This is a genomic window from Halomonas sp. (assembly GCF_052095695.1).
GTDB lineage: Bacteria > Pseudomonadota > Gammaproteobacteria > Pseudomonadales > Halomonadaceae > Vreelandella.
The window spans coordinates 1-57,671 of sequence record NZ_JBQDLQ010000005.1 but is presented as its reverse complement, the minus strand read 5'-3'; the positions used below and the strand labels follow the sequence as shown (position 1 = coordinate 57,671).

The 57,671-nt window shown below is 53.6% G+C and carries 51 protein-coding genes and 2 pseudogenes (1 of these 53 running past the window's edge); 17 read left to right on the top strand and 36 right to left on the bottom strand.

All coding sequences use genetic code 11. The features are described from left to right. Positions 1-409, top strand: partial view of a transcription elongation factor GreB gene (gene greB / locus ACTH5D_RS01925; RefSeq protein ID WP_441667972.1) — the 3' portion only. The gene continues 122 nt to the left of window position 1, outside the view; only the last 409 of its 531 coding nucleotides appear in the window; the start codon falls outside the window, past its left edge; it ends in the stop codon at positions 407-409. A gap of 18 nt (positions 410-427) precedes the next feature. On the opposite strand, the gene ACTH5D_RS01920 is transcribed toward greB, so the two are convergent. The 9 genes from ACTH5D_RS01920 to ACTH5D_RS01880 form a co-directional block, all read right to left on the bottom strand. After that, the gene (locus ACTH5D_RS01920) at positions 428-1,159 is read right to left on the bottom strand and encodes an SIMPL domain-containing protein (protein ID WP_441667971.1); all 732 of its coding nucleotides are present in this window, start codon (positions 1,157-1,159) and stop codon (positions 428-430) included. A gap of 170 nt (positions 1,160-1,329) precedes the next feature. Continuing rightward, positions 1,330-2,613 (bottom strand): TRAP transporter large permease, encoded by a 1,284-nt coding sequence (locus ACTH5D_RS01915; RefSeq protein WP_441667970.1) that lies wholly within the window; start codon positions 2,611-2,613, stop codon positions 1,330-1,332. A gap of 13 nt (positions 2,614-2,626) precedes the next feature. Then, on the bottom strand, positions 2,627-3,100 hold the full coding sequence (locus ACTH5D_RS01910) for a TRAP transporter small permease (protein ID WP_441667969.1): 474 nt from the start codon (positions 3,098-3,100) through the stop codon (positions 2,627-2,629). 58 nt (positions 3,101-3,158) lie between these two features. Then, positions 3,159-4,145 (bottom strand): C4-dicarboxylate TRAP transporter substrate-binding protein, encoded by a 987-nt coding sequence (locus ACTH5D_RS01905; RefSeq protein ID WP_441667968.1) that lies wholly within the window; start codon positions 4,143-4,145, stop codon positions 3,159-3,161. A 75-nt stretch (positions 4,146-4,220) separates the two neighbouring features. Then, positions 4,221-5,333: a mannitol dehydrogenase gene (locus ACTH5D_RS01900; RefSeq protein WP_441667967.1), complete on the bottom strand. Its 1,113-nt coding sequence runs from the start codon at positions 5,331-5,333 to the stop codon at positions 4,221-4,223. Next, positions 5,330-6,967 carry a UxaA family hydrolase gene (locus ACTH5D_RS01895; RefSeq protein WP_441667966.1) on the bottom strand — a complete coding sequence of 546 codons (1,638 nt, stop codon included), beginning with the start codon at positions 6,965-6,967 and terminating at the stop codon, positions 5,330-5,332. Before ACTH5D_RS01895 ends, ACTH5D_RS01900 begins: the two co-directional genes overlap by 4 nt. Further along, positions 6,964-8,001, bottom strand: coding sequence for a zinc-binding alcohol dehydrogenase family protein (locus ACTH5D_RS01890; RefSeq protein ID WP_441667965.1), 1,038 nt, complete (start codon positions 7,999-8,001; stop codon positions 6,964-6,966). The genes ACTH5D_RS01895 and ACTH5D_RS01890 overlap by 4 nt, the downstream gene beginning before the upstream one ends. 269 nt (positions 8,002-8,270) lie before the next feature. Continuing rightward, complete coding sequence (locus ACTH5D_RS01885; RefSeq protein WP_441667964.1) at positions 8,271-9,113, bottom strand: fumarylacetoacetate hydrolase family protein; 843 nt, start codon at positions 9,111-9,113, stop codon at positions 8,271-8,273. 22 nt (positions 9,114-9,135) lie between these two features. Next, positions 9,136-9,876, bottom strand: a complete 741-nt coding sequence (locus ACTH5D_RS01880) for an SDR family oxidoreductase (protein ID WP_441667963.1) — start codon at positions 9,874-9,876, stop codon at positions 9,136-9,138. Between the two features lie 308 nt (positions 9,877-10,184). Here ACTH5D_RS01880 and ACTH5D_RS01875 point away from each other — a divergent pair, with 308 nt between their 5' ends. Beyond that, positions 10,185-10,940, top strand: a complete 756-nt coding sequence (locus ACTH5D_RS01875) for a FadR/GntR family transcriptional regulator (protein WP_441667962.1) — start codon at positions 10,185-10,187, stop codon at positions 10,938-10,940. A gap of 9 nt (positions 10,941-10,949) precedes the next feature. Here ACTH5D_RS01875 and ACTH5D_RS01870 read toward each other — a convergent pair whose 3' ends face one another. Both ACTH5D_RS01870 and ACTH5D_RS01865 read right to left on the bottom strand, forming a co-directional pair. Further along, entirely contained in the window at positions 10,950-11,969 is a 1,020-nt protein-coding gene (locus tag ACTH5D_RS01870; RefSeq protein ID WP_441667961.1) for a methyltransferase, read from the bottom strand. Further along, positions 11,966-12,805 (bottom strand): methyltransferase domain-containing protein, encoded by an 840-nt coding sequence (locus ACTH5D_RS01865; protein WP_441667960.1) that lies wholly within the window; start codon positions 12,803-12,805, stop codon positions 11,966-11,968. Before ACTH5D_RS01865 ends, ACTH5D_RS01870 begins: the two co-directional genes overlap by 4 nt. A 135-nt stretch (positions 12,806-12,940) precedes the next feature. Between ACTH5D_RS01865 and ACTH5D_RS01860 the strand changes: the two genes are divergently transcribed. The 4 genes from ACTH5D_RS01860 (at position 12,941) to ACTH5D_RS01845 (ending at position 16,735) form a co-directional block, all read left to right on the top strand. Then, the gene (locus ACTH5D_RS01860) at positions 12,941-13,957 is read left to right on the top strand and encodes a LacI family DNA-binding transcriptional regulator (protein ID WP_441667959.1); all 1,017 of its coding nucleotides are present in this window, start codon (positions 12,941-12,943) and stop codon (positions 13,955-13,957) included. Between the two features lie 104 nt (positions 13,958-14,061). Next, positions 14,062-15,045: a sugar kinase gene (locus ACTH5D_RS01855; RefSeq protein ID WP_441667958.1), complete on the top strand. Its 984-nt coding sequence runs from the start codon at positions 14,062-14,064 to the stop codon at positions 15,043-15,045. A 29-nt stretch (positions 15,046-15,074) separates the two neighbouring features. Continuing rightward, positions 15,075-16,049, top strand: a complete 975-nt coding sequence (locus ACTH5D_RS01850) for a 2-hydroxyacid dehydrogenase (protein ID WP_441667957.1) — start codon at positions 15,075-15,077, stop codon at positions 16,047-16,049. Then, positions 16,046-16,735 carry an HAD-IA family hydrolase gene (locus tag ACTH5D_RS01845; RefSeq protein WP_441667956.1) on the top strand — a complete coding sequence of 230 codons (690 nt, stop codon included), beginning with the start codon at positions 16,046-16,048 and terminating at the stop codon, positions 16,733-16,735. The genes ACTH5D_RS01850 and ACTH5D_RS01845 overlap by 4 nt, the downstream gene beginning before the upstream one ends. 21 nt (positions 16,736-16,756) lie before the next feature. On the opposite strand, the gene ACTH5D_RS01840 is transcribed toward ACTH5D_RS01845, so the two are convergent. Continuing rightward, positions 16,757-17,965, bottom strand: a complete 1,209-nt coding sequence (locus ACTH5D_RS01840; RefSeq protein WP_441667955.1) for an amino acid deaminase — start codon at positions 17,963-17,965, stop codon at positions 16,757-16,759. Positions 17,966-18,102: 137 nt separating this feature from the next. Between ACTH5D_RS01840 and ACTH5D_RS01835 the strand changes: the two genes are divergently transcribed. From ACTH5D_RS01835 to ACTH5D_RS01820, 4 genes are all read left to right on the top strand, one after another. Continuing rightward, on the top strand, positions 18,103-18,966 hold the full coding sequence (locus ACTH5D_RS01835) for a MurR/RpiR family transcriptional regulator (protein WP_096282385.1): 864 nt from the start codon (positions 18,103-18,105) through the stop codon (positions 18,964-18,966). A gap of 1 nt (position 18,967) precedes the next feature. Further along, positions 18,968-20,455, top strand: coding sequence for an N-acyl-D-amino-acid deacylase family protein (locus tag ACTH5D_RS01830; RefSeq protein WP_441667954.1), 1,488 nt, complete (start codon positions 18,968-18,970; stop codon positions 20,453-20,455). Next, entirely contained in the window at positions 20,452-20,844 is a 393-nt protein-coding gene (locus ACTH5D_RS01825; protein WP_441667953.1) for a RidA family protein, read from the top strand. The genes ACTH5D_RS01830 and ACTH5D_RS01825 overlap by 4 nt, the downstream gene beginning before the upstream one ends. Before the next feature lie 156 nt (positions 20,845-21,000). Continuing rightward, positions 21,001-22,497, top strand: coding sequence for a sodium:solute symporter family protein (locus tag ACTH5D_RS01820; RefSeq protein WP_441667952.1), 1,497 nt, complete (start codon positions 21,001-21,003; stop codon positions 22,495-22,497). 71 nt (positions 22,498-22,568) lie between these two features. Here the strand turns inward: ACTH5D_RS01820 and uxuA are convergent, their stop codons facing one another. The 8 genes from uxuA to ACTH5D_RS01780 form a co-directional block, all read right to left on the bottom strand. Continuing rightward, positions 22,569-23,747 (bottom strand): mannonate dehydratase, encoded by a 1,179-nt coding sequence (gene uxuA / locus ACTH5D_RS01815; RefSeq protein ID WP_441667951.1) that lies wholly within the window; start codon positions 23,745-23,747, stop codon positions 22,569-22,571. A gap of 10 nt (positions 23,748-23,757) precedes the next feature. Continuing rightward, positions 23,758-25,230, bottom strand: coding sequence for a mannitol dehydrogenase family protein (locus ACTH5D_RS01810; protein ID WP_441667950.1), 1,473 nt, complete (start codon positions 25,228-25,230; stop codon positions 23,758-23,760). Positions 25,231-25,236: 6 nt separating this feature from the next. After that, positions 25,237-26,517 carry a TRAP transporter large permease gene (locus tag ACTH5D_RS01805; RefSeq protein WP_441667949.1) on the bottom strand — a complete coding sequence of 427 codons (1,281 nt, stop codon included), beginning with the start codon at positions 26,515-26,517 and terminating at the stop codon, positions 25,237-25,239. 2 nt (positions 26,518-26,519) lie between these two features. Beyond that, positions 26,520-27,101 carry a TRAP transporter small permease gene (locus tag ACTH5D_RS01800; protein ID WP_441667948.1) on the bottom strand — a complete coding sequence of 194 codons (582 nt, stop codon included), beginning with the start codon at positions 27,099-27,101 and terminating at the stop codon, positions 26,520-26,522. A gap of 104 nt (positions 27,102-27,205) precedes the next feature. Continuing rightward, positions 27,206-28,174 carry a TRAP transporter substrate-binding protein gene (locus tag ACTH5D_RS01795; RefSeq protein WP_441667947.1) on the bottom strand — a complete coding sequence of 323 codons (969 nt, stop codon included), beginning with the start codon at positions 28,172-28,174 and terminating at the stop codon, positions 27,206-27,208. Between the two features lie 70 nt (positions 28,175-28,244). Continuing rightward, positions 28,245-29,267, bottom strand: coding sequence for a Zn-dependent oxidoreductase (locus ACTH5D_RS01790; RefSeq protein ID WP_441667946.1), 1,023 nt, complete (start codon positions 29,265-29,267; stop codon positions 28,245-28,247). A gap of 46 nt (positions 29,268-29,313) precedes the next feature. Continuing rightward, positions 29,314-30,525: a D-mannonate dehydratase ManD gene (gene manD / locus ACTH5D_RS01785; RefSeq protein ID WP_441667945.1), complete on the bottom strand. Its 1,212-nt coding sequence runs from the start codon at positions 30,523-30,525 to the stop codon at positions 29,314-29,316. Between the two features lie 16 nt (positions 30,526-30,541). Then, positions 30,542-31,276, bottom strand: coding sequence for a GntR family transcriptional regulator (locus ACTH5D_RS01780; protein ID WP_441667944.1), 735 nt, complete (start codon positions 31,274-31,276; stop codon positions 30,542-30,544). A gap of 249 nt (positions 31,277-31,525) precedes the next feature. On the opposite strand from ACTH5D_RS01780, the gene ACTH5D_RS01775 reads away from it, so the two are divergent. From ACTH5D_RS01775 to ACTH5D_RS01760, 4 genes are read left to right on the top strand one after another with little or no spacing between them, the layout of a single operon-like run. Continuing rightward, positions 31,526-32,419 (top strand): 3-keto-5-aminohexanoate cleavage protein, encoded by an 894-nt coding sequence (locus tag ACTH5D_RS01775; protein WP_441667943.1) that lies wholly within the window; start codon positions 31,526-31,528, stop codon positions 32,417-32,419. Further along, on the top strand, positions 32,416-33,369 hold the full coding sequence (locus tag ACTH5D_RS01770) for an L-carnitine dehydrogenase (protein WP_441667942.1): 954 nt from the start codon (positions 32,416-32,418) through the stop codon (positions 33,367-33,369). Before ACTH5D_RS01775 ends, ACTH5D_RS01770 begins: the two co-directional genes overlap by 4 nt. Further along, a complete protein-coding gene (locus ACTH5D_RS01765) occupies positions 33,369-33,824 on the top strand; it encodes a thioesterase family protein (protein WP_441667941.1) in 456 nt (151 codons plus the stop codon). Before ACTH5D_RS01770 ends, ACTH5D_RS01765 begins: the two co-directional genes overlap by 1 nt. 37 nt (positions 33,825-33,861) lie before the next feature. Next, a complete protein-coding gene (locus ACTH5D_RS01760) occupies positions 33,862-34,683 on the top strand; it encodes an alpha/beta hydrolase fold domain-containing protein (RefSeq protein ID WP_441667940.1) in 822 nt (273 codons plus the stop codon). 72 nt (positions 34,684-34,755) lie between these two features. Here the strand turns inward: ACTH5D_RS01760 and ACTH5D_RS01755 are convergent, their stop codons facing one another. Together ACTH5D_RS01755 and ACTH5D_RS01750 are read right to left on the bottom strand one after the other, a co-directional pair. Continuing rightward, complete coding sequence (locus tag ACTH5D_RS01755) at positions 34,756-35,694, bottom strand: ABC transporter substrate-binding protein (RefSeq protein ID WP_441667939.1); 939 nt, start codon at positions 35,692-35,694, stop codon at positions 34,756-34,758. A 133-nt stretch (positions 35,695-35,827) separates the two neighbouring features. Further along, positions 35,828-36,805, bottom strand: coding sequence for a GlxA family transcriptional regulator (locus tag ACTH5D_RS01750; RefSeq protein ID WP_441667938.1), 978 nt, complete (start codon positions 36,803-36,805; stop codon positions 35,828-35,830). Positions 36,806-36,950: 145 nt separating this feature from the next. Between ACTH5D_RS01750 and ACTH5D_RS01745 the strand changes: the two genes are divergently transcribed. Beyond that, complete coding sequence (locus tag ACTH5D_RS01745) at positions 36,951-37,268, top strand: hypothetical protein (protein ID WP_441667937.1); 318 nt, start codon at positions 36,951-36,953, stop codon at positions 37,266-37,268. A 64-nt stretch (positions 37,269-37,332) separates the two neighbouring features. On the opposite strand, the gene ACTH5D_RS01740 is transcribed toward ACTH5D_RS01745, so the two are convergent. Beyond that, complete coding sequence (locus tag ACTH5D_RS01740; protein ID WP_441667936.1) at positions 37,333-37,632, bottom strand: DUF333 domain-containing protein; 300 nt, start codon at positions 37,630-37,632, stop codon at positions 37,333-37,335. Positions 37,633-37,729: 97 nt separating this feature from the next. Between ACTH5D_RS01740 and ACTH5D_RS01735 the strand changes: the two are divergent. Next, positions 37,730-38,181 (top strand): annotated as a pseudogene (locus ACTH5D_RS01735) (pyridoxamine 5'-phosphate oxidase family protein). A gap of 111 nt (positions 38,182-38,292) precedes the next feature. On the opposite strand, the gene ACTH5D_RS01730 reads toward ACTH5D_RS01735, so the two are convergent. From ACTH5D_RS01730 to hutI, 12 genes and pseudogenes are all read right to left on the bottom strand, one after another. Then, entirely contained in the window at positions 38,293-38,766 is a 474-nt protein-coding gene (locus ACTH5D_RS01730; protein ID WP_441667935.1) for a CreA family protein, read from the bottom strand. Positions 38,767-39,663: 897 nt separating this feature from the next. Beyond that, positions 39,664-40,365, bottom strand: coding sequence for a hypothetical protein (locus ACTH5D_RS01725; RefSeq protein WP_441667934.1), 702 nt, complete (start codon positions 40,363-40,365; stop codon positions 39,664-39,666). Positions 40,366-40,500: 135 nt separating this feature from the next. Further along, entirely contained in the window at positions 40,501-41,622 is a 1,122-nt protein-coding gene (locus ACTH5D_RS01720) for a hypothetical protein (RefSeq protein ID WP_441667933.1), read from the bottom strand. A gap of 69 nt (positions 41,623-41,691) precedes the next feature. Further along, positions 41,692-43,434: a DUF4209 domain-containing protein gene (locus ACTH5D_RS01715; protein ID WP_441667932.1), complete on the bottom strand. Its 1,743-nt coding sequence runs from the start codon at positions 43,432-43,434 to the stop codon at positions 41,692-41,694. Between the two features lie 154 nt (positions 43,435-43,588). After that, the gene (locus ACTH5D_RS01710) at positions 43,589-43,801 is read right to left on the bottom strand and encodes a hypothetical protein (RefSeq protein ID WP_441667931.1); all 213 of its coding nucleotides are present in this window, start codon (positions 43,799-43,801) and stop codon (positions 43,589-43,591) included. 536 nt (positions 43,802-44,337) lie between these two features. Next, a pseudogene (locus tag ACTH5D_RS01705) lies at positions 44,338-45,674 on the bottom strand (Na+/H+ antiporter family protein). Between the two features lie 92 nt (positions 45,675-45,766). Continuing rightward, on the bottom strand, positions 45,767-47,302 hold the full coding sequence (gene hutH, locus ACTH5D_RS01700; RefSeq protein ID WP_441667930.1) for a histidine ammonia-lyase: 1,536 nt from the start codon (positions 47,300-47,302) through the stop codon (positions 45,767-45,769). 50 nt (positions 47,303-47,352) lie between these two features. Next, the gene (locus ACTH5D_RS01695; protein WP_441667929.1) at positions 47,353-48,897 is read right to left on the bottom strand and encodes an HAL/PAL/TAL family ammonia-lyase; all 1,545 of its coding nucleotides are present in this window, start codon (positions 48,895-48,897) and stop codon (positions 47,353-47,355) included. After that, a complete protein-coding gene (locus ACTH5D_RS01690) occupies positions 48,890-50,485 on the bottom strand; it encodes a BCCT family transporter (RefSeq protein WP_441667928.1) in 1,596 nt (531 codons plus the stop codon). Before ACTH5D_RS01690 ends, ACTH5D_RS01695 begins: the two co-directional genes overlap by 8 nt. 124 nt (positions 50,486-50,609) lie before the next feature. After that, positions 50,610-52,286: a urocanate hydratase gene (hutU, locus tag ACTH5D_RS01685; RefSeq protein WP_441667927.1), complete on the bottom strand. Its 1,677-nt coding sequence runs from the start codon at positions 52,284-52,286 to the stop codon at positions 50,610-50,612. 129 nt (positions 52,287-52,415) lie between these two features. Further along, positions 52,416-53,393 (bottom strand): formimidoylglutamase, encoded by a 978-nt coding sequence (hutG, locus tag ACTH5D_RS01680; RefSeq protein ID WP_441667926.1) that lies wholly within the window; start codon positions 53,391-53,393, stop codon positions 52,416-52,418. Further along, positions 53,383-54,597 carry an imidazolonepropionase gene (hutI, locus tag ACTH5D_RS01675; RefSeq protein ID WP_441667925.1) on the bottom strand — a complete coding sequence of 405 codons (1,215 nt, stop codon included), beginning with the start codon at positions 54,595-54,597 and terminating at the stop codon, positions 53,383-53,385. Before hutI ends, hutG begins: the two co-directional genes overlap by 11 nt. Before the next feature lie 311 nt (positions 54,598-54,908). Here hutI and ACTH5D_RS01670 point away from each other — a divergent pair, with 311 nt between their 5' ends. Beyond that, a complete protein-coding gene (locus tag ACTH5D_RS01670) occupies positions 54,909-56,231 on the top strand; it encodes a YjiH family protein (protein ID WP_441667924.1) in 1,323 nt (440 codons plus the stop codon). Positions 56,232-56,302: 71 nt separating this feature from the next. Here ACTH5D_RS01670 and hutC read toward each other — a convergent pair whose 3' ends face one another. Further along, on the bottom strand, positions 56,303-57,016 hold the full coding sequence (gene hutC, locus ACTH5D_RS01665) for a histidine utilization repressor (protein WP_441667923.1): 714 nt from the start codon (positions 57,014-57,016) through the stop codon (positions 56,303-56,305). Positions 57,017-57,671: the final 655 nt, after the last annotated feature.

Genomic DNA, 57,671 nt, shown 5'->3' with positions numbered 1-57,671 from the left:
ACGCGTTAAACGCCCGGAAATTTCTGCCAAAGTCGGCGAAGCCGCAGCTCAGGGCGATCGCAGTGAAAACGCTGATTACACCTACAACAAGAAAGAGCTAAATCGCGTGATTGCGCGTATTAGCTACCTGACGACACGTTTGGATGAGCTGCAAATTGTTGATCGTCTTCCCGCCGACACCAGTAAAGTGTTTTTTGGTGCCTACGTGAGCCTGGAAGATGAAAGCGGTGAGCAGGTACATCTTAGAATTGTTGGCCACGATGAGATCGATACCAAAAAGCGCTGGATCAGTATCGATGCCCCCATGGCCAAAGCACTGCTAGGCAAACAGGTTGGGGAAGAAGCAAAAGTGCTTACGCCTAACGGCTATACGTTTTATACCATCACCGTCATCGATTACACTGGCTAATAGGCAACGCTGTAAGGCTCAATCCTGGAGCGAGTAGTCGACCGTAGTCACAACGCGCACGCGCTTGGTTTGCGGCGTGTAGCTATCCAGATCTTCAATCGAAAAGTAGCCTTGGGTCGCTTGGCGTATCTGGCCCACTTGGCTACCCGAATCTTCAGCAAACTGCTGTGCAGCGTTACGCGCATCTGCCGTTGCGGCCGCAATCATTTCTGGCTTAATGGCATCCAGGCCCGTAAACAGAAATTCCGTGCGGTATTCGTAACTAGGTGAAAGCAGTACGCCTTCTCGCACTAACGAGGTCGCATTAGGAATTGCTTCAATCACGCCCTCTACGTCGGGTGAGCGCAGCAGCAGCGTTGCTTCAGCAAGATAGCGCTCATCGGGGCGCTGGCCTCCACCGTACTGGTTGCTGTACTGATCAGTAATCCGTGGCGGTGTTGAGCTCACATGCTCTGAAGCGAAGCCTTGAGTCTGGAGGAAATCGCGAATTGCCCCCTCGCCGTTGCTTAGCTGCTGCTCTAGATCACTTAAACTATTGGCGCTCACCGTGTAGTTAAACGGCCACAATACCAAATCGGCCTCGACGTCTCGCTCGGCTAATCCACGCACGGTGACGCTACGCGACGACTGCTGCCATACCTCAGCCGCCCCTTTGATGTAGCTGCCGCTCCACACGAGCCCCAACGCAAGAAGCCCGCCTAGCAAAACAGCACTGCCCAGCACCGCAGTATTTCGAACGTTTCCTGTCATAACGGCCACCTCGACTAACGCCTGTCAAATCGCCCAATGCTTGTGACACATCATAGACCCGAACGGCTGTTTCGTCGGTGGCTGAATGTGGCAATTTCAAGGATAAAGGCGCAGAAGAACCTTCGGCGCCTTTATCTATTTAGACAAACAGAGGGATATAAACAGAAAGATTAGAAAACTAACGCGGGCAGGGCCAGTGAGATTGCTGGCACAAAGGTTGTCAGTAGCAGTATGCCTACCATCACCAGCCAGAATGGCATGACCGCACGTATAAAGTCCGCAATGCTGACGCCGGTGATACTGCAGGTAGTGAACATGACCGTGCCCAAGGGCGGCGTTATGGTTCCAATCGTGGCATTAATGATAAAAATGATACCAAAGTGAACCGGATCGATGCCGAACTGAGCAGCCACAGGGGCTAATAACGGAGACAGCACAATCAATATCGCATTGCCCTCCAGAAACATTCCCAGCACCAGCAGCAGCAAGTTGGCCAACAGCAGGAAGACAATGGCACTACCCACCTCTGAAGACAGCAGCATAGCGATTTCTTGAGGGATCTGCTCCCAGGTAAGAAAACGCGCAAAGCCCGAAGCGACAGCGATGATAAAGAGCACATTGACCGACGCCAACAGTGACTCATTGGTGGCCAGTGCAATGCTCTTGACAGACATCTGCTTGTAAACGAAGACACCCACAATCAGCGCATAGAGCACCGCAATAGCGCCAGCTTCAGTTGGCGTGAAGACACCAATACGAATACCCCCGATCACAACCAGTGGCAGCATTAAGGCGATGATGCCGGCTCGCGTGACGCTAACCCATTCATGGCGCGTCACTTTGCTGCGCTCAGGCGGCTGATAGTTATTCCGACGGCACAAATAAGACACCAAGACCATTAAGCTGATGGCCATTAACACGCCGGGCACGACCCCCGCCAGAAACAGCCGCCCAATCGATACGTTATTGACGTAGCCATAAACGATCAGTGCAATACCGGGAGGGATAGTAGAGGTAATTAACGACGAAGCTGCCGTTACCGCACTGGAAAAAGGCTTGGGGTAGCCTTTGGCGGTCATGCTAGGCACCAGCAGTTTTGAGTTCATCGCGGCATCGGCAATGTTAGAGCCAGACAGCCCGCCCATAAAGGTGCTTAACAGAACGTTGGCCTGCGCCAAACCACCGTGCATACGCCGTGTAAGCAGCTCTGCTAATTTAAGCAGCCGGTCCGTAATGCCGGAATAGTTCATGAACACGCCAGCCATAATGAAAAACGGTATCGCTAATAACGATACGGATTCCAAGCCCCCAGCCAGACGCTGAATCAGCAACATCGTCGGCTGATCGGCCCCGACAATGAAGTAAAGAAACGTAGAAAAAAACAGCGCGAAGGCGACGGGTGTCCCTACAAAAAACAGCAAAAACAGTGCGCCAATAGCAATACTCACAGCCATTTGATTGAGCCTCCTATGGTGTATGTCGCTGAATCAGCCGGACCACACAGTGATAAATCATCACCACCGCACTGACAGGGATGGCTACATGAATCCAGTAATAGGGAATTTGCAGCATCGGCGTGCTGCGAAACGCTGAGAAGCTAAGCAGCTGAGCTCCCCAATACAGCATGACCAAGGCACTGATCAAAATGATGCCAACGCTGAACACCTGCTCATTCCAACGTGCTAAGCGAGGAGGAAGCTTGTCAGTAACGAAGCTGATAAACACATGCTCACGGCGCCTTACCAGCGCACTGGCGCCTAAAAAGGTGGCCCAGACCAGCAGCAATTGGAGTATCTCTTCTGTCCATGCCAGCGGCGAACCAAATAGATAGCGCATAAATATATTGCTAATAGCCACCAGGAAAAGAGCAAAAACAGCGGCGGTGGCGATAACCTCATCAAGGCGCATGACCCGATCCAGCCACGTAAAAATACGCTTCATACCAGCCTCCTTGATTAGGCTCCCCGGCACGCCGGGGAGCCATAAAATCACACGCTAATCAGCCGTTGATAATCTGGTAGACGTTGTCGTAAAGACCATCAGTCCACTGCGGAAAAGCGGAGGGAATTTGCTCAGCTGCCCGCTCATGGAAAGGAGCGGTATCTATTGCGTGAATCTCCACGCCTTCGCTACGCAGTTTCTCCAGCGCCTGCTCACTATCTTCAGCAACAAGCTCAGCCAGGTATTCAGCCATTTGCTGGCCTGTATCGGTCAGAATTTGCTGCTGCTCTTCATCAAGCTGTTCCCAGAAGGCCTGGCCGGTAACGAAAGGCGCGACGGTATGCATATGCGCCGTTAAGCTCAGGTGCTTGACCACTTCATAAAATTTCCCGCCGTAAAGCACGGCAGCCGGATTTTCGACGCCATCGACCATTCCCTGAGCCAAGGCGGGATAGACATCACCCAGCGACATAGGCGTCGGCGTTGCGCCCATGGCGCGGATCGCTTCAACATACATTTGCGAGTTCTGCACGCGCACGCCGACACCGTCGAGGTCTTCCGGCGTATTAACCGGATCACGCGTGAGCAAATGGCGAACGCCATACACCGCGTTAGGGATGACAATGTGGTAACCGGACGACTGCAGCAGGGTCATTTGCTCAGCAAACCACTCGGAGTCAAAAACCTTGAGCTTAGAGTCGAAGTCTTCGCTTAAATACGGCGCATCTAAAACGGCCAGATCAGGCACCGAGTCAAGAAAATTACTGTAAGCGGTAATCGAAATAATGGCTGAGCCAAACCGCGCCTGCTCCATTACATCGGTTTCCGAGCCTAGCTGGCTTGCGGGAAACGCTTTCAGCTCCAGCTCACCGTTACTAGCCTCGTTCACCCATTCGGCCCACTGGTTGACAGCCACGTCCACCGGCTCGCCGGGCTGGTTACCATAAGCTACGCGAATCACCGTGCTGGCATTCGCGGTGCTAACAATGCCAATACTGGTTGCGGTCGCAAGCGTAATAGCAAGAGTGAGTTTATTAAGGCGCATGTAGTACTCCATTTTTTTTGTTTAACTGCAGTGATAGTGACGGCCAGACACTTGGTAGGCCGCGATTGCCAATGCTTATCGCTCAAGGGCCTTTTCAAGCCGAGGCGTTAGAATGTTGTGTTGTTTAGCCATGCTCACCACGGGTTTCAAACGACGTTCCAGCTTGTCGTGGTGATAGTTCGCGATATCGTCTAAGCGGTGATCCAGATAGGGATTATCGAATCGCTCCAGCGTGCTCTGCCAGTAGCTTTCTAAGTCCATGTCGGGCAGCTCACGGGATAATGTGGGCAGCACCTCCTCTGCTATCAGCTCATTAAGCGCCGTACGCAGCCGCGGCTCCTGCATGGCTTCTCTTACGTAGGTTATTGATTCACTCAAACCCAGATAGCGCCACTGATCTATCAGGTAGCTGTGCGCCAGATTGAGAATATGCAGTTTGCGTAATTCATAAGGCTGCAGTGAGCTCACCACTTGCACGGCAGAATGTTCAAACGGCATGACCAGGCCAGGCGTTTGTTGCACGGCCCAAAGCGCGTAGGGTTCGGCAACGGCGCCGACGGGTTCAAGCGGCGCTGAAACGATGCGATCCACCAGCGTATTGACCCAGCAGCACTGGGACACCAGCCATGCGTCAAAGTCGGCATCTTGATAGTCCCGTCGAGCCAAGGTAGCGACAAGCTCTTTTAGCACGTCACCGTTGCGGCTAATCAACTCGCAAGGAAGCAGCGTCAGTCCCGGCCGCCCTGCCTGAAAACGCGCATAAAGCAGCTTGGTAAGTTTGCCTGGGAAACTTGAAGGCACATCCGCCAAGCTGGAATCATTGGCGACCTGATAGCCGCTATCGCCCGTATTGGACACCACCCAACGGGCCGTTTCGATAAAGTGGCGCGCTAATGACGCCCACTCTTGTGCAGCCACCATACAGCCGGCCACACTGCCAACGGCATACTGCTCATCGACAGGTAAGCCGTCGCGCAAGCCTTTAACATGTAAAGGGTAACTAGCCTGCTGCGCCAAGGCCGAGGCTTTGGCTTTGCCTTCCGGACGAGCAGAGGTCTGCACTACCAGTACAGCCTCTTGGCTAACACCTTGAGCTATGGCCTCGCCAGCAAAGGCGGCCACGTGGCCCAGCAGAAACCGGCTGGTGCCAAACTGAACGATGCTTGCTTGATGCAGCGGGAGACTCACAGCGAGACGCCCCGCTTCCAGGGAATAAAGTCCAGCTGTGAAAGCCGCACTGCTTTGGTGACATAGCGCCCCGAAGCGGTGTCGATACACATCGTCAGCAACTCATCAGCCAGTGTCGCGATATCGGTTTCACCGCGAATAATAGGGCCGGCATCAAAATCGATTACATCGCTCATTCGGCTAGCGAGTTCGCTGTTGCTGGCAATCTTAAGCACCGGTGCAACGGGGTTCCCGGTCGGCGTACCCAATCCGGTCGTAAACAGTACAAGGTTGGCGCCGGAGCCCACCAAGCCTGTCGTCGACTCCACGTCATTGCCTGGGGTGCACAATAGATTAAGTCCCTTACGCGTCATGGGCTCGGTGTAATCAAGTACGTCAACCACCGGGCTATCGCCGCCCTTTTTGGCAGCCCCGGCTGACTTCATCGCATCGGTGATCAAGCCATCACGAACGTTTCCCGGCGAAGGGTTCATAGAGAAATCGGCGCCGACCGCATGGGCATGGCGCTGATAGGCCGCCATCAGCGAGCTAAACCGCTCGGCAACGTTTGGATCACTACAGCGCGCCAGCAGCTCATGCTCGACACCACACAGCTCAGGAAACTCACTCAAAATACCGCTGCCACCCAACGCCACTAAACGATCAACGACCGCGCCCACTAGCGGATTGGCAGAAAGCCCGGAAAAACCATCCGAACCGCCGCACTCAACGCCTAGCGTGAGCTCAGAAAGCGGTGCGGGCTGCCGGGTGACTTGATTGGCCTGCTTGAGGCCATCAAAAATAGCCGTTAACGCATCACGAATTAACACTTCTTCACTCTCAGAGCGCTGCTGCTCGAAATAGCTAACGGTCTTGTAACCCGCGGGATCACGCTCTGCGATAGCATTTTGTAGCATGGTGATCTGCGCTTTCTGACAGCCCAGGCTCAGTACCGTTGCCCCCGCTACGTTGGGGTGACAAATATAGCCTGCCAGCAGATGACAGAGCGCCTCGGCATCGCCGTCCGTACCGCCACAGCCCAGCTGATGAACCAGAAAGCGCACGCCATCAACGTTAGGAAATAAACGCTCATTCGAAGACGTCGTAGACTCAGCCGCACTGTCGCCATGCAATAACTGGCGCGCCATGCGCTTGTAGTCTTGAAAAGGGTCGTCACCCAGCGCGTCAGCGACACACTGGCGAAGCACCTCAATATTACGGTTTTCACAAAACACCAACGGCACTACGAGCCACACGTTGGCCGTTCCAACTCGTCCATCGGGGCGGTGATAGCCGTCGAACGTGGCCTTCTCGAATGCGCTGACCACGGGCGGCTGCCACGTAGTATGTTGACTATTCGCAGACAAATTATCCGTCGAATGCACTAGGTTTTCGGTGGTAATAGCGCCGCCTGCGGCAATAGGCTGAGTCACTTTACCCACCGTGACGCCGTACATGACAACCAAATCACCAACCGCCATATCACCCAGTACGAACTTGTGCTTATGGCGCACGGGGCCAGGGAGAGTAATCGGTGTGTCTTGATCTTCAACCACCGTGCCTGCAGGCAGGTCGGTGAGTGCCACTCGGACATTATCCAGCGCGTGGACCCGCAGGGTGAGATGGGCCGTTTGCGTAGCAATCAGGTCACTCATGAGTGCGCCTCGTCAGTATCGATGGTGATCATGGCTTTAATGACGTGATTGGCAGGATCACACCACTGCGGCATTTTGGCGGGCACATCCGTGAGCGGTGCACGATGCGTAATCATCGCATCGGCATTGATAGCGCCACTTTCCATGAGCGACACGACACAGGCAAAGTCCTCAGGCGTCGCATTGCGGCTGCCCATCAGCGTCAGTTCTTTCTTATGGAAATCAGGATCGTTAAATGAAATGTCGGCTTTGACAATACTGACCAGCACATAGCGGCCGCCATGACCGGCAAGATCGAAACCTGCTTCCATCGCGCGAGGATTACCGGTTGCATCGAAAACAACCTCTGCCAGCGCCCCGCCGTTCAATTGGCTGATGCGTTCAGCAACATCATCTTCCAAGGGATTCACAACGGCATCGGCGCCCAGCACATCGCGGCAAAAAGCTAACCGTGAGGCATTAGTGTCTACCATCAGCGTACGTGCGCCACGACCCTTAGCTACCTGCAGCACGCCCATTCCAATAGGACCAGCGCCAACGACTACGGCCAGCTCATCCACCTGCAACTGACTACGTCGTACCGCATGCGCGCCAATAGCCATACATTCCACTAGCGCTAGCTGATCAAGGCTCAACGTTTTTGAGACCACAAGGTGGCTGATTGGAACGGCTAAGTACTCGGCCATACCGCCGTCTCGATGCACGCCAATGACCTGCATGTGCTGGCAGCAGTTGGTTTTTCCCTGCAGGCAAGCGCGGCATTCACCGCAATGTAGATAAGGAATCACGTAAACATTCTTACCGACCCAATGCTGCGATTGCTCGTCCGCGGCCTCGACCACTTCCCCCGCCAGTTCGTGGCCTAGCACCCGTGGATATTCAAAATAGGGCTGGTTGCCACCGTAGGCGTGAATATCCGTACCGCAAATACCAATACGGCGAATACGAACAACCGCGTAACCAGGAGTACACGCTGGGCGGCTGGCCTGGCTTAGCTCTAGGTGATGCGGTTTTGAACAGACGAGAACTTGCATTAGTGCATTCCTTTTCGTGTAGCACTGGTCACCAAGCACAGACCATGTGCCGCACAGCCTGATAGGTACATTAACGTCATAAGTACTTGGACTTGATAGGTACGTTAAATGAATAGGTACGTTAAATTAACAGGTACATTGATCCAGTGGTCAGACCTTTAGAAGCGTACTATTTCACCAACCTGTGGTCTGACAAACTCATTGACTAAAGCGTCAGCAGCAAAGTAAGCCGCTGGCGCTGATGTTAGATCTAACTGAGCGTTCTCATCTTATGCTTGAACAACGCGCTGGAGCTGCTCACCCAGACCATCGATGCCTAAGCGCATTTGCTGCCCATCGCGAAGATAAATCGCTGGCTGCTGGCCCATACCCACGCCAGGGGGTGTTCCGGTGGAAATAACGTCACCGGGCTGTAGGCTCATGAACTGGCTCAAGTAGCTAATCAGAAAAGGCACCTGATACACCATCGTGCGGGTGTTGCCGTTCTGATAGCGGTGACCATCGACCTCAAGCCACATGTTAAGCTGATGAGGGTCAGCAACGTCATCGCGTGATACAAGCCAGGGGCCCAAGGGGCCAAACGTATCGCAGCCTTTACCTTTATCCCAGGTGCCGCTTCGCTCCAACTGATACGCGCGCTCAGAGACATCATTAACCACGCAAAAACCCGCCACATGAGACATGGCATCGGCTTCATCAATGTAGCGGCCACCCTTGCCGACAATAACGCCAAGCTCTACTTCCCAATCGGTCTTCTTAGAGCCGCGCGGAATTTCTACGTTATCGTTGGGGCCACACACCGCGCTGGTCCATTTGTTAAAAATGACCGGCTCTGGCGGTACTTCAGCACCGGTTTCCGCAGCGTGATCAGAATAGTTAAGACCAATGCAAATAAACTTACCAATGCGGCCAACGCAGGGCCCTAAGCGAGTATCCGCCGCGACTTCAGGCAATGTTGAAAGGTCCAGGTTGCGCAGCGCCTGCAGTCCTTCATCGCTGAGCACATCGCCGGCAATATCATCAACGATGGCGGAAAGGTCACGCACAGCGCCCTGGCTGTCGATAATACCCGGCTTCTCTTGGCCCGGCTGTCCAAAACGTACGAGTTTCATATTGTTATGACTCCTATAATGATCAGTTGGCCCAGCCACCATCAATTAACTGAGTGGTACCGGTAATGAACTGCGACTCATCGCAGGCCAAAAATGTCGCTAGCGCCGCCACTTCTTCAACGCGCCCTAGCCTGCCCATCGGCTGCCGCGCCTTGAACGCCTCAAGCACGTAGGCATCGCTGCGCCCTTCTTGGCGGGCCTGTTCGGCGATGCGCTGCTTCAATGAGGGTGACTCAACGGTGCCAGGACAAATCGCGTTACAGCGAATACCTTGGGTCATAAAGTCGGCGGCCACCGACTTGGTTAGCCCAATCACCGCCGCCTTGGACGTGCCATAGGCGCAGCGATTGGGAACACCTTTAATGCTAGATGCCAGTGACGCCATGTTGATAATGCTGCCGCCACCGTTGTTTAGCATACCGGGCAGGAAAGCCTGCAGGGTATGAAACATCGAGGTGACGTTCAGGTCCATGGAGCGCTGCCACGAAGCTTCGTCGCACTCCAGAATGTTGCCACCGGGAACCATGCCTGCGCAGTTAAACAATATGTCCAATGCTGGCAGCGAGCTAGCCAGTTCATGAATCGCTTGGCTGTCCGTTACGTCCAGGCGATACGCTTCAACGCCCGGCATATTTTCTAGGCTGCTAATATCGATATCTGTGGCGAATACGCGCGCGCCCTCGGCAATAAAGCGTTCAACGCTGGCACGCCCAATACCGTTCGCAGCGGCGGTGATCAGTGCAGTTTTATTCTTGAGTCTCATGCTATATCACACCTTTAATAGCGATGGCACGTCTCTGAAAATCGTGGGAACATACATAAGGCCAAATCATCTAGACATCCAATGGCCTGACCAATGAATCGAGTATGAGCGAACTTCTTTCATCCTGGCAAGCCACAAAAAGACCAAATAATGGTTTTTTAAGATGAACTTTAGTCGCTATAAACTTTAGTCTTTATACGCTGTGGCCTTTATAGTCTTTAGTATTTTTAAACTTAGCCGTTACCTCTTTTTAGCCGCTACGCCTTGTAGCCGCAAACCATCGTTAACATGGACGGGAAGCACCACGAATGCCGATTCAAGCCATCCGCTCACAGCGCCTCTATCGTCAGATTGCTGATCAGCTTCAGCAGCTTATCAGTGAAGGAGAGTTTCCTACGGGAACGCTGCTCCCGCCTGAGCGCGAGCTTGCCCTATCACTTGGCGTTAGTCGTGCCTCTGTTAGAGAGGCTTTAATTGCCCTGGAAGTAGTAGGACAAGTGGCCGTGCGTGTTGGCTATGGTGTGGTGGTACTTGAGTCTCGCTATACGCCTATCGAACCGGTGATGCGCGCAGCCGCACGCACCGAACCCTGGGCGCTGGACCCTGAGTTCGAGAGCGAAATAGAGCTCAATTTAAATGAAGAAATTCCGCCCTTTTCTCTCCTTCAGACGCGCCGCTATCTGGAGCCAGAAATTGCTGCCTTGGCAGCCCAGAATGCATCTGAAGATGATCTAAGAGCGATGCGCTTAGCGTATAAGCGCAACGTGTCCGACAACGCCAACGGTGGGCGCAACTGCGCGGGGGATCGCCTACTGCATATCCGCATTGCCGAAGCATCGGGCAACGCGGCCTATGCGCTGATGATTAAGCATCTGCTTGGGCATAAATACGGCCCCATGTTTCGCCGCCTCCAAGACTTATTTATGGAAACGGACATGCCGCAGCGCTCTCAGGACGACCACGAACGAATCGTTGAGGCCATTGAAGCACGTGACCCCGATGCGGCTCGCCATGCGATGGAAGTACATCTCGACCACGTGCTCAATGTTTTCTTTGCAGAGTAAGCCACCGCACTAGCGTGATGGCTTGATCGCTGCATACACTTTGAAGCGACAGTTATCCGCTAGGGTTTGAAAGTCTTGGAACGCACGCTGCAAGTGCTCTGGATAAGGCAAAAAGCCATTGGCGACAATCACTAAACGGCCGCCTGCGCTTAGATGCTCTGGCGCTCCGTTTATTAAGCGCTGGCTGGGTCCATAGCTAATATCACGCTCTTTGTGAAACGGTGGATTGCTGATAATCCAGTCAAACTGCTCGCCTTCCAACGCACTAAAGACATCACTGTGCAGCACACGCCCAGCCAGTCCATTAGCGGTCAACGTGCGCTTACAGGCCTCTATTGCAAAAGCGCTGACGTCGACAGCGGTCACATGATGGCCACGCTGCGCCAGCCACGCGCTTACAATGCCGTCACCACAGCCCATATCGAGCACTTTAAGCGGCTTGTTTGGCAAACAACTGTCGATACTTTCCAGCATCAGCAGCGTGCCCTCGTCCACTTTGCCATGACCAAACACGCCTGGATGGCTTTCCAACGTTACCCCGACGGCCTCAAAACGATGCCAAGCGCTACCGCTGGCGCCATCCCCACTGGCTAAGTCTAGCGCTGCAGTGCGAGTGACAAAAAGCGAGCAGCGCCGCGCATTATCGCGCTTATCGCATGGCATCCCCAGCTCAGCCAATATCTTAGGAACCCGCTTGATGCCCCCCTGATGCTCGCCCACTACTTCAATGGATGTACCGGTGGGTAGCTGCTCGCATAGCCACTTAAGCCACCAGATACCCAACTGGTGCGCTTTGGGCCAAAATAATACGACCTCTTTGCCCAACGGCTCACCGACAGCTCTTTCAAAGGGGTTGTGGGCTTGCTTGCCTTTGGCGGCCCACTCGTTCAGCACGCCCTGATTGCCACTGACCACGCCCTCTGACTGGTCAACCAACCAGCTATCCAGGGGAGGGTCGATGACCCACAGCGCGGCATAACTATCCTGCTGACGTTCTAACAACTGACACGCGGGCACTCTTGCGCTCATTCAGTGACCTCCGGTTTGCTTAATGTGTAAAGTAGATAGCGACCTAGGCGCCAATGCGGATCTTGGCGACAGTACTGTTTTTCCAACGCCAGCAGCGTTTCACGCTCAACGGGCGTCGTGGGCGGCTGGCGCAAATAATCTTGGAACACACGAATACCGGCGACGGCCTCTATTCGCAGCCCGTTCTCAGCGCTCCACTGCTCAATATCAGCGTGGGTCACGGGTGAAATGGGCGTCAATCGTTGGCGCTTGCCTTTGCCCGCTAAGCGATCGCTCAAGGCCTTTTCTAGATTGCCTTTGACCGCGTTCGAAAAACGCAGCGCGTCGCGATTGAATACCATCAAACTCAGTTGCCCGCCGGGCGCTAATAAAGTGCTCAAAGCAGCCACTGCCGCCTGCGGATCGCCCAGCCACTCCAGCACCGCATGACAGGTAATCAGCGCCCATGGCCCTGGCGCCTGATCGACTAATGACTGCAGCGGCGCCTGCACATAAGTAACGGCCTCTTCCGGTAGCGATTTCGTGTCACGATGCCAATGCTTAGCGTAATTCAGCATCTCTTCTGAAGGCTCAGACATGGTCACCGCATGCCCTCGCTTGGCAAACCACGCCGCTTGCTGGCCCAATCCCCCGCCCACATCTAGTACCTTTTGGCCGTTTAGCTGCAGCATGGTGGGTAGCAAATAGTCGAGCATGGCTAAGCGCAGCTCGCCTCGGGGCGCTTGATAGAGAGAACGGGAAAACTTATCGGCTAAACCGTCAAAATAGCGATCGCCAGCCTGCGTTAATTCATAACTACTTATAAGGTTGCTCTTCGACATATCGTTGGGGTGCATACCACGGGCGTCGCTTTAGGCATAAAGGGCCCGTAGTTTACCTTCCTTAGCCCTCAAACGCTTGCTTGTAAATCGGTTGCCCCCACGCGCTAAACCTTTTATCGTGGGAACGTTCCCATTTCGCAGTTGATCGCTATGTCTACCGCCGCTCGCCGCTCCACCCTTCTTGAAGTCGCTCGCATAGCCGGTGCGTCTAAAACCAGCGTTTCACGTTACTTTGGCGATGAGCGCGAGCGGCTGTCTCCGTCCCTACAGGCACGTATTGCCGAGGCGGCAGAGCGGCTGGGCTATCAGCCCAACCAAATGGCACGCAGTTTAAAAGGCGGCCACTCCAAGCTAATCGGTATGCTGGTAGCGGATATACGCAACCCTTTTTCTGTCGCGATTACGCACGGCGTTGAACAAGCATGCCGCCAGCATGGCTATTCGCTGTTGATGTGTAACACCGACAATGACCCCGAGCAGGAACGTCAGCACCTAGCACTGCTGGGCGCTTATCAGGTGGCAGGCTTGGTAGTTAATGCCGCTGGTAGTCCCGAGCGCCAGCTGCATCGGTTTATCAGCCAGGGAACACCTGTTGTCTTGCTCGACCGTGAAGTGAATCATGTCGATGTGGAAGTGGTGGGCCTCGATAACCAGCGAGCCATAACGCTGGCGCTCGATCATCTCGCCTCCCAAAGCTACCAAGCCGTGCTGTATGTCAGCGAAGCGCCTGAGCGGTCGAGTAGCCGACAGCAGCGATTAACCCATTTTACCCACGACGCCGCACGGCGCGAATTGACGCACGCCACGCTGCTGCTGCCAACCGCTGGCGATACCGCTGCGCTTGAGACGCTTAGCCGCTTTCTCAGCGAGCACAGTTCGCTAAGCTGCGCAGTTCTATGCGCTAACGGCAACGTGACGTTAGACGTCGCACGGCTGTTTCAAAAGCTCGGGTTACCCATGGGCGAGGTGGGGCTAATGGGCATCGATGAGCTCGACTGGTGTGCACTCGTCGCCCCCGGCATCACAACACTTGCCCAGCCCACCGATACGATCGGCAAAACTGCGGTGCACTGTTTAATGCATCACATTACGCCTACTAAAGTGGCCATGCCCAAGCAGCTCAGTTTTCCACCCAAACTGATGGCACGCGGCTCTACGCAGCACTAATATTTTTGCAGTACAAATCAATCACTGCTATCACGAATTCATCATTGCGATCACAAATGGTATCGTTCCCATATTGGGCTACTCACAACATTAAGAGATGACTTATGCCTCCTTCATTTTCCAATCATCCGGAAATCCTCACCTTTGGCGAGGCCATGACCATGTTTGTGGCGCAGTCGCCGGGCAAGCTTTCGGAAATAGAGCATTTTCAGCGTCGCATTGCAGGAGCAGACACTAATGTCGCGATCGGCTTAGCGCGACTAGGGTTTCATGTTGGCTGGTTGAGCCGGGTGGGCAGTGACAGTTTTGGTGACTTTATTCGTCAAACGCTCGAACAGGAAGGGCTCGACTGCCGCTATCTACATAACGATAGCGAGCACCCTACGGGGCTGCTTTTCAAAGAGCGTGCACTGGATGGTGCCGACCCTAGCGTTGAGTATTTTCGTCGCAACAGCGCCGCCAGCCACCTAGCCCCTCAAGACGCTAGTAATGTCGATTTCGCGGCGCTTCGCCATGTACACGCGACCGGCATTCCCCCGGCGCTGTCTACCAGTGCCCGCGAGCTTTCTTATCACATGCTCAACATGGCACGTGCGGGCGGTGCCAGCATCTCCTTTGATCCCAATTTACGCCCCAGCCTGTGGGCCAGCGAATCCGACATGCGCGAGACGCTTAATGCCCTTGCCGCCTTGTCTGACTGGGTATTACCAGGCCTTTCAGAAGGCCAGTTACTTACCGGCCAGAAGACGCCCTACGACGTAGCAGGTTACTATCTTGACCAAGGCGCCAGCGCCGTCATTATCAAGCTGGGGCCGGAAGGCAGCTATTATCGCGGCCATTTAGACGGCCAAGAAGCGAGCTTTACGGTAGACGGTTGCCAAGTAGACGAGGTTGTGGATACCGTAGGTGCCGGCGATGGCTTCGCCGTGGGTGTTGTCAGCGCCTTGTTGGACGGCCGCTCGGCACGCCAAGCGGTCATGCGCGGCAATCTGATCGGCGCCCAAGCGATTCAAGTCATTGGCGATATGGAAGGCCTGCCTAATCGCGAGCGGCTAAGCATGCTTGAAGCCGACCAGCCGGCGGCTTAACTCGACACAATTTTAATAAGGAAGTATCAGTGAAAAAACGCTTAGTGGTTCAAGGACGTCTTAACGATGCTCAGCTAGCAGAGCTTAGCGGCTTGTTTGAGGTAGACGTACTGCCTAAATCAGCCAAGCTTGATGCCCCAGAGACTCGCGCATTATTGGCAAAGGCCCATGGCATTGTGGGTTCCGGCCTGCCGATTACGGCACAGATTTTGGATGCCGCGCCCAATCTTGCCGTTATCGCGACCATCTCTGTCGGTTACGACAGCATCCCCGTTGATGAACTCACTAAGCGCGGCATTATGCTGTGTAATACGCCCGACGTACTCACCGAGACCACTGCTGATACGGGCTTTACACTTATTATGGCCACCGCACGCCGCGTGGTTGAACTAGCCCAATGGGTCAAAGATGGCCAGTGGCAGGCCGGCGTTGGCCCTGAACAGTTCGGTAGCGATGTGCACGGCAAAACGCTGGGCATGGTCGGCTTTGGACGCATTGGCCAAGCCGTCGCTCGGCGCGGTGCCTTGGGATTTGGCATGAAGGTGCTTTACGCTAAAGCCTCTGCCAAGCCTGAATTAGACCGTGAGTTGGGCGCTCAGCACCGCGAGCTTAGCGAGCTGCTGGCCGAATCCGATTTTGTCTGCGTGACGGTTCCTCTTACCGCTGAAACCGAACGTCTGATCGGCACCCAAGAGTTTGCACTGATGAAGCCATCGGGCATCTTCATCAATATCGCCCGCGGCAAAGTGGTCGATGAAAATGCGCTGATCCAGGCACTCGAAAACGGCGTGATTAAAGCAGCCGGCCTGGATGTATTTGAGCAAGAACCGCTGCCAGCGTCATCACCGCTGACCACGATGGCTAATGTCGTGGCCTTGCCTCATATTGGCTCTGCCACTCATGAAACCCGCGATGCGATGGCCCAGCGTGCGGTGGATAATATCCGCCTGGCGCTGCAGGGCGAGCGGCCCATTAGCCTGGTCAACGGAGAAACATGGCAATGAGCAGCGCGACGCCAGCAGCGGCGCCTTTCTGCCTGCTTTTTGACTGCGACGGCACGCTGGTTGACAGCGAGGTGCTGCTCGCCGATATCATGGGGACGATCCTTCCCGAGTTCGGTTTGCCGTTTTCCGCCCAGCAGTACATGGAGGAATTTCGTGGGGTGCGTTTCCAGACCATCGTTCAAACGCTGGAAAGCCGCTTTCAAGCACTCACTGACAGTGAGTTTTCGGCGCTTGAAGCAGGCATGCGCGCACGCATGGAGACACGCATGCGCTCGGAGCTTGAAGCTATTCCCGGTATGCCCGCCGCGCTGGAACAGCTAGGGGCCCACCCTAAAGCGGTGGTTTCCAATGGCCCTGAACCCAAAATCCGCTGCGCGCTAGAAAGCACCGAGCTTGGCCATCATTTTGGCGATCGCCTGTTCAGCGCTTATACCCTTAATGTGTGGAAGCCCGACCCTGAGCTTTATCGCCAGGCGGCGGCTGCCATGGGCTACGCCCCCCAGGCGTGCATCGTGATTGATGACGCAGCCGTAGGCGTAGAAGCGGGACTGAAAGCCGGTATGCACGTAGTGCATCTCAATCACTTTCCAGAAGAAGAGCGCACGCCTGAAGGCGCGGTGGGCATCCATCATGCAAGTGAATTGCCCGCCGCTATCGCGCGCTTATCTCTGCAAGCAACCGTCTAGCCGTTGACGGTGGCTCGCTCGCTAAAAGCAGGTAGCCAAGCGTTCCTTAACGTTGAGGTCGGCGTCTATCAGCAGCAGTTGGCGCCATTTATCGAACGTTAAGCAAGGATGGGAGGCACCAAAAGCGAGTATATCTCCCACCTTGATATCCGATACCCCTTCGGGCAGCTTTATAAAGGTGTGCTGATCCATAATATTCGTCACCTCCCAGCCGGCCATTGACAAAAGCTGCGCTGGATCACCGCCTTCCCGATAGCGGCGTAAGACCACCGGTAACGGGTCATAGCCAATATCGCGTTTTCCTAGCGCCACGATGGCAAGCCCCGGCTCAGGAAGCGACTGTACCTGGGCAAAAACCTCCAGCGCCGGCTCAAGTCCTTGGTGCAAATCAGGGCGGCGCTCTAGCACCGCAGACTGCGCTTCACGGTACAGCCCGTGATCGTGTACGACGTAACAACCGGGGCGCAGTACGGGGGTAAATTTCTCCTGAAGCCGGGATGTTTGAAAGGCTTCAGCAATGACGTCGTACCAGGCCGAACCCGACGCCGTCACAATCGGACTAGGCTCGGCAAAGCGCTGTTCAGCCTCAAGCTTCAGGGCAACATCTACTAAGTACTTGGCATAGGCACGAATGCCCGCCTCAGGGTTATCACCGTGAACAACGCCTTCATAGCCCTCTAAACCCGCTAATGACAGAGCCGGCTCACCGGCGATGGCTTCCGCCAACGAGAGAATTTCCTGCTGATTGCGGCAACCACAGCGCCCACCCGCTACGCCCACTTCAATGAGAACCGATAACGTCAAGCCGCGGTCGGCAAAGAAGCGCCCTAATTCGCGCACGTTGTCATGATTATCAACCACACAGTAAAACGTAGCCCCCTGCCCGATCAGGCCCGCGATAATCGCCATATTCCCCTGCCCAACTAACTGGTTGGCCATTAATAATCGCGTGGCGCCGTGAGTGAAAGCGGCACGACACTGCGGTGCGGTCGCCAGGGTTATGCCCCACGCCCCCGCCTGAAGCTGGCGACGAAACAGTGCTGGCGTCATGGTGGTCTTGCCGTGGGGCGCTAAGCGAGCACCGTGGGCCTCTGCAAACCGTTGCATCCAAGCCAGATTATGGTTAAGCGGCCCTTCATGCACTACGGCGGCGGGCAGGCTGACACCGGACAAAAGATTGGGACCCAGTTCCACGCTGCCTTTTTCCATTGCTAACGTCACTACTTCCATGCGCCCATCTCCTCGCTCTTTATCTGCACCTCATCATCATGAATGACAAAGCGCCAATGTTAGATACTTTCACACTTATTGACTTCAAGTTAGAAACTAACATACTTTTAAAGCAAGGCAACCTTCAGGAGTCCACGGTGAGCCAAGAAATAGATATTTTATCCCGTATTACGACTGACGTTAGCGCGCTTCGCGATGCGGAAAAAAAAGTGGCTGAGCTTATCTTCGCCGACATCGATTTTGTCACCGAAGCAAGTATCGGTGAGATTGCCCAGCGCGCCGGGGTTAGCGATGCAAGTGTGACTCGCTTTGCACGCGCCGTCGGCTGCACCAACGTACGTGACTTAAAAACACGCTTAAATCGAGCGTTGGCAGCAGGCCGACGCTTTATTCAAGAAGCTACCCCTGACGATAGCTCAAGCGTGGTGTATGACATTGCTATGCAGACGCTGGCGTTTAACCGAGATCTTCTCGCTCAGGCAGATATACCCGGAGCCGTTGAGCAGTTGGATAAAGCGCGGCAGATACTCGTTTTTGGCGCGGGAGGTGGCTCTAGCATTCTCTCGCAGGAGCTTCAGTTTCGCCTAGTGCGACTTGGCTATGCAGTGTGCGCCTACCCCCAAGCGCTGCTGCCTCGCATGGTGGCATCGACGCTTGAGCCGGATGACGTGGTCGTCGTGCTGTCCGCCACCGGCTACACCCCTGAAATGGTGGAATCTGCGCAAATTGCCAAGCAGTACGGCGCCACCGTTATCGCTATTACGGCGATGAACTCGCCACTCGCCAACACTGCCGACATTGTACTGCCGGTGACCTCGCGTGAAACCGACTTTATCTATCACCCTTCGGCCTCCCGTTACGCCATGCTTGCCGTCATCGATGTGCTGGCACTTGAGCTTGCTATGCGCCATCGCGAGCGCTCGCGCACTAAGCTGCGCCGGCTCAAGCTGAGCCTAGATGACCATCGCGGTGGCGATAATCGCCAGCCATTAGGAGACTAAAATGGTCTATGACCTGCTAATTCGTAATGCCAATGTGCTCGATGGCTCTGGTGCCCCATATTTTCGTGCTGATGTTGCTATTCAAGGCGAGCGCATCTGCGCCATCGGCAATATGCCCGACGCAACGGCCACCACCATTATTGATGCGCAAGAACGCTACCTGGCGCCGGGTTTTATCGACGTCCATACCCACGACGATACGAATGTCGTGCGTAGTCCAGAAATGCTGGCAAAACTAACCCAGGGAATAACCACCGTGGTTGTGGGTAACTGCGGCATCAGCGCTAGTCCCGTCACACTCACCCGTGACGTTCCCGATCCGATGAACCTATTGGGCGCTTTAGAAGACTTCCGCTATTCAAGCTTTGCAGACTATGCCAACGCGGTAGACGCCGCGATGCCCAGTATTAACGTGGCAGCATTAGTGGGACACACCAGTTTACGTAGCCAGGTCATGGACAGTTTCTCGCGACCTGCCAGCGAAGACGAGATCCATTCGATGGCTTCACGCCTGCGTCAAGCGCTTGATGAGGGCGCGCTTGGGCTAAGTTCAGGACTTGCTTATCGTAATGCGATCCACGCGCCGAGCGCAGAGATGGCCCCGCTGGTAGCGGTCGTCGGGGAATCGGGTGGCGTTTACACCACTCACCTTCGCGATGAGTTTGCCGGCTTGCTGGATGCGATGGACGAGGCCTTTAGCACTGCTCGAAATGGCAAAGTGCCACTAGTGATCTCACATCTAAAATGCGCCGGCGCAGGCAACTGGGGCGGTGCTGGGAAAGCACTTAATCAACTTGAAATCGCCGCACAGCATCAACATGTTCACTGTGACTGCTACCCCTACACGGCGGGTTCTTCTACTCTCGACCTGGGCCAAGTGACCGATGAAATTGAGATTACGATTACCTGGTCACACCCCTACCCAGAACAGGCGCGGCGCCCGCTGAAAGACATCGCTGCCGAATGGAACTTGCCATTACTGGACGCTGCCAAGCAGCTGCAGCCGGCAGGGGCGGTTTACCACAACATGAGTGAGGCGGATATGCAGCAAGTGCTCGCGCATCCGCTCTCCATGGTGGGCTCCGATGGCCTACCCAACGACCCGCACCCCCATCCACGGCTATGGGGCGCCTTCCCGCGGGTTCTTGCCCACTACAGCCGTGATTTAAACCTAATGCCACTGGCAGAAGCGGTGCGCAAGATGACCAGTCTTTCAGCGGCCAACTTTGGCTTAACGGATCGCGGCACTGTACGCATCGGCGCCTACGCCGATCTCACTCTCTTTGATCTCGACGCATTAGAAGATACCGCCAATTACGAAACCCCCATCGCGGCTGCCAAAGGCATCGATATGGTCGTGGTCAATGGCAGGATCGCCTATTACCAGGGCGCCATTACCGACCAGCGCCATGGGCGAATGTTACGTCGCACTGAGCGTATTCCTCAAAACAATTTCATCGTTCAACCCAACCAGGAGCAAACACCATGAGCATTACTCGATACGGCACTGAAGGCGGCGTAGGCACCGGCGGGCAAAAGCTACCCTTTGCACGCGCAGTAGAAGCAGGCGGTTGGCTATATGTATCAGGCCAAACGCCCATGACTGACGGTGAAGTCGTTGAAGGCAGCATCGTTGAGCAGACCCGCCTCGCGTTCGATAACTGTATAGCCATCATGAAAGAGGCCGGATATGACGTCGAAGATGTCGTTCATGTCACCACCGTGCTAACGGATGCACGCTATTTTAGCTCTTTCAATAAAGTCTTTAAGGAGATATTTGGCGATAACCCGCCGGCGCGCATCTGTAGCGTTCAGGACTTAGTGGTGGACTGTAAAGTGGAAGTAGACGTGAAGTGTTACCGCGCTGATCGCGCCTAAACGTCTTAAAGAAAAGTCATAAAAAAACGCCGCCCCCCCGGCAAGGGTGCGGCGCCAGATTACCGCGTGATTAGGATAAAAAGCCTCGCGATAGTCGCCTCCATTGCCTACTTGCGGCCGCGGCAACGGCCAGATAAACAACGATAAGAGGTTACCATGAACAGTCAAATATTCCTCACCACCTTTGTGCTCTACATTGTCGCGATGGTGGTATTTGGATGGTGGGTTTCAAGACACAAACGCGGCAGTGGCGACGACTTTTTACTTGGCGGGCGCAGCGTTCCTCTGTTTCTGACGGTGGGCACGACGGTGGCCACTATGGTGGGTACCGGTTCCAGTATGGGCGCCGTCGGTTTCGGCTACGCCAATGGGTGGGCCGGCGCGCTATATGGGCTCGGCGGCGCTGTGGGCATCCTATTGCTTGCCGCTTGTTTTGCACCGGTTCGTAAGTTTCGGTTTATGACCATGAGTGAAGAATTGGCCTACTACGTTGGCGCTAACCGTCTAGTACGCAACGTCGTTGCCCTGCTGATCTATATCGCCTGCATCGGCTGGCTGGGCGCGCATATTCTGGGGGGCGGTCTGTATCTTTCCTGGATGGCAGGGATTGATCTAACCACTGCCCGCATTCTCGTCGCTTTAGGCTTCGGCATTTATTGCGTGGTGGGAGGCTATTTTGCGGTTATCTGGACCGATACCATTCAAGCCGTTGTGCTCTTCGCGGGCTTCATTTTAATGGCGGTGCTTGCCTTGGTCGAAGTCGGCGGTTTCTCAGGGTTAACGGCAGGCATGGAGGTTGGCGCCACAAGTTTTCTAGGCATTGATAAAATAGGCGCACTCCCCGCCCTTTCGTTAGCGGCCGTTATTGCTATTGGCGTGTTGGCAACACCGTCTTTCCGCCAGCGCATTTATTCTGGCAAGTCAGTGAAGTCAGTCCGTCGCTCGTTCTTGATTACCGGGGTGCTCTACCTAGGCTTTTCTATTATCCCCGCGATCATTGGCATGGCCACCCACGCCCTTAATCCTGGGCTTGATAATAGTAACTACGCGTTCCCCTTTCTAGCGACTGAAATCATGCCGCTCGGGCTAGGGTTATTGTTATTAGTCGCCGGCCTTTCTGCGACCATGTCGAGCGCAAGCTCAGACGCCCTTGCCGGTGTTTCCACGCTGATTCGTGATTTATATGTGCTCGTCACGGGACGCACACCTTCAGCACGCAACGTCGTGCGGTTTTCGCGTATTGCGCTCGTCGCCACTATTGGCCTGGCGCTACTTTTTGCGCTTGCCTCAGACAATGTAATCACCTACATCACCCGCATGATCTCAACGATCTTGTCAGGCCTGTTTGTGACAGCCATGCTGGGTCGTTTCTGGCCGCGCTATAACTGGCAAGGCGCGATCGCCACGCTAATTTTCGCGTCAGCAACATCGCTAATCATTATCGCTAACAGCGAATGGACGGCTTTCTGGGGTAATCCGAGCATCCCCGCAGTGCTAGCTGCCTTGGCCGCTGGGGTGATCGTTACTCTCATCACACCCGCCTCACGCGTTACTTCAGAGCAGGCGCTGGCGATTCTAGACCAAGAGCGCCAGCGTATGGAGCAAGTGCCTGAGCCAACCCTGACGAATACGGAAACATCCGCGAATAGTTAGCGGCTAGCCGAGTAAAAAAGCCCCGCTGATGACAAACATCAGCGGGGCTTTTTGCATTGCACGTTAAGCGACTAACTTGGGGCTAACTGCCTTACGGCAAGCTCTACACCGCGAAGCTCGGCCAGGCCGCGCATGCGCCCGTAAAGCGGGTAACCAGGTGCCGTATTACGCTGCTGATCATCCAGAATGTGATGGCCGTGATCGGGGCGGAGCGGCAAACGCGCGCCACCCTCTTTTTCACGGCGGCACTCCTCTTCCACCAATGCCTTTATGACGCCGACCATATCCACATCGCCAATAAGATGCGGCGCCTCGTGAAACGAGCGGGCATCTTCTTCGCGCTGCGTGGCGCGAAGGTGGATAAAGTGAATATGCGGGGCAAAGTGACACGTCATGGCAATCAAATCATTGTCTTCACGAACGCCGTAAGAGCCCGTGCACAGCGTCAAACCATTGGCCGAGCTTGGCATGCGATCAACGATCCACTGGGCATCGTCACGAGTTGAGACAACCCGAGGTAGCCCCAGCAGCGGCCGAGGCGGATCATCTGGATGAATCGCCATACGAATGCCCACTTCTTCAGCCACAGGGATTATGGCCTCCAGAAAATAGCCTAGATTATCCCGCAGTCGCGTCGCATCAATCTCAGCGTACTCGGCCAGCACGCCCCGAAACTGCTCCAGCGTATAGTGCTCTTCGGCACCGGGCAGCCCTGCAATCAATGTATTGACGAGTTTGTCGCGGCCACCGCGATCCAATCCTTCAAGATAGCGGCTCGCCTGAGCCTTATCTTCATCACTGTACTCTGCTTCGGCCCCTGGGCGCTGAAGCAGATACAGGTCAAACGCTGCAAAGGCCACCTGATCAAAGCGCAACGCCAGCGCGCCATCCGGCAATGCATAGGTAAGGTCCGTACGTGTCCAGTCGAGCACCGGCATAAAGTTGTAGCAAACTGTATCGATTCCGCAGGCCGCCAGGTTGCGCAGCGTTTGGCAATACGTTGCTATCAGCGCATCGCGCTCGGGCAGGCCTTTTTTGATCGCTTCATTCACCGGCACGCTTTCAACCACCGACCAGCGCAGCCCGGCGGCTTCAATCATAGCCTTACGCGCTTGAATGGCAGCGACCGACCACACCTGATCGTTGGGTATCTCATGTAGTGCCGTGACAATGCCGGTCGCACCTGTTTGGCGCACTTCCTCAAGCCTGATTGCATCATTAGGGCCAAACCAGCGCCACGTATGCTCCATCACTTTCTCCCTATTGTTCACTGTTTAGCGCGGCTAACGCCCCGTTCAGCCCGTCTTGTTTCAGTACGCGATATGCTGACACCACCGCATCCACAAATGGCTGATTCGCGGCAAGCTCTGCAGGCACTATTTCATCGATTGCCAAAAATGCGCCAACAAGCGCATCCGGGAGATCACCGTGAATGTGATGCAGCTCAGCAAAACGTTTAGCCATCGGGTCATCGACAGAATACGCCTGCTCGTTTAAATCATAGCCCGCGGCATAGTGGATCCATGCCGCCACTCCCAACGCCACACACGGTGAAGCCTGCCCCGCATTAGCACGAGTCAAGGTACCGGTTAGCCAGCGCTGAGGCAGCTTTTGACTGCCATCCATAGCAATTTGTTGTAGGCGATGACGCAGGCTGTCGTTGGTAAATCTTGCCAGCAGCGAATCCGCATAGACGACAAGGTCAGCCCCTTCCGGCATATCGAGCGTAGGGGCTGCTTCTTCAAGCATATAGCGGCGCAACAGTGCACGCAGCGCTGGCTGGCCTACACCCTCAACCACCGTTTCGATACCGGCTAATGCGCCAAGGTAAGCCAGCAGTGAGTGGCTACCGTTCAACATGCGCAGCTTCATGGTTTCAAACGGCGCGACGTCACGCACCATCTCAACCCCTTCGGTTTCCCAGCGGGGCCGACCTGAGGGGAAGTTATCCTCTACGACCCACTGCGAAAATGCCTCGCCCACGACGGCGTTAGGATCGTTAACATCTAATGCCACAAGGCGCTCGAAATCTGCGTCGGTCATGGCGGGCACAATACGGTCAACCATGCTGCTGGGAAACGCGACTCGCTGATCAATCCAGCGAGCCAGCTCAGTGCTACGCTGTTCGGCAAGCCGCAAAACGGCCATTCGCGTACGCTGGCCGTTATGGGGCATGTTGTCACAAGAAAGCACCGTGAACGGCTCAGTGCCCGCGCTATAGCGTCGTGCCAACGCTTCCACCAACAGCCCTGGCGCCGTGCGGGGCTGCTGAGGCGAGGTAATGTCGCCCGCCACCATCGGGTCATCAATACGCAGCTCGCCGGTAGCCGGATTAAGGAAGTAGCCTTTTTCCGTGACGGTTAACGTCACAATACGGGTCGTCGGCGCCGCTAGCCGAGTAAGCAGCGCTTCTCGATCGCGCCCCCTGTTACCTGCGGCATCGCGGCCAGAAAATAGCGTTTCTTCGATAACCCCAATTTCGCGTAGCGTTAGCGTTCGTGCATCAGCATATTCAGCCACATGGTAGCGATAATCGGCCTCGCGCAAGCTATCAACTAACGCAATACTTGAGCGTAAATTTGCGCTGCATAGCCCCCATTCACCGTCCCCGCTGCGCTGTCGATAGCGCTCAAGATAAACCGCCTGATGGGCACGATGAAAAGCGCCTAAACCTAGATGCACAATCCCAATCTGGCCCGTTTTAGGCATCGCGTCTATGCGCTGTATCGCCATTGTCAATTACTCCCCCATCAACAGATTAGGCAGCCAAAGCGAAATAGCAGGCACGTAGGTCACGAGAAACAGCACCGCTAAATTGCACAACAGAAACGGTACGATCGCTCTGGCGACTGTTAGCATCGGCAGCTTGCCAATCCCGGCGACGACAAACAGGCAGACGCCCACCGGCGGCGTTGTTAACCCAATCATCAGGTTCATAACGGCGATCACCGCAAAGTGCACCGGATCGACGCCAACACCCGCCGCCACGCCGACCAGCGCAGGGAACAGAATGATCAATGCTGCGATGGTTTCCATAAAGGCACCCACAAACAGCAAAATTAAATTCAAGATCAAAAGTACAATCAGTGGATTATCGCTGATGGATAGAATCAGGCTCGCAATCATCTGAGGAATCTGCTCGCTGGTCAGTATCCAGCCAAACAGATTTGCCAACCCCACCATTAGCAGCAGCGCCGACGAGGTTAAAACGGTGTCGGCTAAGATCGCGGGAAGTTTTCTCCACGTCAGCCCTTTATAAACGTACATCCCTACTACTAGCGCATAAAGGCAGGCGACAATCGATGCTTCGGTCGGCGTGAAAAAACCGCCGATAATGCCGTAAAGAATAATCACGGTCATCAAGAGTGCCCAGAACGCCGTTTTGGCTTCTTTAAGCAGCTGCATTACCGGTACGCGCTTCTCTTTTGGATAGCCGCGACGCACGGCCAGAATGTAAACCGTGATCATCATGGCAAGCCCCATCAGCAGGCCTGGAATGGCACCTGCGAGGAACATGCGACCCACTGAAATGCCACTCAGAGAACCCGCAATAATCATTGGTACGCTGGGGGGAATAATCGGCCCTACGGTAGACGATGCAGCAGTAACCGCCGCCGCAAACGGTTTGTCATAGCCTGAGCGCGCCATGCCGGGAATCATTACCGCGCCAATGCTCGCTGAGTCCGCGACAGCCGTGCCGGAAATACCGCCAAAAATCATTGACCCGCCTACATTGGCAAGCCCCAAACCACCACGAATATGGCCTAGTAACGCATTCGCAAAGCGTACAATATGCTCAGTGATATTGCCTACATTCATCAAATTGCCTGCCAGCACAAAGCCGGGAATACACAGCAATACAAAGGTGTCGATGCCTGCATACATACGTTGCGGCACAATCGTTAACGAAATACCTTCCAGCAGTAGATAAGACAGCGATGCGATACCAAGCGCAAACGCGATAGGCATTCCCACCACCAGTAAGACTAAAAAGACGCTAAAGAGAATAATAACTTCCATGCTTACAACTCCTGATCAAGCGAGGCTGAGGAGCGACACATTGCGATAATGCCCTCAAGGCATCCTAGCAAGCTGTAAACCAGGAGCAGCGCAAAGGTGACTACCGTTGAGAAAAAGATATACAGCATAGGCACACGCAGCGTTGGCGAGGTCTGCCATGCGCCGTTTTGTGCATACTGCCAAGCGTACGGCAGTACTAGAAAAGCAAATAAACCCACCATTAAGTAAATCAGCGCCTGAAACCCAGCCTTGGCGCGTGGGCCCAACATGTGATGAAAAAGCTCAACGCTGATGTTTCGATGCTGACGCAGTACAACGCCTGCCGATAAGGCCACCATGTAAATAAACAGGTATCGCGAGAGCTCTTCGGTCCAGGCCATGGAAAACGGTAAAAACAGTCGTGAACAAACTTGCAGCAGCACCGTGGCAGCAATGGCAATTAATGCCATGACCGACAGGGTCAGAAAACAGGTATCCACCCAGCCAATCATGCGCCCAATGGGGCCTTGGATCTTTGGCACCGACGACATCGAATCCAGACTATCTAACGCTTCCTGTTCAAGCGCTTTTTGATCCGAGCTCATAAACGTATCCTCATGGGCAAGCTGTTCTTGCAGATGGCCGATGGGCTGGCACGAAACCAGCCCATCGGCGTTACCAACTCACTACAAATTCATTTCCAACGGCCTTACAGGTCTTGGATAGCGTCGAAGAGTTCGCGCTGCTCTTCGGTTAACGCCTCAAGGACCGCTGGGCGCGCTTTTTCGGCGAACGCATCAAGGTCGACTTCCACAAATTCCATACCGCGTTCCTGCAGGGCCTGTTCCAGACGAGCCTGGTCTTCGATGAACAGTTCAGATTCATACGTCTGCATGGTTTGCGCCGCATCGCGCACTACCTGCTGAAGCTCGTCAGGCATGTCTTCAAGCTGATTACGTCCGATTACGACGTAGATCCAGCTACGCACGTGCCTAGTCATGTTGACGTAGTCCTGCACCTCATTGAAGCTGGCACTTTCGATCAGGCTAAGTGGGTTTTCCTGACCTTCCAGCGTGTTTTGCTGAAGTGCGGTAAACACTTCGCTAAACGCCATGGGGGTAGGACGAGCGCCCATTGCCTGCCAGGTATCAACGAACAGCGGCACGTTAGGAACACGCAGCCGCAGGCCATCCAGTTCATCCGGCGTGCGGATAGGACGGTTAGACGTCAACTCACGCGGGCCGCGCTCAAACCACGCCAGCGGAACCAGGTTTGTCCGCTCAGTGATCTGCTCTTCAATCTGAGCACCTACATCGCCGTTAATGGCGGCCTGCATATGTTCAGAGTCCCTGAATGCGTAAGGAACGGCCATCATGGCGGCCTTAGGCGCCCAGTTTTGCAGGCTCTCGCCGGTAATCGTCATATCCGCTGTTCCCAGCTGGATACTGTTAATCACATCCAGTTCACCCCCCAGCTGTTCACTGGGATAAAGACGAACTTCGATACGGCCGTCGGAATTGGCCTCGACCTCTTCCTTAAACTTCTCCGCCGCCTGGTGCCAAATATTTTGCTCGTTGGCTAAGTGACCAAAACGCAGCGTGTAGTCTGCCGCTAATGCCGCTTGGCTACTCAGCAGCACCGTTCCAAGTACCGCCGTTGTTAATAGTTGTTTAATCATTTTCTACTCCTGCACATTTGCATTGTTTATTGTTAGTCGAGCGTGGTTGAACGTGAGCTGGCATGCGCCGCTAGGCACTAATTTGAATAAGTACCTTTCGGGCCTCTTCAGGACGATGGTCAAGCATGTCGATGGCGCTAGGCATGTCGCTGAGCGGTAATCGATGGCTTACCAGCGCCAATGGATCGAGGTGGCCACTGGCCATTAGCCCAAGCACTTCTGGAAACTTACGGTTATTAAGCCGCGACCCGACTAGGGTCAGCTCTTTCTTAATAACCTCTAGTTGAACAAGGTCGCTGGGCTGAACGCTAAAGCCGAGCAGGCCAATACGCCCGGCAGCTGATGCTAGGCGCAGCATTTGAGGTAAAAGCGCGGGAACACAGGCCGCATCGGCAATTAGCGGCACGCCCTCGCCTTGCGTCAAGGCGAGCACTTCTTTTTCAACATCGTGTTCACGGCTATTAAACACGTGCGTGGCACCCAGCTCTTTAGCCGCCGCCAAGCGCTCGTTAATCACGTCCGTGACAATGACGTCTTTAATACCCTTCGCTAAGGCCATTTGTAGAATCGTCATACCAATAACGCCCGCCCCAAGAATCATCAGGCGATCGCCAGGGTGCGGTTGCATGCGATCAAGCACGTTGGCCGCGATGGTGTAAGGCTCAACCAAAGCAGCGGCATCGAGCCCAATGTGGTCAGGCAGGCGGTGCACGTTAGCCGCGGGAACGGCCACCAACTCTTCAAAGCCGCCATCACGATGCACACCGATGACTTCCAGTGAACTACACACATTAGGGCGGCCAATTCTGCAGGGATAACACTCACCACAGCTGATCACGGGATCAACGCATACGCGATCCCCCACAGCCACATCCTCGACGTCATCGCCTAGGGATTCGACGACGCCGGCAAACTCATGGCCGGTAATACGCGGAAAGCGGACGAAGGCATTATCGCCATGGATGATGTGCATGTCAGAACCGCAGATACCGGCAAACGCCACTCGCACCAGGACTTCTCCCGCGTTCGCCGTGGGCGTATCAATATCGGCAACCTGATAGTCGTGTGGCGCCTTAACTTGAAATGCCTTCATTCACCGAACCTCCTTACCCGTTCTTTAAGTTACCTATTCCACGAATCTACCAATGCCATAGAGTGCCGTCTTCCAGCCGGTTAACCGGCAGGCTCGCGCGCTTATAGGGGTATTGTTTGGCTAACTGTTCGTCAATATCGACGCCATGGCCTGGCGTTTCACCCACGATAAAGTGACCGTCTTCGAACCGGTAATCGTGTGGAAATACCTGATCAGTGGCGGTGGTGTGAGGCATATATTCCTGGATACCAAAGTTGGGCACCCAGGTATCAAAATGAATCGCCGCGCCCAGGCATACCGGCGAAAGATCCGTTGGCCCGTGAAAACCGGTACGCACGTGATAAAGACCCGCCAGATCAGCGATGCGACGCACGTGAGTAATGCCGCCCGCATGAGTGAGTGTGGCGCGAATATAGTCAATCCATTGATTTTCAATCAGTGCTTTAGCGTCATAAATACTGTTAAACACCTCGCCTACCGCCAGCGGCGTGGTGGTGTGCTGACGGATAAGCCCAAAGGCTTCCTGATTTTCAGCCGGTACGCAGTCTTCAAGCCAAAACAAATGATAAGGCTCTACTTCTTTACCTAGCCGCGCGGCCTCAATCGGTGTCAGGCGATGGTGCACATCATGAAGGACGTGCAAATCTTCACCAAAACGCTCGCGCACGGCGGCAAACAGCTTAGGCACATGGTTTAGATATTTGCTGGTGCTCCACACGTGCTCTGCGGGCAAATCGGCATCAGCGGGCTCGTAAGGCTCGCCATCTTTTTTAGCGACGCCATAGATGCTGGCAATACCGGGCACGCCAGCCTGGACGCGCACCGCTTTATAGCCTTCACCCACATGACGAGCGACTTCTTCCAGGCATGCTTCAATATCGCGCCCCGTCGCGTGGCCATACACCATGATGCGATCACGGCTTTTGCCACCCAGCAGTTGATACAACGGCATGCCTGCAAGCTTGGATTTAATGTCCCAAAGTGCCATGTCCACGGCGGCAATCGCACTCATCGTGACGGGACCACGGCGCCAGTAAGCACCGCGATAAAGATAGTGCCAGATATCTTCAATGCGCTGAGGATCACGCCCAATCAAAGCAGGAATGACATGCTCATCAAGATACGCAACAACGGCCATTTCCCGACCGTTCAAGGTGGCATCACCAATGCCGTAAGTACCTTGATCCGTTACTATTTTCAAGGTGACGAAGTTACGTCCCGGCGAGGTCACAATGGTGTAAGCATGCTCGATCTTCATTGGATCGCCTCCTGCATCAGGGCTGGGGTGGTTGTGCGTCGAACGCTTCTCGACCTTCAAACATGGCGGGGAAACGGCGTACTAAATCAGGCATAGACACGAGTATTTCGCGTAAATGAAGGCACATTGCCTGTTCTGCTTGCTCGACATTACGCGCTTCAATAGCCGCAACGATGTTGGTATGTTGATCCACCAGCCGTTCCAGCGGCGTGCTGTGCGGCACACTCAAGTAGCGTACGCGGTCAAGCTGCGCCTTAACTTCTTCGATGACCTTCCAGGCAGTCTGCTGTTTTACACCCAGTGAAAGCGTGCGATGAAAGGCTTCATCCAGCCGATAAAAACGGTCGTGATCATGTGGTTCCACACAGCGACGTTGCCGCGCCAACAAATCATGCAGCTCCGTTAAAATGGCTGTTTCAATGCCTTTTTCCGCCGCCAGCTTCACGACTGCCACTTCAACCGACTCGCGAACAAAGCGCGCTTCTAACACCGCTCTCTGCGATATCTTGACCACGTAGGTGCCGCGTTGAGGCTTCACTTCCACCAAGCCAGCCTCAGATAGCCGTATAAATGCTTCCCGCACTGGCTGGCGGCTGACAGAGAACGTGTCAGCGATTTCTTTTTCCGACAGCGCTTGGCCAGGGGCCAGCACCATTTGAATGATCGACTGCCTTAATACTTGAAATAGCCGCTGGCGAACTGAATCGCTGTCACGGGTTTCCTGCCATAGCGTCTGTAATGTCGTCTGCATAAAACCTGAATCCGGATATGGAAGCTTGCCACCCGTGGCGGCACTCTCTGATATGACTAGTATGGTAGTATGGAGGGGATAGAGAAAGCCTTCAGCGCTTATACTTTAGTCGCTCGGCACGAGCGTAGCGGTCTGGATTTTTCTCACCAAGCTGCACTTTATGTATATTGGATGACGCTTTTTGACAACTCTTTGCTGTGTATCGCGACACACTGGTAAGCGAATAAACTGCTTATTAGAGAGCACGCTATGAATCGCAATGTCATCCTCACCTGCGCCGTCACTGGCGCGGGTGATACCACCGCTAAAAACCCCAATGTGCCTGTCACCCCCAAAGCCATCGCGGCATCCTGCATCGAAGCAGCCCGTGCCGGCGCCAGCATCGCGCATATCCACGTTCGCGACCCGCAAACCGGCGGCATTAGCCACTCTACAGAGCAGTTTCGTGAAGTGATGGAGCGCGTCCGCGAGGCCGATGTGGATATCGTTATGAACATCACAGCGGGCGGTGGCGGCGACTGGATACCGGATGCGCAAGACCCCACTCGCGGTGGCCCGGGCACTGATATTCAAACGCCCGCCGAACGTCACGCACCGGTGGGCGAGCTACTCCCGGAGCTTTGTACCCTAGACTGCGGCAGTCTCAACTTTGGCGACATGGTGTACGTAAACCCTGCCGATTGGCTGCGTGAACATGCTCGTCTCGTTCAAGCCGCTGGCGTTAAGCCGGAACTCGAATGCTTTGACCTAGGCCATGTCTGGTTTGCCCGCCAGCTTCAGCAAGAAGGCTTGATCGACGGCGATCCGCTTTACCAGCTCTGCTTGGGCATTCCTTGGGGCGCCGAAGCGGACACCGAAACCATGTTAACGATGCGCAACAAACTTCCGGAAAATGCTAACTGGGCAGCCTTTGGCATAGGCCGCCATCAAATGCCGATGGTTGCCCAAGCGGTGCTGCTGGGAGGCCACGCACGGGTTGGCTTGGAAGATAACCTGTTTTTGGAAAAAGGCGTGCTGGCCAATAACGGCCAACTGGTCGAGAAAGCCACGACCATTATTGAGAATCTTGGCGCCCGGGTGATGACACCTGCTGAAACCCGCGCTCATCTTAAATTACGTGACCCAGCCGGAGGTGGCCTATGAGTCGCTTAGCCATTATCGGTACCGGCGTGATTGGCAACGGCTGGATTGCCCGCGCCCTCGCCCAGGGTTGGAATGTGGTTGCCTTTGATCCTGATCCGAACGCGCCAGCGCGCACCCAAGCGTTTATCGACAACGCCTGGCCCTCGCTAACACAGCTTGGCCTGGCACCCAACGCCAGCCCGGAGCGACTGACGTTTGCAGCGACGATTGAAGAAGCGGTTAACGGCGCGGATCTGATTCAGGAAAACGTTCCTGAGCGACTAGAGCTTAAGCAAGAGATTCTGGCCGCCATTGACGCCGCCGCAGCAGCCGACGTCATCATTGGCTCGTCCACCTCGGGCTTCAAACCTACCGACCTGCAGCAAAACTGCCAGCAAGCGCCGGGGCGTGTCATCGTCGCCCACCCCTTCAACCCGGTATATTTATTGCCGCTGGTTGAGCTTGTGGGCGGTGAAGCCACTCAACCCGCACAAATTGCCACTGCTCAAGGGCTTTATCAGGCGCTAGCGATGCGCCCGTTAGTGGTTCGCCGTGAAATTGAGGGCCATATCGCCGACAGATTGATGGAGGCGCTATGGCGGGAAGCCCTGCACTTGGTCAACGATGGTGTAGCGACCACCGAAGAGATCGATGCGGCCGTGGTTTATGGCTGTGGGCTGCGCTGGCCGTTAATGGGCACGTTTTTAACCTTCCACTTAGCGGGCGGCGAGCCAGGCATGCGCCATATGCTGGAGCAGTTTGGCCCCGCGCTAAAACTCCCCTGGACCAAACTGGAGGCTCCAGAACTCACCGATGAGCTAATCGACAAAGTGGTCGAGGGCTGTGAGCATCAAGCCGCCGATCGCTCAGTAGCCACGCTGGACCGGCGTCGGGATGACTTTTTAGTCGAGCTATTGGAGGTAGTGCAAAAATACTGGCCGGAAGCCGAAGGACTAAAGGGACGCATTTAATGATCATCCATGAAACCCAGGTCGCCCCCGAGTGGGTCGACTACAACGGGCACATGAACGACGCGGAGTACGCCCGCGTTTTTTCCCAAGCCTGCGAATCGCTGATAGATCACATCGGCTTAGATGAAGCGGGCCGTAAGCACTTTGGCTACACGATTTATACCCTGGAAACCCACCTGTGCTATCGCCGCGAAGCGCAGCAAGGCCAACCGCTCAATATTGACCTAACGCTGCTTGATAGCGATGCAAAACGCCTGCACGTGTTTTTCGCCATGTTCGACGATGAAGGCAACCTATTAGCGACCAGCGAACAAATGCTGATGGGCATGGCACAGGACTCTGGGCGACCAAGCCCGTTTCCAGACGCGGTCGCGCAGCGTGTAGCAGCACTGCCACGGGCAAGCAGCGATGCCTGGCCGGAACTTGCTGGCCGCACCATTGGCATTCGACGCTAAGGGTTACGACGCTAGACGCTAATAGGGGGCTGGAAAGATGAACGTTGAGGACTTTATTCAGCGCTTTAGCGCAGGGCTAGCCGCGATGAATGAGCTGTCCTTGCCGCAAGCGCGCAGCGCCTACAATACGCTTTGCCGCACGTTCGCTCCAGCTGACCCGCCGGGAATGAGAATTGAAAATACCGTCTTGAGCGGCGTTAGCGTGCGTCGCTTTATTCCCCAGCAGCCAACACCGGGCTGTGTGCTGTTTATCCATGGCGGCGGATTTACCATCGGCTCAGTGGAGAGCCATCACGGCCCCGCCGCTAGCCTGGCTCAAGCGCTCGGGCGTGAAGTGGTCAGCGTCAACTACCGGCTGGCGCCAGAGGTAGATTACGCGATTATGTTGGTAGACTGCCAAACGATACTAACGGCCTCTCAACCTATTGCGTTAGTGGGTGACAGCGCTGGCGGGCGGTTAGCCATCGACCTTGCACATTCACTTATCGAGGCGCCGCCGTTAGGGTTGATTTACCCGCCGGTTGGCGAACTATTGCTGGAATATCTCGGTGAAGATGCACCGCTGCTGTCACGTAGTGACGTACTCGGCATTCGAAAATACTGCCCAGAGTTCAATGCACATCCGTGTGATCGCCGCCCTCCTAGCACGTGTATTGAAGTATTGACGGTAGCGCACGACCCGCTAACGCTGCCAATGGAAGCTGCCGTTACTGGCTGGCGTAAAGCGGGGGCTTCGGTCGGCTATCGATGTGCACCGCAAATGGTGCACGCCGCTCTTCACGCCCAATCCCAACTGCCCGCAATGGGTGCGGCATGGCAGGACTTTTGCCTTAAACTAAAACAGCGCCTTAATGAATAAGGCGCTGTTTTAAGAGCAATCGTTTTAAGAACAACCGTTTTAAGACCAAGCGTTTTAAGAACGACCGATACGTTAAGAGCCGAACTGCGCACGCACCTGATCAATGGCGGGTTCGCCATCGCGGGCTTTAACGCCGTCTAGCCATTGGGCTACAGTGTCCAAGTTGTTACTAATCCACTCCTGCGCGACATCATCCGCCGCACGCTCTTCATAGCTATACTCGTGCACCCAGTCATTCTGGTCTTCAATATCGATCACGTATTGTGACAAAAAGCGGTGAACCTCGGGGGCTTCCTCAGCCAGGCTGGCCGGTGTGACCGTCCACACAGTGCTTTCAATGGAGGCCACGCCTGCATCATCGCTATCGGCTAAATACGCCAAATCGAAGCTCACGTTCATCCAGTGAGGCTCCCAGCCGACAAACGTTACCCACTCTTCATCAGCTATTTTTTGTCCAGCCTGGGCCAGCATGGCCGAGGTTGAGCTTTCACTCAGCTGCCAATCCCCCAGGCCTGCAATATCGTTATCAATGGCGTTAAGGATCGCCTCGTTAATGCCAGTGCCCGCTTCAATGCCTTGGATTTCTCCACCGAATTGATCACGATGTTCGGCCAACTCAGCCACGGTGGTCACCCCCGCATCATAAACATACTGCGGCACGACGAGCCCTGAATTGGCGCCTTTGATGTTGGAAACTACTTTGTCTACTTTTCCGTCAGCCACCAGGGGCTCGATCATGTCAGTCTGGACGGGATACCAGCCGCCTAAATAGATATCCAGGTCGTTACGCGATAACCCGCCCAGAATAATGCTCACAGCTAAATCTTGCTGGCGCGTTTTATACCCCATTGTCTCGAGTAGTTGAGCAGCCACTTCCGATTTCACGGTAACGCCCGGCCACGGCGGCACGCCAAAACGCAGTTCATCAAGCTCCGCCATCACTGGGGCGGCTGCGAACGCAGAAAGTAAAAAACCGGCTGTAAGCGACAACGACTTGGTAGTATCAGACATGAGGCTAAACCTTTTATTAACTGGATTACGTTATTCATTGGATTCAACCAGTATGCGCTGCTACCACCAGCTCACTAAGCATAAAGCGACGTTTACTAACCACAAGACGCCACCTATTGTTTAAAGAGCTGTTCTACGACGGCTGGAAATCACCGGTGCGAACGGCTCTTGGTGAGTAGCCGTAATGGGCACGAAACGTACGCGCAAAGCTGGACGACGAACTAAACCCACAGGCCAGCCCCACCGCCAGCACCGCTAAGTCGGTCTCGACCAGCAGCCGCCTGGCGCGTTTAACGCGTAGCTGCAAGTACCACTGGCGAGGCGTCATGCTTAGCTCTTGCTCAAACAGGCGCTGTAACTGGCGAACCGACACCTCAACGCGGCTTGCCACTTCTTCCAGGCTGAGCGGCTCTTCAATGTTTTGCTCCATTAGCGCTACCGCCTCTACCACGTGCCGATTATGAGTGCTTAGCCGCTTCACCAACGCCGTGCGCTGCTGGTCGCTGCGCGTTCGAATACGGTCGTGAATTAGCTGCTCAGAGACATCAATCGCCAGCTTCACTCCATGGCGTCGCGCAATCACCTCTAGCGCCATATCCATGGCGGCCGCCCCACCCGCGCAGGAAAAACGCCGCTCGCCTAGTTCGTATAGTTCGTCGGTTGTCTCGATACCCGGGAAGCGTTCGCGAAAAGCAGGTAGGCTCTCCCAATGCAGCGCCACCCGCTCATGCGTTAGCAACCCGGTGGACGCGAGCAAGAATGCCCCAGTATCAATACCGCCTAAACAGCAGCCCGCTTGGTCTAGCTGATGCAGCCAAGCCATTAAGGGCCGAGTGAGATGGGCTTCTGGGGTGAAACCACTGCACACTGCCAGTGAGGGCAAATGGTGCACCTGGCCGGTTGATTGATCTACCATTAGCGTCATGCCGTTCGACGCTGTTACCGGCCCACCGTCAGCGCTAATCAGCGTCCAATCAAACAGTGGGCGATCAGCAATACGATTCGCGATCCGTAACGGCTCAACCGCTGCGAAGAAGGCCATCATGGAAAACTGCGGTAACAATAAAAACCCCACCATTTCAGGTAAAGGGCCTTGGTAATCAAGACGCATAGCATTGCCTAGAATTGAAACGTTTTATAGAAAAGTGGCTCTACCATAGCGTGTTCGGCTCTCAAGATCGGCAATCCATCGAAAATAATGGCGTCGTACATCTAATGCCAGCTAGTCGAAACAGTGCCGCATAGGGGGCGTAACCATGAACATTACACATTTAGAGCACGTCATTATTGCGTTGATGATTCAGTGCGCCTTGCTGTGGCTAGTCTCGGCGCGGGTGGGCGGCACTATCGCCATTGCGCTGCTACTGGGAAGAGAAATTGCACAGCACGAATATCGGCTGGGTATTCAACGCGGCTGGGAATGGGGTGAAACATTACCGGTCGGCATGTTCGAAGGCGTTTGGCGCGGCTGGACTCTCGACTCAACGCTCGACGTACTGCTACCAGCAGCAGCCTGTGCCGTACTAGCCACTGCCATTAGCGTTTGGCGTAGAAAAAACAGCGCGCTTAAATAGCCATGTTTATGGCTCCTAAACTCAGGGTTTAAAACACGCTTAAACGGGCAGCAGCGAGCGATGATCAGTTATTCTCTATCCGCTCGTTGCGATAGAGTTGCCCCTGATTTTCTACTCGTCCATCGGGTAAGCGGCAGTATCGTCCGGTGCCCAGGCTAGTTTCTTGAACCTCCGTTTCACCGCCAATACTTTCGCAGTATTGAGCTGCACGCTGGGTCATGTAGTTTTGCGTGTTATCGCCCCCACCCTCGCTTGCACAGCCTGCCAGCAACAGCAAAGCGCTCATTAAAAAAACCTGACGGCCCTCACGCATCAGCCTTTTAACATTACATCCTGCCTCTACCGGCGTTGAAATCATCCGCATTGCGGTCTCCTTCATGTTTCGAACACTCATTCATTACCTTAGCGCCGCACGCTATCAATGGCTATCTTATTGATGCCGCCATTTGCTGTTATGAAAAATGATCAAAGATATTAAAGTTGGCATGCTGGTGACGTCAGACAACGACACCCTGCGCGCCCGGCCAATGCACTTAGTGCAAGAAGAGTATGACGGCACCCTGTGTTTTTTACTTGGCGTAGCGCCGAAAAGGTGTTTGAAGCCAAACGAGATCACGATGTGTGCCTTAGTTTTTCCGATCAAGAAGATGGCGTGTACGTTTCGCTTTCCGGCAAAGCTAACCTTACCAGTGATCGCGAACTGATCGAGAAATACTGGCCCCCCTTCATCGCCGCCTGGTTCCCGGAAGGCAAAGACGACCCAGACGTTGCGCTGCTGGAAATTAAAGTGGAGATGGGCGAGCACTGGAAATCAAATGAGAGCAAAGCTTTCCAGCTTTACGAAATAGCCAAAGCCAACCTTAAAAAAGATGCCACGCCGAACCTCGGTGAAAACGAAAAGTTCGGCGGTTAACGTCATACCCAAGCGCTCTACTACAGGGCGCTTATTTAGCCACCCCGTCACATCTACACTCATATATCGCATAGCCGACCTGAACCGCATCAAGGCCAGAAGCGTTGACTATCAATCACCGTAATGAACGGCCGTAATAGCATTTTTAGGCGACCCATCCACCAGCCGAGTGCTGTAGGTAAGATAAACAAAAGTTTGCGTTTCGGTGTCTTGCATGCGCACAACGCGCAGGTTTTTAAACAGCGCGGAGCGGCGCTGGGTAAAAATCACCTCTTGCCCCTCTACGTCAGCCGGGTTGAACACTATATCTCCCGTTTGTCGGCATACTACGCTCGCCTCACTGGCCTCTTCAGCCAGCCCAACCGCCCCGGAAATGCCGCCAACCTGCGAATAGGAAATGTAGCAGGAAATACCTTGCACCTTCGGGTCGTCAAAACGCTCTACTTCAATGGTGTTATTGGGCCCGAGCATACGGAACTCGGTACGCACGCTGCCAATATGAGCATCCTGTGCCAACAGCACAGGCGGCATCAGCGCAAACATCATGACAAGTGTGTTTAGGGCAATGCGTTTAGAGAACAACATGGGGTGTGTCCTTTCCGTAAGTAGCCGAGTAAGCGTTAGACGCAGAGCGTGGCTAACGCCTACCATTTAAACGGCAGCCGCTGAAAATCACAAAGCAAAACGAAGACGTAAAAGAAGAAAAGCCACTGGATGGGGCTATGGCGCCCCTAGTAACACCACAGTGCTGTGTCTATCCATCGCAAGCACAGCCACTTGGCTGATGGCAGGTATAGCTGCGACTGATGCAGGAGTTGCCGCACGCTTTACCCTTCCGGCAAACTTTACAGCAACCGCCTTGGGCTAAGGCCAACTCTGTGGGCAGAGTATCAAAAACCAGACCGCACTCTGCGCTCCCCTCACTCACTTGCAGTTCAGCATGGGTTATCCATGTTTCTGAATCGACCGCTGGCTGCTCAGCACTCACTGCCCCGGCGAAGCATAGCGTCAGTACTAATATTATTGCTCGGATAGTCACCTGCGTTCCCTTCGTTTATTTTTTTGGCAGCAGAGTATAAGCGGGAACGGATTAAATAGGGATTTCTTAATGCCCAGGCTGACACTGATCCGCCATTTAAGCTTCGAGTTTGGAAAGGATTCCAATCTGGATGCGCCCTAAAGACCATAACGGCGGGGATTAAAAAAGTGGCCGTGAAGACTAGAAGGAAGTGGTATCGCGTCCCTGGCAGGAGCCAACATAACCATATAACAGCATGATCTTAAAAAACTAAATATAAAATCAAAAATACCACTACGTATACCAGCACCCCACCTGCAACCTGCGTAAAGCATATCATTGGATAACATCAGTCACGGTAATTCTGTTTGTGGCACATATGGAATGCTTACGGCAAAGAGCTAAGTTAGAATGGGTCTTATACGCTTAAGTTAGCGGCGTGAAATCACGAGCGTCCGGTTGACTTACTTGTTACGGCGCTCCAGTTCTGCAATTGCCTCGCGCCTCCATTCTTCCCGTTCCTTCTCCTCTCGCGCTCGATCATCACTATCATAGCTATCCACTCCAATTCGCTTGAAACCCGTCGTAATGTGGTGAAGGTCTTGCTGGATCTTTTCCATACTTTTCGCTATAGAATAAAGACTCGGCTTACCAAGCTGATAACGCCCTCGCAACTCCGCCATATCAATAGCTATTTCTTCAACATACTTTTTCTCTGTGACGCTCTCGTAAGTCACTTTAAAACATAGAGCAGAGCTAGCCTTAGCCTCGAAATCTATGTTTGTCTGAGTATACCCGGAATACCGGAATTGACCCGGACCGAAATATCTAAGGCCGGTTTTGAAGAAATTCGGCGAGATAAACTCTTCTAACAGAACCTCTGCGACCTTGTCTCCGTCAATCACCGATGGTTCGAACTTGACGTTCTTAGCTGGTCCATCACCAATATTTCGAATGCACAAACGGACTATATTCACAGCAAAATCAAGCGCATCAACGGTAATTTCTATACGAGGTTCAGTTTGTACTTGTCGAAGTTTTCTAGTCTCGGCAACCAGTATTGCGGTGAGCGCGGCGTAAACTACCGTGGCAAAGGTGACAACCGCCGTAAAGACGACTGTCAGTGCACCGGAGTTCTGATTTAGAAAAGCAACCAAGTTTTCCATTTAGATATTCCATAACGCCATAACGTCGCATCAAGGGTTGTAAGCACGTAATGCAAAGTTATCGCATAACGCCTTATACAATAACCCCCCACGCAAACTAAAAATGCCTCACGTGCCCCCTTATTAAACGTTTCGCTATCTTAATATTGTCTGGACATTTCCAATAATGTTATGAGGACCAAAGTTTTGCTGGATACCTTTTAAGGGGGATTGCTTTATTGTCAACCAAAGTAACATAGAAAAATTATCCATCACTTCAATAGCGTATGAGAGGAGATCAATTGACTCACCTTCATCGTTTGCTTGGTTAAAAAATGCATTAGCTTGGCGCTCAAAATCGCTAAAATATTTAAAGCTGTTTCGTTCATTTTTTAAATCTAAAGGTTTTTTTGGAATAGGCGCTATAATCTGCGGAAGCAATTTATCACCAAGCAATTCAATAGTTCCTGTTCGAATCCATACACGTTGTTTTGGCATTGAGAGTGGGCATGCATGCATAACTAAATCTCGGTAAACCCCTAGCTCATTTAGCCAACCATTCGATGAACATATTTTTTTAAAGTAAATCTCGTAGTCCGACGACACTTCTCTATCTTTATAACACTTTTTATATATTTTTGAAGTGGTTGTCATATGCTTCTCTCCTGATTTAACATCGAGAGGGACAACATAGTGAAATACGAACTCAGCAATATAATCTCTGAGCATACAAGCATCAAATAGAAAGTGTTGAAAACTATCATAAATATACGAAGAATAACCATTTTCGAATCTTTCGTTATCTTTGAATCCATCAGCCACTTTTGATTTTAATTGACGCCTATATGTTAAAGACAAATATTGCAATGAGTTGTTTAATGTAGTTATTTGATGCTGCATCCTTTTCGACAAGTCCCACAAATGACCATTTTTACTCTTATAGGCTTCAAATGATATATCTCCCCATTTCCAAAAAGCCTCTATATGAGCCCACTTATTACTTTTGTAACCAGAGTAAACTCTCCATTCTGTTGGACTAATTCCATCAATTTGATTTACATGACTTAAAAACTCTATACCTACGATTTTTTTTATCCCAAGCTTTTTTATTGCATAAAAAAGCTTGGGATAGTTTGGGATAGTGAGCACGGCTTGCTGTCCGTCTAAGGAATTGGGGAATATATAAACCTTATCTTTCTCATTTGGATCGTTTATGGCGTACGCTCCCCCGATGAGATGCACTTCTCTGTATGCTATCGGCCATTCGTCATTTACCACTTTGTAATCTCCTAAACTTCAAAAAAATAATGCCGTGCTCTGTGGACAATTTCCGACAGTAGCACTTTGTCAGGCATTGCTCTCTCTCACTTGTGATAGGCAAAGCATTACATGCATAATTCTATCTGCAGTTGAATAATTAAATGCACCCGCTGGGCTAATTCCATGGCATACGTCATTTCTCACATTCCACCCTCTTTGATCAGTCAGAACCATTCTGAAATAGAAAGACGTGTCTGGACCAAAACAATTTTCAACACTTTCATCTCTGAGCAGGTCATCAAACGTTCTCAACTGCAAACCACCCTGCCGATTTCTTCTCAAAGTTGCACCACCCATTAACTCAACTAGTGTTCTAATCGCAGCTTCTGCCTGGGGAACCAGAATATGGATCGAGGACATGTAATCTTCTTCCAAATAGGCTTTCACACCTTTTTGCACGATATCCTTTTTTGAATCTTCAAATATCAGTGACTTCAGAACAAAGCTCGTTAAGTTATCTGCTCTCACCCCATAAACCTTTAATGCTTTGTTAAATGAATGCCTGAGAAAGAATGAGTCAATACCCATATTCTGGGAAAGCTGATGAATAACGTTTCCTTCTAAATCGTCTTCAATGCTACCAATAGTTGCTACAGGCCTACCCTTATGGTCTTGCAGAGTTTTGCTAAATAAATAGGTTAGCGGGTTATTCTTGGCCAGCTCAAGTACTTGTTGCTGCACCTGATCCTTTTTAGGGAGAAACTGTATCGCAATCCTGTTTAGGGTCTTCTCAAGACCACCACTCGTCATAGAATCCAGATAAGCATCGAGTTCTTCCCTAGGTATCTCCATGCTGTGAGAAAACTCCTGCATGCTTTCTACAACTCCCGGACCAACCTCTGAAATTTTCTTTGAAACTCTTTCCGCACCCTCTTTCATGTTAAAGCTGATATAGACACCATGTACGTGCTGAAGCCAAGATGAAGCCTGCATTGCTGCCAAACCTTCACACGCGTTCTCAAAACAACGTCCAACAACATCAACTACTCTGTTTACATCAGCGTCCATCCCTTTGCTCCGATAATAGGTGGCCAGCGAAATACCTGCTGACTCACAAACCCAAGGGGAGCAGTCTTTAGAAACTCTTTCCAATCGAGACTCAAGAACCTCTACTAGTTTTTCCTCTTGAGCTTCAGACAAATTTCTACATTTACCTAATACGAAAAGATCGAAACAAAACCCCCAGAGTCCCGCCTTATCATCTTCTGCGATTCTGTCTTCAAGGTTAATGGCACATTCAATGCAATTTTTTATCAAATCAGAGTTATTTAAAGCGGAAGCCACTCTATACGCTCTTGTGACTTTCGTAATAGTTTCAGTTGGATGTTCGCATAGATCTTTATCGGTGACGTCAAGAAGAGCATTTACATAATCGATAGCGATTTTGTAGTCAGGCTTTCTGCCAATGGCAGCTTCTGAAAGATCCCATACAAGCCCAGAATAGCGGGCTTTCATTATCGGATTTTTGGTATTTTGTGATCGGGTTGTCCAATGCTCAACGACGTTGTCGTTAATCAAGGAAATACTCGGGCTTTCGTAGACCTTATTATCATCGCCAACCCATACCATCATCGGGCCATAATATGTGCCCCAGCCATTCTGTTTATCCAAGTAATCCTCACAAAACCCAAACGCAAGTCTTTCGGCAATAGCTTCTGGGCTTTGATCTTCCTCTGTAGCCTTATTGATCTTGGAGGAAATTGAATGCTCACTAGTTTTCTCTTTTGACTCTTCCAACTGATCCATAAGTCGGGCTAGCTCATCATTCATAATGGCTCCTTACTTTGATTGCCTAACAGAGATTAGATGGAACGCAGTGATACAAATTGAACGCGCTAGCACGTTCATTCGGGTTACACTGCTTTCTATTCACGATCTATCCCCTTGAAATATAAAAAGGAATAGCTCGGCAGCATAACACTAATCATTTTGCCAGCTGCATAACGTGAATGAACTGACCATAAGTATTGGCTAACTTGAACGTTTCGGGACGATAGCTAATTTGAAAGTCGAGTGTGATGATTTCTGAACCGGAAGGGCTGAGTCCTTCTGTCATCAAGTAAGGGTATTGCCCCGCAATATCACTAGCATTTACTGATGATTGGCAGATCGTGCTGGCCAGCGAACTGGTACTCATTGCGCCTAGCTCCCCACTCTTAATTTTTTTGAGTATTAATCATCTCCGCACGCTCGTACAACTCGATCATCTGCGACTTTTGGTTGTTTTAAAGCATGCTTTTCTGGAATTTCAGGGCTTTTCCGGGACTTATCAGGAATGTCGTTTTCAACGATCTTTTAAACGTTGGCTTATAATTAGGGAATAACCTGCTACCTGGCTGCTAAAAAGTGCATAAAAGTGCATGAATTCGCATAATTTTCATGCACCCATTTTTCACCAGCCAGCCCAGCAGTGGCGAGGCTTGGCGGCGGGCACGGGGGTGCATAAAAACCACACCATGTAGCGCGCGGGCGGGGCGTCGATGGCGCGACGTGGGTCGCGGTCGGTGTGGGGCCGGCGCTCGCACAAGGCTGGCCACCCTTCCGCCCTCCTTGCCCCTGCCTAACACACCAACGCCCCGCACAAAGGCGGGGCGTTGGCCATACGCTAGCTCATGGTTAGGTGATGCTTATGCGCTGCCGAGTTCGTAATGTGGGCTTATCCATTCAACTAATTTAAAGCACCATGGCTGCAACCCAGCCGAACACAATCAGCGGGATGTTGTAGTGCAGGAAGGTGGGCACCACGCTATCCCAGATATGGTCATGCTGCCCATCGGCGTTAAGGCCTGCGGTGGGGCCCAGGGTCGAGTCTGACGCGGGTGAGCCTGCGTCGCCCAGGGCGGCGGCTGTGCCCACTAATGCCACTGTCGCCATGGGCGAAAAGCCAAAACTCAAAGCCAAAGGCACATAGAGCGAAGCAATAATGGGAATGGTCGAAAACGAAGAGCCAATGCCCATGGTGATAAACAGCCCTACCAGCAGCATGATCAATGCGGCCAACCCTTTATTGTCACCGATAAGCTCGGCAGAACTCGCCACCAGCCCTTCCACCTCGCCACTGGCCTGCATCACACTGGCAAAACCTGCCGCTGAAATCATGATAAAGCCATCATGCGCACCCCCTCGGTAAAGATACCGTCCTGCTCATGCCAGCGGAACACGCCACTCATGGAGAGCAAGGCAAACCCAAAGATACCGCCCAGCACCATAGAGCCCGTCATCAGCTGCACGGTGACCGTACCTATTAGGGAAATAACCAACATGGCCTTTTGCCACCCGGCAAGATAAAGCGCAGCTTCCTGGGGCGATTTATCCCCATGGGCCAACTCACGATCCTGGTAGTCACGCCCTTTGCGATAACTCCAGAACACGGCCACCGCTAACCCTAATGCCATGCCACCAATGGGAATCGCCATTGCCAGTGGCACCATTTGGCGTGTCACTTCCAACCCCAGCGCCGCGCCACTTTCGTTGAGGTTGGCGAGCAGTATGTCATTGAGGAAAATCGCCCCAAAACCCACGGGCAGTAGCATGTAAGGCGCCGTGATACCGAAGGTAATCACGCAAGCCACCAGTCGCCGGTCAAGCTTCAGATGGTTCATCAGCTTTAGCAGCGGCGGTACCAGCACTGGAATAAAAGCAATATGGACAGGAATCAGGTTCTGCGAGCTGACCGCCGCAGCTAACAGCGCCGCCAGCAGTGTATAGGTCACCGTGCGGCGGCTACCACCAGACTCATCTAGCTGGAAGCGTCTAATGGCCCGGCTGGCCAGCAGCTCGGTGATACCCGAACGAGATAAAGCGACGGCAAAGGCGCCTAATACCGCATAAGAGAGCGCGATGGTGGCGCCATTTCCCAGCCCCTCATTAAAGGCGTCAAGGATCTCGCCAATGGGCATACCCGCGTATAACCCACCGACCAGCGTGGCGACGATAAGCGCAAATACAACTGAAACGCGCGCAAGACTCAAGCCAACCATCACCAGGATAGCCAGAACGATAGCATTCATGAAAAGCCTACTTTGTTGTTAGATGGTAAAGAGTGCGTTCCCTATGGCCTGGGGACATCACAGCCTAGCGCCATAGGGAAGCATGAAACGCCTTAATGCTGGCTTGGCAGCGTATGCGGATGAGCCAGTGGGGTTAGCGTGCGCTCGCGTATCAGGTCGCTGGCAGCTTCGATATCCGGCGCGAAGAAGCGATCCTGTGTGTAGTGGGTGACGCGGGCACGCAGTAGTTGCCTGGCTTGCTCTAGCGGCTGAGTAGTGGTCAAGCCCTGGCGCATGTCCAACCCCTGGCAGGCTCCCAGCCATTCGATGGCCAAGATGCCACATACATTCTCGGCCATTTCCCACAACCGCTTACCGGCAGCTGGCGCCATGGAGACATGGTCTTCCTGATTAGCCGAGGTAGGCAGGCTGTCGACACTATGCGGGTGCGCCAAGGCTTTATTTTCACTTGCCAGGGCGGCGGCGGTAACCTGGGCGATCATAAACCCGGAATTGACCCCGCCGTTCTCGACCAGAAATGGCGGTAGCTGGGACATGTGTTTGTCCATCATCAAGGAGACACGCCGCTCGGTAAGAGAGCCGATCTCGGCGATGGCTAACGCCAGGTTGTCAGCGGCCATGGCCACCGGTTCAGCATGAAAATTACCGCCGGAAATAATGTCATCCTGCTCGGCAAACACCAGCGGGTTATCAGAGACCGCGTTGATTTCCACCGCCAGCACCTCGGCTGCCTGGCGGATCTGGGTTAACACAGCGCCCATCACCTGTGGCTGGCAGCGCAACGAATAGGGATCCTGAACTTTATCGCAGTTGGCATGGGAGTCGCCGACGGCGCTCTGTTCACCGAGCAGATGGCGGTAAGCGGCGGCCGCGTCAATTTGGCCCCGCTGACCACGCACTTCATGAATGCGGGCGTCGAAGGGCGAACGTGACCCCAGGGTGGCTTCTACGGTTAGCGAACCGCATACCGTTGCCGCCGCAAACAAGTCTTCGGCGTCGAACAGGCCCCGCAAGGCATAGGCGGTGGATACCTGGGTGCCATTAAGCAGCGCCAGGCCCTCTTTGGGTGCCAGCGTGATGGGCGCCAGCCCAGCTATTTCCAACGCCTTTGTGGCGGAAATCCACTCCCCTTTGTAGCGGGCTTTGCCTTCGCCCAGCAGCACAACGCTCATATGCGCCAGAGGGGCCAAATCACCGGATGCCCCTACTGATCCTTTCAGAGGAATATGCGGATACACTTCTGCATTGATCAATGCCACCAGGGCATCCAACACCTCACGGCGGATGCCGGAGAAGCCTCTTGCCAGGCTGTTGACCTTGAGCACCATAACCAAACGCACCAGCGCATCATCTATCGCCACTCCCACGCCAGTGGCATGAGATAGCACCAGGGAGCTCTGTAGCGATTCAAGGTCTTCATTGGCGATACGGGTCTGGGCCAACAAGCCGAACCCCGTATTAATGCCGTATACCGTGCGGTTCTCACTGACGACCCGATTAACGCAATCAACGCTTCGCTGGATATCCGCATTGGCGCTTTCCGGTAACGTAACAGGCGCATGCGCTTGATGGATCTGGCGGGCCTGGGCAAGGGTCATTTTGCCAGGCTGAATTTCTAGATGTTTCATTTGATCGCCTTTAGAGATAAGAAGGGTGTTAAACGACAAAATTGTGTTGTCTAACTGCCAGGCAGTAAGTTCGGCGCTATAGGCAGAATTTGTTCCAGCGCCTGGCCATTTCGCAATCGTTCGTAGACCTTCTGTATATCTAAGTGCAGAGCATGCTCTTCCTGATAAGCAGGGAGGGCTTCGCGAAGTGATTTCCAGGCCAGTGAAGTACCCACGGCGAAGTCTTCACCGTCTATCAAATCCAAGGCCTGAGCGGCCAACAGATATTCGATAGCCAGGACGTAAAAAGCATTGTCGATGGCCTGATCAAGCTTCAGGGCTGCGCTTTCACCCAAACTTAGGTGGTCTTCCTGTAGCCCCGAGGTCACAAAGTTGTCAGTGACGGCAGGCTGAGCCAAACGCTTGTTATCCGCTACCAATGAGGCAGCCGAATAGTGGGCGATCATCATGCCGGATTTGACGCCACTTTCGGCAGTCAAGAAAGGCGGTAACTGATTTGCCTGAGGTGATACCAGTCGATAAGCGCGCCGCTCGGAGATTGAGCTCCACTCGCAGACAGCAATGGTAAGTAGATCGCATGCCATCGCCACCGAAGCACCGTGAGGATTGGCTTGCGACACAATTTGATAGCCACCGTTATGTGGAATAACTAATGGATTATCGGTCGCTGAGTGAAGCTCTTTCTCTATCTGCCGGGATGCGTGGTCGAACTGATCTCGGCAGGCTCCATGTACCTGAGGCATTGAGCGCAGACTCAGCGCATCCTGTAACCGCTGACCTTTATGGCGCGTGAGGTGCGGGCTATCCGCGAGAAGCCGACGCAAGTTGTCACCTGTTTGCTGAACGCCTGGGTGGCGTTTTAGGGCCGTCACCTCCGCCATAAAGGCATTCATTTGCCCGCCCAATGCTTCAAAACTCATAGCGCCGACAATATCCGCCCACGCCGATAGGCGGGCAGCATCGGCAAGCGCCAGGCAAGCCAATCCCGTCATCGCGGGGGTACCATTCACGAGGCTCAAACCATCTTTGGGGCCAAGCGTTACCGTCGGCATACCGATAACATCCAGCGCTTGCTTGGCAGGCATGCGTTGTCCGCGAAAATCAACATCGCCATGGCCTATCAGAACCAGCCCAATGTGCGCCATGTGAGTGAGGTAGCCCACCGAACCACGCGAGGGTACGACCGGAGTCACCTGCTCATTCAATAGCCTTATAAGTCCCTTCACCACGGCCAAGCTAATACCGGAGTAACCATGACTATAGTTGATCACCGCGCAGCATATGATCGCCCGGACTTGTTCCGTTCGCAGCGGTGTGCCAACGCCACAGGCATGGCTCATCAAAGTGTGGTGTGAAAGGCGCTGCAGCTCATCTTGCTTAAGCACCACATCGCACAGCGCCCCCAAACCGGTATTAATGCCGTAATGGGGCACGCTTGAAGCGGCAATCTTTTCGACAGCCTCGCGCGCGCTGCTCACCCTTTCCCAGGCTTGAGGCGACAGCGATAACGGATACCCATGGCGGGCGACCTTGACCACCTCCAACCAAGCAGGAGGTGTCGTGCCGATTTCAAGATGCTCCGATAACTCACTCATATGCATCTCCGGTCTGCTCAACGGAAAGCGCTGGCTTATTTGCAGGCTCACCAGCTCCTTGCATAATGAAAACCTTCACCGCAGAAGCCACAATCAGAGTAAACAGAAACAGCACGATAAAACCTCCCGCTGCCGCCAGGAACTTAATACCGTCGACACCCTGAGCACCACCCCCGAAGGCCACCATCACATAGGCGATAATCGCAATTGAAAGACCCCAGAGAATTTTCTGCTTACGAGGAGCCTCTTCTTCCGCGGTCATGTCTTTAGTGCAGATGGTCGCAATGGTTGAAGACATTGAGTCAGCCGACGTGGAGAAAGAAATGACCAGCGTTACAATGGCTAACGGAATTAACAAGGAGGACAAGGGTAAATGTTGCAGAAAGCCCCACAGCCCTGATACCGCACCGTTCTCGGTCACCACACTAACAAGGTCGAGGGTGCCATCCATCTGCCACTTAATGGCTGACCCACCCCATATTGCGAACCAAACGATGCCGAACACAGAAGGCAGAATCCAGTTAATCACCAGGAACTCACGTAGCGTTCTGCCATAGGAGATCCGCGCCAGAAACAGGCCCATCAAAGGTGCGTAGGCTATCCAGATCGACCAGTCATACAGGGTCCACCAGGTGACCAGCGCTTCACCGCCAGACTCTTTGGTGTCGAATGACCACAGGAAGAAGTTATCAAACCAGTAACCCACGCTGGTGACCGATAAACTTAAGATGTAATTCAAGGGGCCAATAATCAACAGAATGGCGACAAACGCGTAAAAGATATAAGCATTGACCGATGATAAAAACCGTATGCCCCGCTTGAGGCCGGACACCGCCGAAGTAATAAAGATCGCCGAAATCACCAACGTTAAAATCAGCCAAGTAGTCGGGTTAGAAGCGATACCGTACTCAGCTTCAATGCCAGAGCTAATCAGCGCTAGGCCAGCCCCTAAAGACGATGCAAGCCCCAGTGCGATGGCAAGTATTGAAATAACATCGACCACGGCGCGTACGACGGGGCTTCGCTCGCGACTACCTAATAGCGGGAAGAGTGTCGAAGAGATAGAAAAGCGTTCTTTGCGATTAAAGTGCATATACCCAATCATCAAGCCCACAATGGAGTACATGGCATAGGGAATAAAGCTCCAATTATGGAAGCTCCTGGCCAGAGCAAAAATCGCCGCTTCACCACTGTTGGGTTCAAATGACTGATTGGCAATCTCGCCATAAATATTGCCCAGGTAGATAATAGGCTCATTGACAGAGTAAGTGACCACCCCCGTCGCTATCCCACCGGTTAACGCCATGGCAAAGGTAGCCGGCAACGAAAACGTAGGCTTAGCGTTTGCCCCACCCAATCGAATATTGCCAGCCTTGGAAAAGAATATAAACGCGGTCACTCCCAGCGTTGAAATGGCCAGCAACTGATAAAGCCAGCCAAAATCGGATAGCGAGAGATAAAATAACTGCCTAGCCACACTGACCAGCAGTTCGTTATTAACTAAGCCAATGATGACGGCCAACAGAACAATCACGAAGGCGGGTATAAAGACGCTTCGCTTTAACTGTTTCCTGTCTGTTCGTGACATGTTATGTCTCCTGTCGAAGTTTATTGTTATAGCGTTTTTTTTATCAGGTGCCGACATGCTGCCTGTCGACACCTTTATCCTTGTGTCCAGGGACGCTAAAGGTATCGAAGCTTAATGGGGATGCTTACTTGACCATCGGCAAATCAAGACCGTTTTCGCTAGCGCACTGTTTAGCAATGTCATAGCCAGCATCGGCATGGCGCATCACACCAGTGCCCGGGTCGTTGCGCAGTACTCGGCCTAAGCGGGCGTGGGCATCATCGCTGCCGTCGCATACAATCACCACGCCAGAATGCTGGGAGTAGCCCATACCGACCCCACCGCCATGGTGTAACGACACCCAAGTGGCGCCGCCGGCGGTGTTGAGCAGTGCATTAAGTAATGGCCAGTCGGAGACAGCATCTGAGCCATCCATCATCGCCTCTGTTTCACGGTTGGGGCTGGCCACAGAACCTGAATCGAGATGGTCGCGACCAATCACGATCGGTGCTTTCAACTCGCCACTCTTAACCATTTCATTGAAGGCCTGCCCCAGGCGGGCACGATCTTTAAGCCCCACCCAGCAGATGCGTGCAGGCAACCCCTGAAAGCTAATACGCTCACGCGCCATATCGAGCCAGTTATGCAAATGAGGGTCGTCAGGAATAAGTTCTTTGACCTTCTGGTCGGTCTTATAAATATCTTCGGGGTCCCCGGAGAGCGCTACCCAGCGGAAGGGGCCAATGCCCTGGCAAAAGAGCGGGCGGATATAGGCGGGCACAAAGCCAGGAAAATCAAACGCGTTCGCCACCCCCTCTTCCATTGCCATCTGGCGAATGTTGTTGCCGTAATCAAAGGTAGGCACGCCCATTTTCTGGAAGTCGAGCATCGCTTGCACGTGCACTGCCATTGATTGCTTGGCCGCCTTGACGGTGGTTTCAGGCTCACTCTTACCACGCGCCACATACTCTTCCCATGTCCAGCCGGAAGGCAGGTAACCGTGCAATGGGTCGTGGGCGCTGGTCTGATCCGTGACCATATCCGGCTTAATGCCGCGCTTAATCAGCTCCGGCAGCACATCGGCGGCGTTACCACATAAACCGATAGAAATAGCCTTACCTTCGGCGGTATAGCGCTCAATACGCGCCAGGGCATCATCAAGGTCTTCAGCCTGCTCATCCAGGTAACGAGTACGCAAGCGGAAGTCGAGGCTCGCCTGCCGGCATTCAATATTCAGCGAGCAGGCACCGGCCAACGTCGCCGCCAACGGCTGAGCGCCCCCCATACCACCCAGCCCGGCGGTCAAAATCCAACGTCCCTTGAGTTCACCGTCGTAGTGCTGCCGCCCTGCCTCAACAAAGGTTTCATAGGTGCCTTGCACAATGCCCTGGGAGCCGATGTAGATCCAAGAACCCGCCGTCATCTGGCCGTACATCATCAAGCCTTTGCGATCCAGTTCGTTGAAGTGCTCCCAGTTAGCCCAGGCCGGCACCAGATTGGAGTTGGCGATCAGCACCCGGGGTGCATCCTTATGGGTTTCGAAGACACCGACGGGTTTACCCGACTGCACAAGCAGCGTTTGAGTCTCTTCCAAGCGCTGTAACGTTTCGACGATTTTGTCGTAGCACGCCCAGTCACGAGCAGCACGGCCAATGCCACCGTAAACCACCAAGTCCTCGGGGCTTTCGGCGACATCAGGATGAAGGTTGTTCATCAACATACGTAGCGGCGCTTCGGTTAACCAGCTCTTACAGCTGAGCTTAGTGCCGGTCGGCGCAATGATTCTACGTGAAGCATCGTGGCGTTTATCGTTGGGTAACATGGCGTCATTCCTTGTGTTTCTGTTCATCATTAAATGAGCAAGATGAGCTCCCCTGTCAGTCATCCAGGGCTAGCTAGCTTTCAACGTTCGGTTTTCGAAGTTCAGTTTTAAAAGTTCGGTTTTAAAAGTTCAGTTATCAAAGGTCAGCAAGTGCACGAGACGAGCCGCCGCTTTGGCGGTGCGGCCATCAATATCCAGGCTGGGGTTAAGCTCAGCTAGATCAGCGAGGCGAAGCTTGCCGCTGTCACGCACCACTTCAACAAGCGGCTCTATCAAGGCCAGCGAAACACCTCGCGCGGCGGGGGCGCTCACGCCAGGCGCTTCGGCGGCAGGCAGTACGTCCAGGTCGATGGTCAGATAAAGGTGATCGCATTTGGCGATGAAGCGCTGCACGTCTCTGACAATAGAATCCAGGCGTAGCGCATCGATCTCTCGGTCTTCACGAATCAATGTTCCGAGCGATGCGGCACGGGTAAATAAGGCGCGCGTATTAGCAGCGCGGCTCACCCCCAGGCAGGCGTAGCGAAACGACCAGCCGTGTTGTTGGCACTGGTCGGCAATCTGGGCGAAGGGGGTGCCTGAGGAGCGAATATGCACTGGATCGCGCAAATCGAAGTGCGCGTCCAAGTTGATGATGCCGATCCGCGGCGCGAGACCTTCTGGCCCAGACTCTTTTGAAGCTGACGTTTCTGGCATAAAAAACTGCGCCAGACCGAGCCAACTGGCGTAGGCCACTTCATGCCCACCGCCCAGCACAATAGGTAGATGCCCATCGGTTAATAGTGACGTCAGACGATCAGCCAGCGCTTGTTGCGCAGCCTCTAGTGCATCATCAACACACCTCACATTGCCTGCATCGTAAGCAGGCGCTGTGCGATGCCAGGCCAACGGCGCCAACGCACGGCGTAACGCATTTGGGCCTTCAGCAGCACCGGTGCGGCCCTGGTTACGCGCAACACCTGCATCACTTTCGAACCCTAGCAATGCACACCCAGGTGCGGCGTTGTTGGCTAGCGGCTCAATACGCTGATGCCAGCGGTCACTATCGGGTTCAGGATCGGTGCGACCCTGCCACAGCGACATATCAATTGAGGTATCAGCGGCCATGGGTTAATTCCCCCTGATAGACGCGCTGCCGTAAACGGCCTGGCTGCACCGCATAGGCCAGCTCAGCGGGCGTCTCAATATCCCAGATACATAGATCGGCCACAGCGCCTTCGTGAAGAAGCCCCTGCCCTTTTAAACCCAGTGCAGCAGCACCATGGGCCGTCATGCCCGCTAGCGCTTCCTGGGGCGTCATGCGGAATAGCGTGCACGCTAAGTTGAGCATTAACGTGGGCATAAATATCGGCGAGCTGCCTGGGTTGGCGTCGGTCGCTACTGCCATCGGCACGCCCGCTTCGCGCAGCCTATTAATAGGCGGCTGTTGCGTTTCACGCAGGGTGTGGAAAGCACCGGGGAGAATGACGGCCACACTACCCGCTGCGCGCATGGCAGCAATACCGGCGTCATCAAGATACTCAATATGGTCAGCAGACAGCGCCCCATAGCGAGCCGCCATCGCAGCCCCCCCCAAATTGGAGAGTTGCTCCGCATGCGCTTTGATAGGTAATCCATGGGCATGCGCGGCTTTAAAAACTCGCTCACATTGCGCGACTGAAAAGGCGATTTTTTCGCAAAAAACATCGACGGCATCGACCACGCCTTCAGCCGCTGCGGCAGGAATCATCTCATTGCATATCAAATCGATATAGCCGTCGCTGTTGTTCTCATACTCTGGTGGCAGAGCATGGGCACCGAGCAGTGTCGTGACCACACGTACTGGCAATGCCTCTCCCAGGCGCCGGGCGACACGCAACATCTTAAGTTCAGTGGGCACGTCCAACCCATAGCCTGACTTGATCTCTACCGTGGTGACCCCATCTTCGACCAGCGCTTTGAGACGTGGCAAGGCAGTGTTGAAAAGCGCTTCTTCGCTCGCTTCGCGCGTCGCGGAAACGGTACGCAGAATGCCGCCGCCACGACGCGCAATCTCTTCATAACTGGCGCCTTCCAAACGCGCTTCGAACTCATCGGCACGCGCGCCACCAAAGACCAAATGTGTATGACAGTCCACCAGCCCAGGTGTCATGACGCCGCCCTGCCCCATCTCCTGGCAACCATCAGCCAGTGACTCATCGAAGCCATCCATGGGCGTTACGGTGACAACACGCTCACCTTGCGTAATGACGGCCATGGGCGTCGGCAACGTTTTCAGACCATCAAAGACACCGATATCACGCCAAATGTAGCGCCGTTTGTTATTGGACATCGAGGCCTCCTCCGAGCAAACATAATGTATATACAATTAAGCGCACCCCTTACCCCCTCGTCAAGCAGTGCAGTAAGAAAACAAGAAATAAGTGACGTTAAATAAAGCAATTTAAAAATTCAATAAACAAATAAATAACAAGTACTTATTCATATAAACGAAGAAAGAAAAGCATCGCAAGGTGGCCGCCGAATTAGACTAATGTCTACCTGAAAGCGCTATACGGATATGTCCGATAGGTTTAATTTATTGTATATACATAAACACAGCGCGGTGATATCAATGATAACCACACCATTAGAGGCACGCCCATGAGCGCTATACGCCCGCCCACCGAGCAGCGAACCAGCACTTCCACCATCTTGAAACTCTTTATACCTAGTATCCTAGGCATTCTGATTTTCTTTGTTCCCATCGAGATAGGCGGAAGGCGTACTATCCTGCTCGATCATATGGTCACAGGGCTGCGCTCATTAATGGGGGAATACAGCGGCTTTTACGCTTTCGCCATGATCGTGGCAGGCGCCGCCTACCCATTGATCAAAGGCTATTGGCGACGAACGCTGACCGAAGACATCTTCACCGTACTGAAAATCATCGGCGTTGCGGTGGCCGTCATGGCGTTAACGGGTTGGGGCCCCGCTTTTCTGCACGAACCGGACATGCTGCCCTTTTTGTTTGAAAAGCTGGTCATTCCGGTAGGTTTAATCGTACCGATCGGGGCTATTTTTCTGGCCCTGTTGATCAGCTATGGATTGCTGGAATTGATTGGCGTACTCGTTCAGCCGGTCATGCGCCCTATCTGGCGAACCCCTGGGCGCTCGGCCATTGATGCCGTTGCCTCGTTTGTAGGCAGCTACTCAATCGGGCTATTGATCACCAACCGAGTCTACCAAGCGGGGCAATACTCAGCCCGGGAAGCCGCTATCATTGCCACTGGTTTTTCCACGGTGTCGGCAACGTTCATGATCATCGTGGCGCGTACGCTGGATCTGATGAGTATCTGGAATATGTACTTCTGGATCACCCTGGTGATTACGTTCATCGTCACGGCTATCACGGTTCGCCTGCCGCCTCTGGCAAGCATGGATGACCAGAAGCGTGACGGAGAACCGGAGGCAATCGCGGGGAAACGCTTGAGCACCGCCTGGCAAGCAGGCACGGAGGTTGCCGCCAACGCGCCCAGCCTTCACCGCAGCGTAGCGCTCAACTTTAAAGAAGGGCTGATAATGGCCATCAGCATTCTGCCGTCGATCATGTCAGTAGGCCTACTCGGGCTGATCGTTGCGAAGTACACGCCATTATTTGAATGGTTGGGATGGTTGTTCTATCCCTTTGTCGCCATTTGGGGGCTAGATGATGCCGCAGCGCTAGCGCAGGCATCTGCTTCTGGACTTGCGGAGATGTTCCTGCCGGCCCTGCTGATGGCCGAAGCGGAGTTCGTCGCCCGTTTCGCTGCAGGCGTGGTTTCTGTCTCCGGCGTACTGTTCTTTTCTGCGTCGATTCCGTGCATTCTTTCCACCAGCATACCGCTTTCCGTGGGCCGCATGCTGGTCGTGTGGTTTATCCGGGTAGCCTTGAGCTTGCTTCTTGCCGTGCCCGCGGGCTATCTGGTTCAATCGTTGATCAGTTGAACCCAAGCACTCACCACAGGCCCACGAGGTCGGTATCTCGACCTCGTTGGGCTGGAACCACCCTCTCACCTTTAAGCGGTTTTCCTTTGCAGGGAAGAGCGTAACTTGTAGCGGTTACCAGGGTGGATGAGACGCGCATAGCTAATTAAGTGCTCTTGAGACCAAGTACGACGCACCATGCTCAAACAAGGCGTTTGAGTATCAATACTTAGCCATTTCGCCGTTTGCTCATCGACGAGTACCGCTTCAACGATGTGCTCCATATCCGTCATAGGACAGGCGGCGACCAGCACCTCATTAGGCGTGTGGCGAGAAAAATCGGTGTCTAGATAATTAGGCACCCAGCGCGGGTTAACGTAGCGGTTCTCAAGCTGAATCGGAATGCCATTCTCATGGTGCACTAATAACGTATGAAAAACCCGGCTACCCAGCCTTACGCCTAACCGAAGCGCGACTTCATCATCGGCTTCTATCGCCTCTTGAAAGATCACCTCGTTACTATATCGATGCCCCCGAGAAAGCACCTCCTCAGCAATGTTGTAGACCTCGACTAAAGAGGACTCGACCTTACGGTCCGTCACAAATGTTCCAACACCCGATTGGCGCACCAAGTACCCTTGCTGCACTAAGTCTCTAATGGCTTTATTGGCCGTCATTCGGCTTACGCCAAAGTCCTTCGCCAGCCGCTCTTCCGTGGGGATCTGATGATTCAGCTCCCAATCACCACACTGAATCCTATCCAACAGATGTTGACGGATCTGCTGATAGAGAGGAGGACTAGTCATGAAGCTCCTTTTCGATTAAGACAGATTGTCTATACCGATATATTACTAGCCTTGGTTAACAAAGCACACTGCTACCCCATCAACACTTTACCCGCTATGTGTGTAAGGCAAACGCCACGCACGTTTACCGTTGGGCGAGATCCTAAGCCCTAATTTCTAAGCTCTCATTTCTAAGCGCTAGGTGCACCAACCAAAAGACCAATAGTGCTGGCCCCTCCCCATAACGAGAAAGCCCCGCATATGTGTGGACGGGGCTTAAAAATCATCTCAGCCTTCACCTAGCCATCACAAGCACACCCCCTGGGTTGATGGCAGGTGTTGCTACGGCTAATACATGAGTTGCCACATGCTTTTCCTTTGGAGCACATACGACAGCATCCGCCTTGGGCAATCAACAACGCGCCGGGTATCGCATCAAACACTAAGTCGTTGCACACGATTTCTTCACCACTCACAACAAGCTCGGCTTGGGTTGTCCATCCACTGAATTGGCGATTTCTCAGCACTGGCCACGCTCGCGAAACAGAGCACCAGCATCATTACCTTGATAAGCACGGGCTTTCCTTTTAATTATTATTTGTCCGTGCGACGTCCCCCCCCTGATTGAGTAGCGCTACACTTTAGAGTCCGATCCTATGCGTAAGGAGATTGGACA

Coding starts and splice junctions, on each gene's coding strand:
- ACTH5D_RS01920 (WP_441667971.1), bottom strand. CDS start 1,159: ATGACAGGAAACGTTCGAAATACTGCGGTGCTGGGCAGTGCTGTTTTG.
- ACTH5D_RS01915 (WP_441667970.1), bottom strand. CDS start 2,613: ATGGCTGTGAGTATTGCTATTGGCGCACTGTTTTTGCTGTTTTTTGTA.
- ACTH5D_RS01910 (WP_441667969.1), bottom strand. CDS start 3,100: ATGAAGCGTATTTTTACGTGGCTGGATCGGGTCATGCGCCTTGATGAG.
- ACTH5D_RS01905 (WP_441667968.1), bottom strand. CDS start 4,145: ATGCGCCTTAATAAACTCACTCTTGCTATTACGCTTGCGACCGCAACC.
- ACTH5D_RS01895 (WP_441667966.1), bottom strand. CDS start 6,967: ATGAGTGACCTGATTGCTACGCAAACGGCCCATCTCACCCTGCGGGTC.
- ACTH5D_RS01890 (WP_441667965.1), bottom strand. CDS start 8,001: ATGCAAGTTCTCGTCTGTTCAAAACCGCATCACCTAGAGCTAAGCCAG.
- ACTH5D_RS01885 (WP_441667964.1), bottom strand. CDS start 9,113: ATGAAACTCGTACGTTTTGGACAGCCGGGCCAAGAGAAGCCGGGTATT.
- ACTH5D_RS01880 (WP_441667963.1), bottom strand. CDS start 9,876: ATGAGACTCAAGAATAAAACTGCACTGATCACCGCCGCTGCGAACGGT.
- ACTH5D_RS01875 (WP_441667962.1), top strand. CDS start 10,185: ATGCCGATTCAAGCCATCCGCTCACAGCGCCTCTATCGTCAGATTGCT.
- ACTH5D_RS01870 (WP_441667961.1), bottom strand. CDS start 11,969: ATGAGCGCAAGAGTGCCCGCGTGTCAGTTGTTAGAACGTCAGCAGGAT.
- ACTH5D_RS01865 (WP_441667960.1), bottom strand. CDS start 12,805: ATGCACCCCAACGATATGTCGAAGAGCAACCTTATAAGTAGTTATGAA.
- ACTH5D_RS01860 (WP_441667959.1), top strand. CDS start 12,941: ATGTCTACCGCCGCTCGCCGCTCCACCCTTCTTGAAGTCGCTCGCATA.
- ACTH5D_RS01855 (WP_441667958.1), top strand. CDS start 14,062: ATGCCTCCTTCATTTTCCAATCATCCGGAAATCCTCACCTTTGGCGAG.
- ACTH5D_RS01845 (WP_441667956.1), top strand. CDS start 16,046: ATGAGCAGCGCGACGCCAGCAGCGGCGCCTTTCTGCCTGCTTTTTGAC.
- ACTH5D_RS01840 (WP_441667955.1), bottom strand. CDS start 17,965: ATGGAAGTAGTGACGTTAGCAATGGAAAAAGGCAGCGTGGAACTGGGT.
- ACTH5D_RS01830 (WP_441667954.1), top strand. CDS start 18,968: ATGGTCTATGACCTGCTAATTCGTAATGCCAATGTGCTCGATGGCTCT.
- ACTH5D_RS01825 (WP_441667953.1), top strand. CDS start 20,452: ATGAGCATTACTCGATACGGCACTGAAGGCGGCGTAGGCACCGGCGGG.
- ACTH5D_RS01820 (WP_441667952.1), top strand. CDS start 21,001: ATGAACAGTCAAATATTCCTCACCACCTTTGTGCTCTACATTGTCGCG.
- uxuA (WP_441667951.1), bottom strand. CDS start 23,747: ATGGAGCATACGTGGCGCTGGTTTGGCCCTAATGATGCAATCAGGCTT.
- ACTH5D_RS01810 (WP_441667950.1), bottom strand. CDS start 25,230: ATGGCGATACAGCGCATAGACGCGATGCCTAAAACGGGCCAGATTGGG.
- ACTH5D_RS01805 (WP_441667949.1), bottom strand. CDS start 26,517: ATGGAAGTTATTATTCTCTTTAGCGTCTTTTTAGTCTTACTGGTGGTG.
- ACTH5D_RS01800 (WP_441667948.1), bottom strand. CDS start 27,101: ATGAGCTCGGATCAAAAAGCGCTTGAACAGGAAGCGTTAGATAGTCTG.
- ACTH5D_RS01795 (WP_441667947.1), bottom strand. CDS start 28,174: ATGATTAAACAACTATTAACAACGGCGGTACTTGGAACGGTGCTGCTG.
- ACTH5D_RS01790 (WP_441667946.1), bottom strand. CDS start 29,267: ATGAAGGCATTTCAAGTTAAGGCGCCACACGACTATCAGGTTGCCGAT.
- manD (WP_441667945.1), bottom strand. CDS start 30,525: ATGAAGATCGAGCATGCTTACACCATTGTGACCTCGCCGGGACGTAAC.
- ACTH5D_RS01780 (WP_441667944.1), bottom strand. CDS start 31,276: ATGCAGACGACATTACAGACGCTATGGCAGGAAACCCGTGACAGCGAT.
- ACTH5D_RS01775 (WP_441667943.1), top strand. CDS start 31,526: ATGAATCGCAATGTCATCCTCACCTGCGCCGTCACTGGCGCGGGTGAT.
- ACTH5D_RS01770 (WP_441667942.1), top strand. CDS start 32,416: ATGAGTCGCTTAGCCATTATCGGTACCGGCGTGATTGGCAACGGCTGG.
- ACTH5D_RS01765 (WP_441667941.1), top strand. CDS start 33,369: ATGATCATCCATGAAACCCAGGTCGCCCCCGAGTGGGTCGACTACAAC.
- ACTH5D_RS01760 (WP_441667940.1), top strand. CDS start 33,862: ATGAACGTTGAGGACTTTATTCAGCGCTTTAGCGCAGGGCTAGCCGCG.
- ACTH5D_RS01755 (WP_441667939.1), bottom strand. CDS start 35,694: ATGTCTGATACTACCAAGTCGTTGTCGCTTACAGCCGGTTTTTTACTT.
- ACTH5D_RS01750 (WP_441667938.1), bottom strand. CDS start 36,805: ATGCGTCTTGATTACCAAGGCCCTTTACCTGAAATGGTGGGGTTTTTA.
- ACTH5D_RS01745 (WP_441667937.1), top strand. CDS start 36,951: ATGAACATTACACATTTAGAGCACGTCATTATTGCGTTGATGATTCAG.
- ACTH5D_RS01740 (WP_441667936.1), bottom strand. CDS start 37,632: ATGCGGATGATTTCAACGCCGGTAGAGGCAGGATGTAATGTTAAAAGG.
- ACTH5D_RS01730 (WP_441667935.1), bottom strand. CDS start 38,766: ATGTTGTTCTCTAAACGCATTGCCCTAAACACACTTGTCATGATGTTT.
- ACTH5D_RS01725 (WP_441667934.1), bottom strand. CDS start 40,365: ATGGAAAACTTGGTTGCTTTTCTAAATCAGAACTCCGGTGCACTGACA.
- ACTH5D_RS01715 (WP_441667932.1), bottom strand. CDS start 43,434: ATGAATGATGAGCTAGCCCGACTTATGGATCAGTTGGAAGAGTCAAAA.
- ACTH5D_RS01710 (WP_441667931.1), bottom strand. CDS start 43,801: ATGAGTACCAGTTCGCTGGCCAGCACGATCTGCCAATCATCAGTAAAT.
- hutH (WP_441667930.1), bottom strand. CDS start 47,302: ATGAAACATCTAGAAATTCAGCCTGGCAAAATGACCCTTGCCCAGGCC.
- ACTH5D_RS01695 (WP_441667929.1), bottom strand. CDS start 48,897: ATGAGTGAGTTATCGGAGCATCTTGAAATCGGCACGACACCTCCTGCT.
- ACTH5D_RS01690 (WP_441667928.1), bottom strand. CDS start 50,485: ATGTCACGAACAGACAGGAAACAGTTAAAGCGAAGCGTCTTTATACCC.
- hutU (WP_441667927.1), bottom strand. CDS start 52,286: ATGTTACCCAACGATAAACGCCACGATGCTTCACGTAGAATCATTGCG.
- hutG (WP_441667926.1), bottom strand. CDS start 53,393: ATGGCCGCTGATACCTCAATTGATATGTCGCTGTGGCAGGGTCGCACC.
- hutI (WP_441667925.1), bottom strand. CDS start 54,597: ATGTCCAATAACAAACGGCGCTACATTTGGCGTGATATCGGTGTCTTT.
- ACTH5D_RS01670 (WP_441667924.1), top strand. CDS start 54,909: ATGAGCGCTATACGCCCGCCCACCGAGCAGCGAACCAGCACTTCCACC.
- hutC (WP_441667923.1), bottom strand. CDS start 57,016: ATGACTAGTCCTCCTCTCTATCAGCAGATCCGTCAACATCTGTTGGAT.